45 protein-coding genes are annotated in these 47,790 nt (G+C 61.2%); 20 read left to right on the top strand and 25 right to left on the bottom strand.

What is annotated here, in order from left to right:
- Positions 1-169: 169 nt before the first annotated feature.
- Positions 170-1,063, bottom strand: a complete 894-nt coding sequence (locus HGO40_RS21155; RefSeq protein ID WP_250964604.1) for a LysR substrate-binding domain-containing protein — start codon at positions 1,061-1,063, stop codon at positions 170-172.
- A 151-nt stretch (positions 1,064-1,214) separates the two neighbouring features.
- On the opposite strand from HGO40_RS21155, the gene HGO40_RS21150 reads away from it, so the two are divergent.
- The 3 genes from HGO40_RS21150 to HGO40_RS21140 all read left to right on the top strand — a co-directional run bounded on the left by HGO40_RS21150 (position 1,215) and on the right by HGO40_RS21140 (position 2,613).
- A complete protein-coding gene (locus HGO40_RS21150) occupies positions 1,215-1,628 on the top strand; it encodes a tautomerase family protein (protein WP_250964603.1) in 414 nt (137 codons plus the stop codon).
- Between the two features lie 19 nt (positions 1,629-1,647).
- Positions 1,648-2,334, top strand: a complete 687-nt coding sequence (locus HGO40_RS21145) for an energy-coupling factor ABC transporter permease (RefSeq protein ID WP_250964602.1) — start codon at positions 1,648-1,650, stop codon at positions 2,332-2,334.
- A 63-nt stretch (positions 2,335-2,397) separates the two neighbouring features.
- A complete protein-coding gene (locus HGO40_RS21140; RefSeq protein WP_053125334.1) occupies positions 2,398-2,613 on the top strand; it encodes a hypothetical protein in 216 nt (71 codons plus the stop codon).
- Between the two features lie 80 nt (positions 2,614-2,693).
- Here the strand turns inward: HGO40_RS21140 and yacG are convergent, their stop codons facing one another.
- From yacG to pilB, 5 genes are read right to left on the bottom strand one after another with little or no spacing between them, the layout of a single operon-like run.
- Positions 2,694-2,900, bottom strand: coding sequence for a DNA gyrase inhibitor YacG (gene yacG / locus HGO40_RS21135; protein ID WP_250964601.1), 207 nt, complete (start codon positions 2,898-2,900; stop codon positions 2,694-2,696).
- Positions 2,897-3,520 carry a dephospho-CoA kinase gene (gene coaE / locus HGO40_RS21130; RefSeq protein WP_250964600.1) on the bottom strand — a complete coding sequence of 208 codons (624 nt, stop codon included), beginning with the start codon at positions 3,518-3,520 and terminating at the stop codon, positions 2,897-2,899. The genes yacG and coaE overlap by 4 nt, the downstream gene beginning before the upstream one ends.
- A 12-nt stretch (positions 3,521-3,532) precedes the next feature.
- On the bottom strand, positions 3,533-4,402 hold the full coding sequence (locus HGO40_RS21125; protein WP_250964599.1) for a prepilin peptidase: 870 nt from the start codon (positions 4,400-4,402) through the stop codon (positions 3,533-3,535).
- Between the two features lies 1 nt (position 4,403).
- The gene (locus HGO40_RS21120; protein ID WP_250964598.1) at positions 4,404-5,621 is read right to left on the bottom strand and encodes a type II secretion system F family protein; all 1,218 of its coding nucleotides are present in this window, start codon (positions 5,619-5,621) and stop codon (positions 4,404-4,406) included.
- A gap of 2 nt (positions 5,622-5,623) precedes the next feature.
- On the bottom strand, positions 5,624-7,324 hold the full coding sequence (gene pilB / locus HGO40_RS21115) for a type IV-A pilus assembly ATPase PilB (RefSeq protein WP_250964597.1): 1,701 nt from the start codon (positions 7,322-7,324) through the stop codon (positions 5,624-5,626).
- Positions 7,325-7,548: 224 nt separating this feature from the next.
- Between pilB and HGO40_RS21110 the strand changes: the two genes are divergently transcribed.
- The gene (locus tag HGO40_RS21110) at positions 7,549-7,980 is read left to right on the top strand and encodes a pilin (protein ID WP_250964596.1); all 432 of its coding nucleotides are present in this window, start codon (positions 7,549-7,551) and stop codon (positions 7,978-7,980) included.
- Positions 7,981-8,266: 286 nt separating this feature from the next.
- Positions 8,267-8,620 carry a BON domain-containing protein gene (locus HGO40_RS21105; protein WP_207967178.1) on the top strand — a complete coding sequence of 118 codons (354 nt, stop codon included), beginning with the start codon at positions 8,267-8,269 and terminating at the stop codon, positions 8,618-8,620.
- A 336-nt stretch (positions 8,621-8,956) separates the two neighbouring features.
- Here HGO40_RS21105 and HGO40_RS21100 read toward each other — a convergent pair whose 3' ends face one another.
- The 14 genes from HGO40_RS21100 to dksA form a co-directional block, all read right to left on the bottom strand.
- Positions 8,957-9,253 carry a DUF2845 domain-containing protein gene (locus HGO40_RS21100; RefSeq protein WP_250964595.1) on the bottom strand — a complete coding sequence of 99 codons (297 nt, stop codon included), beginning with the start codon at positions 9,251-9,253 and terminating at the stop codon, positions 8,957-8,959.
- Between the two features lies 1 nt (position 9,254).
- Positions 9,255-12,188 carry a DUF748 domain-containing protein gene (locus HGO40_RS21095; RefSeq protein WP_250964594.1) on the bottom strand — a complete coding sequence of 978 codons (2,934 nt, stop codon included), beginning with the start codon at positions 12,186-12,188 and terminating at the stop codon, positions 9,255-9,257.
- Positions 12,189-12,308: 120 nt separating this feature from the next.
- Positions 12,309-13,325, bottom strand: a complete 1,017-nt coding sequence (locus tag HGO40_RS21090; RefSeq protein WP_250964593.1) for a class I SAM-dependent rRNA methyltransferase — start codon at positions 13,323-13,325, stop codon at positions 12,309-12,311.
- A 140-nt stretch (positions 13,326-13,465) separates the two neighbouring features.
- Positions 13,466-15,403 carry an acetate--CoA ligase gene (gene acs / locus HGO40_RS21085; protein ID WP_250964592.1) on the bottom strand — a complete coding sequence of 646 codons (1,938 nt, stop codon included), beginning with the start codon at positions 15,401-15,403 and terminating at the stop codon, positions 13,466-13,468.
- A 113-nt stretch (positions 15,404-15,516) separates the two neighbouring features.
- The gene (pgi, locus tag HGO40_RS21080) at positions 15,517-17,181 is read right to left on the bottom strand and encodes a glucose-6-phosphate isomerase (RefSeq protein ID WP_250964591.1); all 1,665 of its coding nucleotides are present in this window, start codon (positions 17,179-17,181) and stop codon (positions 15,517-15,519) included.
- A gap of 372 nt (positions 17,182-17,553) precedes the next feature.
- A complete protein-coding gene (panC, locus tag HGO40_RS21075; protein ID WP_250964590.1) occupies positions 17,554-18,414 on the bottom strand; it encodes a pantoate--beta-alanine ligase in 861 nt (286 codons plus the stop codon).
- On the bottom strand, positions 18,411-19,211 hold the full coding sequence (gene panB, locus HGO40_RS21070) for a 3-methyl-2-oxobutanoate hydroxymethyltransferase (protein ID WP_250964589.1): 801 nt from the start codon (positions 19,209-19,211) through the stop codon (positions 18,411-18,413). The genes panC and panB overlap by 4 nt, the downstream gene beginning before the upstream one ends.
- Positions 19,212-19,541: 330 nt before the next feature.
- Positions 19,542-20,027, bottom strand: a complete 486-nt coding sequence (folK, locus tag HGO40_RS21065) for a 2-amino-4-hydroxy-6-hydroxymethyldihydropteridine diphosphokinase (RefSeq protein WP_250964588.1) — start codon at positions 20,025-20,027, stop codon at positions 19,542-19,544.
- Between the two features lie 3 nt (positions 20,028-20,030).
- Complete coding sequence (locus tag HGO40_RS21060) at positions 20,031-21,428, bottom strand: polynucleotide adenylyltransferase PcnB (protein ID WP_250964587.1); 1,398 nt, start codon at positions 21,426-21,428, stop codon at positions 20,031-20,033.
- 717 nt (positions 21,429-22,145) lie between these two features.
- Positions 22,146-23,579 carry a sigma-54-dependent transcriptional regulator gene (locus HGO40_RS21055; protein ID WP_250964586.1) on the bottom strand — a complete coding sequence of 478 codons (1,434 nt, stop codon included), beginning with the start codon at positions 23,577-23,579 and terminating at the stop codon, positions 22,146-22,148.
- Positions 23,580-23,601: 22 nt separating this feature from the next.
- Positions 23,602-26,556: a sensor histidine kinase gene (locus HGO40_RS21050; protein ID WP_250964585.1), complete on the bottom strand. Its 2,955-nt coding sequence runs from the start codon at positions 26,554-26,556 to the stop codon at positions 23,602-23,604.
- Positions 26,540-26,716 carry a hypothetical protein gene (locus tag HGO40_RS21045; RefSeq protein ID WP_003176118.1) on the bottom strand — a complete coding sequence of 59 codons (177 nt, stop codon included), beginning with the start codon at positions 26,714-26,716 and terminating at the stop codon, positions 26,540-26,542. The genes HGO40_RS21050 and HGO40_RS21045 overlap by 17 nt, the downstream gene beginning before the upstream one ends.
- A gap of 77 nt (positions 26,717-26,793) precedes the next feature.
- Positions 26,794-27,675: a tRNA glutamyl-Q(34) synthetase GluQRS gene (gene gluQRS / locus HGO40_RS21040; protein ID WP_250964584.1), complete on the bottom strand. Its 882-nt coding sequence runs from the start codon at positions 27,673-27,675 to the stop codon at positions 26,794-26,796.
- 233 nt (positions 27,676-27,908) lie between these two features.
- Positions 27,909-28,352, bottom strand: coding sequence for an RNA polymerase-binding protein DksA (gene dksA, locus HGO40_RS21035; RefSeq protein WP_186709115.1), 444 nt, complete (start codon positions 28,350-28,352; stop codon positions 27,909-27,911).
- 338 nt (positions 28,353-28,690) lie between these two features.
- Between dksA and HGO40_RS21030 the strand changes: the two genes are divergently transcribed.
- Together HGO40_RS21030 and sfsA are read left to right on the top strand one after the other, a co-directional pair.
- Positions 28,691-29,863, top strand: a complete 1,173-nt coding sequence (locus HGO40_RS21030; RefSeq protein ID WP_250964583.1) for a pyridoxal phosphate-dependent aminotransferase — start codon at positions 28,691-28,693, stop codon at positions 29,861-29,863.
- Entirely contained in the window at positions 29,863-30,609 is a 747-nt protein-coding gene (gene sfsA / locus HGO40_RS21025) for a DNA/RNA nuclease SfsA (protein ID WP_250964582.1), read from the top strand. Before HGO40_RS21030 ends, sfsA begins: the two co-directional genes overlap by 1 nt.
- On the opposite strand, the gene HGO40_RS21020 is transcribed toward sfsA, so the two are convergent.
- Entirely contained in the window at positions 30,565-30,882 is a 318-nt protein-coding gene (locus HGO40_RS21020) for a Rieske (2Fe-2S) protein (RefSeq protein WP_250964581.1), read from the bottom strand. The genes sfsA and HGO40_RS21020 overlap by 45 nt on opposite strands.
- Positions 30,883-31,136: 254 nt before the next feature.
- On the opposite strand from HGO40_RS21020, the gene HGO40_RS21015 reads away from it, so the two are divergent.
- Genes HGO40_RS21015 through HGO40_RS21000 form a run of 4 tightly spaced genes read left to right on the top strand, consistent with a single transcriptional unit; the run spans position 31,137 to position 34,687 of the window.
- Positions 31,137-32,015, top strand: a complete 879-nt coding sequence (locus HGO40_RS21015) for a heme/hemin ABC transporter substrate-binding protein (protein ID WP_250964580.1) — start codon at positions 31,137-31,139, stop codon at positions 32,013-32,015.
- A 50-nt stretch (positions 32,016-32,065) separates the two neighbouring features.
- Complete coding sequence (locus tag HGO40_RS21010) at positions 32,066-33,049, top strand: FecCD family ABC transporter permease (protein ID WP_250964605.1); 984 nt, start codon at positions 32,066-32,068, stop codon at positions 33,047-33,049.
- Complete coding sequence (locus HGO40_RS21005) at positions 33,049-33,816, top strand: heme ABC transporter ATP-binding protein (protein WP_250964579.1); 768 nt, start codon at positions 33,049-33,051, stop codon at positions 33,814-33,816. The genes HGO40_RS21010 and HGO40_RS21005 overlap by 1 nt, the downstream gene beginning before the upstream one ends.
- Positions 33,817-33,832: 16 nt before the next feature.
- Positions 33,833-34,687: a ChaN family lipoprotein gene (locus HGO40_RS21000; RefSeq protein WP_250964578.1), complete on the top strand. Its 855-nt coding sequence runs from the start codon at positions 33,833-33,835 to the stop codon at positions 34,685-34,687.
- Positions 34,688-34,909: 222 nt separating this feature from the next.
- Here HGO40_RS21000 and HGO40_RS20995 read toward each other — a convergent pair whose 3' ends face one another.
- The 3 genes from HGO40_RS20995 to HGO40_RS20985 form a co-directional block, all read right to left on the bottom strand.
- The gene (locus HGO40_RS20995; RefSeq protein ID WP_003205623.1) at positions 34,910-35,182 is read right to left on the bottom strand and encodes a TfoX/Sxy family protein; all 273 of its coding nucleotides are present in this window, start codon (positions 35,180-35,182) and stop codon (positions 34,910-34,912) included.
- 222 nt (positions 35,183-35,404) lie between these two features.
- Complete coding sequence (locus HGO40_RS20990; protein WP_250964577.1) at positions 35,405-35,746, bottom strand: pentapeptide repeat-containing protein; 342 nt, start codon at positions 35,744-35,746, stop codon at positions 35,405-35,407.
- Positions 35,747-35,837: 91 nt separating this feature from the next.
- Positions 35,838-37,394, bottom strand: a complete 1,557-nt coding sequence (locus tag HGO40_RS20985; RefSeq protein WP_250964576.1) for a bifunctional aminoglycoside phosphotransferase/ATP-binding protein — start codon at positions 37,392-37,394, stop codon at positions 35,838-35,840.
- Between the two features lie 119 nt (positions 37,395-37,513).
- Here HGO40_RS20985 and mrcB point away from each other — a divergent pair, with 119 nt between their 5' ends.
- Genes mrcB through HGO40_RS20970 form a run of 3 tightly spaced genes read left to right on the top strand, consistent with a single transcriptional unit; the run spans position 37,514 to position 40,897 of the window.
- A complete protein-coding gene (mrcB, locus tag HGO40_RS20980; protein WP_250964575.1) occupies positions 37,514-39,832 on the top strand; it encodes a penicillin-binding protein 1B in 2,319 nt (772 codons plus the stop codon).
- A gap of 16 nt (positions 39,833-39,848) precedes the next feature.
- Positions 39,849-40,568, top strand: a complete 720-nt coding sequence (locus tag HGO40_RS20975) for a tetratricopeptide repeat protein (RefSeq protein ID WP_250964574.1) — start codon at positions 39,849-39,851, stop codon at positions 40,566-40,568.
- Positions 40,568-40,897 carry a YqcC family protein gene (locus HGO40_RS20970; RefSeq protein ID WP_250964573.1) on the top strand — a complete coding sequence of 110 codons (330 nt, stop codon included), beginning with the start codon at positions 40,568-40,570 and terminating at the stop codon, positions 40,895-40,897. Before HGO40_RS20975 ends, HGO40_RS20970 begins: the two co-directional genes overlap by 1 nt.
- Positions 40,898-40,903: 6 nt before the next feature.
- Here HGO40_RS20970 and HGO40_RS20965 read toward each other — a convergent pair whose 3' ends face one another.
- A complete protein-coding gene (locus HGO40_RS20965; protein WP_250964572.1) occupies positions 40,904-41,326 on the bottom strand; it encodes a DUF4124 domain-containing protein in 423 nt (140 codons plus the stop codon).
- A 400-nt stretch (positions 41,327-41,726) separates the two neighbouring features.
- Between HGO40_RS20965 and HGO40_RS20960 the strand changes: the two genes are divergently transcribed.
- The 6 genes from HGO40_RS20960 to msrQ all read left to right on the top strand — a co-directional run bounded on the left by HGO40_RS20960 (position 41,727) and on the right by msrQ (position 47,708).
- A complete protein-coding gene (locus HGO40_RS20960) occupies positions 41,727-43,451 on the top strand; it encodes an acetolactate synthase 3 large subunit (protein WP_250964571.1) in 1,725 nt (574 codons plus the stop codon).
- 2 nt (positions 43,452-43,453) lie between these two features.
- Positions 43,454-43,945 carry an acetolactate synthase small subunit gene (gene ilvN / locus HGO40_RS20955; RefSeq protein WP_003176102.1) on the top strand — a complete coding sequence of 164 codons (492 nt, stop codon included), beginning with the start codon at positions 43,454-43,456 and terminating at the stop codon, positions 43,943-43,945.
- Between the two features lie 45 nt (positions 43,946-43,990).
- Positions 43,991-45,007 carry a ketol-acid reductoisomerase gene (gene ilvC, locus HGO40_RS20950; protein ID WP_003185459.1) on the top strand — a complete coding sequence of 339 codons (1,017 nt, stop codon included), beginning with the start codon at positions 43,991-43,993 and terminating at the stop codon, positions 45,005-45,007.
- A 146-nt stretch (positions 45,008-45,153) separates the two neighbouring features.
- Positions 45,154-45,999, top strand: coding sequence for a CDP-diacylglycerol--serine O-phosphatidyltransferase (pssA, locus tag HGO40_RS20945; RefSeq protein WP_053125264.1), 846 nt, complete (start codon positions 45,154-45,156; stop codon positions 45,997-45,999).
- A gap of 75 nt (positions 46,000-46,074) precedes the next feature.
- Positions 46,075-47,088, top strand: coding sequence for a protein-methionine-sulfoxide reductase catalytic subunit MsrP (gene msrP, locus HGO40_RS20940; protein ID WP_250964570.1), 1,014 nt, complete (start codon positions 46,075-46,077; stop codon positions 47,086-47,088).
- Positions 47,088-47,708 (top strand): protein-methionine-sulfoxide reductase heme-binding subunit MsrQ, encoded by a 621-nt coding sequence (msrQ, locus tag HGO40_RS20935; RefSeq protein ID WP_250964569.1) that lies wholly within the window; start codon positions 47,088-47,090, stop codon positions 47,706-47,708. The genes msrP and msrQ overlap by 1 nt, the downstream gene beginning before the upstream one ends.
- Positions 47,709-47,790 lie beyond the last annotated feature (82 nt).

The raw sequence follows: 47,790 nt of genomic DNA, 5'->3' as shown, positions 1-47,790 counted from the left end.
ACGGTCTGTACTGCGCGAACAGTCAGAATCGAGCCTTGTCCCTCCTCCTCCCTTCAAGTCCTACCATACAAGCGAGCTTGCTCGCGAAGAGGACAGCACATTCAACATCATCGTTGACTGTAATGCCGCCTTCGCGAGCAAGCCCGCTCCCACAGGATGAGCATTAGCTTCAGGCAGGGCCCGGCAGGCCATCCTGTTCAGCCTGACGCGCCAACCAGGCGCAGAAAAGATCCAGTTTCTTGCTGTGTTGCGCGCTGCGCTTGGCAATGTAGGAGTAGCGGCTTGGCTGAAATCCGAACGGTGCCACCAGGCGACCCAGGCGAATGTCATCGGCCACCAGGTGCCATGGCGCGACACCAATCCCCAAGCCGGCAATCGCCGCCTCCAACGTAAAGTAATAGTGCTCGTATTCCAGTCCGGCCGGCGCGCTGGCGGGGTATCCCATCGCATCGCCCCAGTTCGCCCAGGCATCCGGACGGGTTTTGGTGTGCAGGAGGGGATGGCGAAAAATCGAGCTCAAGTCAGTCAATTGGATACGCGCGGATAAGGACGGCGCCAAGACGATGCCCAATCGTTCGGCGAACAACAGGACGGTGTTTTTGCGTTCATCCACGACGTCCTGTTCTGCCGTGATCATCACGTCATAACGGTCCCGCCCCGGATCGGTCCCATGGACCGGTGAACTCAAGCGGATCTTGATCTGCGGGTAAGTCGTATTGAAGTCGAAAAGACGGGGAATCAGCCACTTGACCGTGAACGTGCTGAAGCAGGACACGTCGAGGGTGCCGGTCGCCGTGTCTCGGACCCTGCCCACCGCAGCCTCGATCTGATCCAGCGCGGCCGTCAATTCCGGCAGGAGTTCTTGCCCGGCAGGGGTGAGCTGCGGTTTGTTCTTTGGGCCTTCGAACAGGTCCACGCCAAGGCTCAGCTCCAACTGACGGACCTGGCGACTGACAGCGCCCGGTGTGACGGACAACTCTTCGGCGGCCGCATTCATCTTGCCCAGGCGGGCAGCCGCCTCGAAGGTACGCAGTGCATTCAATGGGGGTAGGTGACGTTTCATGAAGTGACTTTAACTCAATTACATCGGGCGCATAAATCGGTATCCGGTACGGTGGGGATTTCGCAGAATTCCCCGGCTTCCAGGGGGTTGTCGATTGTTCAACATCGCGACGATTGGAAGCATTTTCCCAATCAAATTGAGAGCACCTCACATGCCATTCGTTCGTACAGCCGTCACCAAGGGCACCAGCCAGTCGCAACGCCAGCACATTGTCGAGGGCATACACCAAGCGCTGGTCGAGAGCATTGGCATGCCCGAGGATGAATTGTTCAACCTGGTCACGGACTACGATCCCGAGCAGTTTTTCTACAGCCGCACGTTTAACGGTGTGGATCGTTCAGACCATTTGATCGTGATTGAGATTACGATGCGCAGGGGCCGCAGTGATGCGATGAAGCGCGAGCTCTACAGAAAAATTGCCGACAACCTCGGGATTCAAGCCCAGGTTCGTCCACAAGACGTTTTCATCTTCATGCATGAGAATGACTATTCGGATTGGTCGGTAGGCTTTGGTAGGTTTGCAATGGCTCTGGTACAACAACCAGGAAGTGTCGCTCCCCAATAGCGAACGAACGGAGTAACCCATGATCGGTGCCGAACTGCTCTCCTCGCAGACCCAGGCGGCCGGCTGGCTGGTGTATGTGCCGGTGTTGGCCTGGGCCTTGGTGCGGGCACCGTGGGTCGAGCTGTTCACCGACAGCCGTCGCCAGCACCTGTTGTTCGGCACGGTGCTGGCGTTGTTCATGCTGTGGCTGGTACGCCGGGATTTCGATACGGGTGTCTCGTATCATTTCATCGGCATGACCGCCGTGACGTTGCTGCTGGACTGGCCGTTGGCGATCCTGGGGGGCTTGTGCGCGCAGCTTGCGCTGGTGCTGCTGGGACGTCAGGACATGGCGGCGGTCGGGGGCAACGGCGCGCTGCTGATCCTGCTGCCGGTGCTGATCACCGAATGCTGCGCGATCCTGGTGGAGCGCGCCCAGCCACGCAATCTGTTTGTCTACATCTTCTGTTCGGGGTTTCTCGCCGCCGCGCTTTCGGCATTGGCGTGCCTGCTGCTTGGGCTTGGCCTGCTGTGGTACGACGGGATATTCGCCATGCCTTACTGGCTGGAGGATTTCATCGGCTACCTCTGGCTGATCATCTTCCCCGAGGCGTTCATCAACGGCATGGTGATCAGTGCGTTGGTGGTGTTCAGCCCCGAATGGCTGGAGACCTTCAACCGCACGCGCTACCTGTCGGCGCCGTGGAACGATGATGACAAGCCTTGATTCACGTCAAGGCTGCTCCATCACACGCCCTTCATGCTCTGGAAAACTTCCAGGAGCACAACCATGAGTGTTTATGAGTGGGCCAGACAAGAGATCAGGCGTAGCCACGACGCCGCCATGGAGATCGGTTTCGACCCGGGCTTGAGCTTGCGTGCCTTGCTCAGTGCCATCGTGCAGCAGAGCAAGACCGTGCGCAGCGCTGAAGACCTGGCCGACGAGTTGAGTTTCCTGGCGGAAAACCTCGACGATGAACAGGATTACGGTTTCATGCGGCCTTAGGGGAGAACTCCGTTACCTGAGATGACAATGAGCCGTGGCGAGGGAGCAAGCTCCCTCGCCACAATGATTCCTACCGGGCCTTAGTGATGGGAGCGAGGATTGAAGTCTTCGCTGAACAACTCATCCTCGGCGTCCGGGGCCACGGGGATCTTGTGTTCTTCCGACGCCCAGGCGCCCAGGTCGATCAGTTTGCAGCGGTCGGAACAGAACGGCCGGAATTTGCTCTCCGGGCTCCATTCCACGGGTGCGCCACAGGTTGGACAATCGACGGGTGGGGTTTGGCTCATGATTGGCCTCCACGCAAAGTAAGGTAAAAGTGATGCAGGCGCTCGACCTCGCTCTGCAGCCAGGCGAGGTCGCGGTCGTTGACCACCACGTAGTCGGCATGGATCAGGCGATCCTGGCGGCTGGATTGGGCCTTGAGGATCGCTTGGACCTGCTGCTCGCTGGTCTGGGCGCGCTGTAAGGTACGTTCGATCTGCAGTTGTTCTGGCGCGTCGATCACCAGGATCCGCTGGGTCATGGCGTACTGGCCTGACTCGATCAGCAGCGGCGACACCAGGATCGCGTAGGGCGATTGTGCCTGGGCCAGGTGATGGGCGATTTCCTCGGCGATCAACGGATGCAGCAGTGCTTCGAGCCAGCGGCGTTCCTCGGCCTGCTCGAAAATCAGCTTGCGCAGCGCCGCCCGATCCAGGGCGCCGTCGGCCTGTAATACGCCAGGGCCGAAGTGTTCGGCGATTTTCGCCAGCGCCGGGCGCCCGGGCTCGACCACCCAGCGTGCGGCGTGATCGGCGTCGACGGCGTGCACACCCAGGTCGATAAAATGCTGGGCCGCCGCGCTCTTGCCGCTGCCGATGCCACCGGTCAGGCCGAGGATCCAGGGTTTTTCCAGGGGGTTATTCATAAAAGATCGACATTAGAAACCGACAGACTGCCAGTAGAAGTCGGTTATTTGACCACCCCAGAGCAAGGCAATCCAGCCGGCAATGGCCAGATAAGGCCCAAAGGGGATTTGTGTCGACCCGGGAGCGTCACGCCGGCGCAGCACAATGACCCCGATAACGGCGCCCACCAGCGACGACAAGCGCAGCGTCAGCGGCAGGAGCTGCCAACCGCCCCAGGCGCCCAGCATTGCCAGCAGCTTGAAGTCCCCGTAGCCCATGCCTTCCTTGCCGGTGAGCAGCTTGACCACCCAGAACACCGACCACAGCGCCAGATAGCCGGCCACCGCGCCCCACATCGCCTGGTCCAAAGGAACGAACAGGCCGAAGCTGTTGACGATCAAGCCCAGCCACAACAACGGCAGCACCAAGGTATCGGGCAGCAATTGATGCTCGGCGTCGATCAGGCTCATGCCCAGCAGGCCCCAGGTCAACACCATCACCATGCCGGCCTGCCAGCCAAAGCCGAAATGCCAGGCGACGAATGCCGACAACGCGCCGCAGGCCACTTCGGTCAGGGGGTAACGCTTGCCAATGGGCGCGGCGCAACTCGAACAGCGGCCGCGCAACATCACGTAGCTGAGCACGGGGATATTTTCCCAGGCGCGGATGCGATGGTCGCAGTGGGGGCACTGGGAGTGCGGCAACATCAGGTTATAGACCGGGCCCGGGGCCTCAGCCGGCAGGCCCAGCAGATCGTGGGCTTGCAGGCGCCATTCGCGGTCGAGCATCTTCGGCAGGCGCCACACCAGCACGTTGAGGAAGCTGCCGATGATCAGGCCGAGCAATGCCGCAACGAGCACGAAAGCCAGGGGATACAGCACGAAAAATTCGCTCAAGGGCATGTCAGATCGCAGAGCCGAGTTGAAAGATGGGCAAGTACATGGCAACCACCAGGCCACCGACGACGATCCCCAGGATCACCATGATGAAGGGTTCCATCAGGCTGGTGAGGTTGTCCACCAGATTGTCCACTTCGGCCTCATAAAAGCTCGCGACCTTGTCGAGCATGTCGTCCAGCGCGCCGGATTCCTCGCCGATGGCGGTCATCTGGATGGCCAGGTTCGGAAAGATCCCCGACGCGCGCATGGAAAAATTCAACTGCATGCCGGTGGAGACGTCCTGGCGGATGCGCTGCACGGCGCGCTTGAATACGACGTTGCCGGTGGCGCCCGACACCGAATCGAGGGCTTCGACCAGCGGCACGCCGGCGGCGAAGGTGGGCGAGAGCGTGCGGGCAAAGCGAGCCACTGCGGACTTGTACATCAAGGTGCCGATCAAGGGGAGCTTGAGTAGCCATTTGTCCCGCCAGTCACGAAACGCCTGGGACCGCTTGAGGGCATATTTCACCCCGAAAAACGCGCCGGCCAAACCGCCCAGCAGCATCCACCACCACTCCTGCATGAACTCCGACAGGCCGATGACCATCACCGTGAAGGCCGGCAACTGCGCCCCGAACCCGGAGAAGACCGATTCGAACTGCGGCACCACCTTGACCAGCAGGATGCCAGTGACCACCGCTGCGACGAGTATCACCGCCGTCGGGTAGGTCATGGCTTTCTTGATCTTGGCCTTGAGGGCTTCGCTCTTTTCCTTGTAGGTCGCCACCCGGTCCAGCAGCGTATCCAGGGCGCCGGCCTGTTCGCCGGCGTCCACCAGGTTGCAGTACAGCTCGTCGAAGTACTGCGGGCATTTGCGCAGCGAGGCGGCGAAGCTGTTGCCGGCGGCAACTTCCTGCTTCACCGTATCCACCAGTTTGCGCATGTTGGGGTTGTCGAAGCCTTCGCCGATGATGTCGAACGCTTGCAGCAGCGGTACGCCAGCCTTGAGCATCGTGGCCATCTGGCGGGTGAAAAGGGCAATGTCCAGCGGCTTGATGCGCTTGCCCTTGCTGAATATCGAGGTGGATTTCTTGCGGACCTTCTCCGGGTTGATGCCTTGCTTGCGCAGTTGTGCCTTGACCAGGGCCGGGCTCTGGCCCGTCAGCTCGCCGGTCATTTTCGTGCCTTTGCGGTCCTTGCCTTCCCACGTGTACACATCGGTTTTGACTGCCTTGACCGCCATGTTCAATCCTTGGTGACCCGGTTGATTTCTTCGAGGCTGGTGACGCCCTGCATCACTTTGAGCAGCCCCGATGCGCGCAGGTCATTGAAGCCGTCGTTGCGCATCTGCAGATCGATTTCCAGCGAGTTGCCCTCGGCCATGATCAACCGTTGCAGCTCGGGCGTGTTCTTGACCACTTCGTAAACCCCCACGCGCCCTTTGTAACCGTGGTTGCACTGTTCGCAACCGACCGGCTCATAGATCGTGAATGTGCCGATGCGTTCCCGAGGGAAACCTTCCTTGAGCAAGGCTTCCTCGGGAACCTCGATGGCCTTCTTGCAGTGGTTGCACAGCTTGCGCGCCAGCCGCTGGGCGATGATCAGGTGCACGGCTGTGGCGATGTTGAACCCCGGAATGCCCATGTTCTGCAAGCGGATCAGGGTTTCGGCGGCGCTGTTGGTGTGCAGGGTGGACAGCACCAGGTGGCCGGTCTGGGCGGCCTTGATGGCGATTTCGGCGGTTTCCAGGTCGCGGATCTCGCCGACCATGATCACGTCCGGGTCCTGGCGCAGGAACGAGCGCAGGGCCTGGGCGAAGTCCAGCCCCTGGCGCGGGTTCACGTTGACCTGGTTGATGCCTTCCATGTTGATCTCCACCGGGTCTTCGGCGGTGGAAATGTTGATGTCCACGGTGTTGAGGATGTTCAGCCCGGTGTACAGCGACACGGTCTTGCCCGAGCCGGTCGGGCCGGTGACCAGGATCAGCCCTTGCGGTTGCTTGAGGGCGGCCATGTACAGGTCTTTCTGGTCCGTCTCGTAGCCCAGGGCATCGATGCCCATTTGCGCGCTGGACGGGTCGAGGATCCGGATCACTACTTTTTCGCCCCAGAGCGTGGGCAGGGTGTTGACCCGGAAGACGATGGACTTGGTTTTCGACAGGCGCACTTTCAGCCGGCCGTCCGGGGGTTTGCGCCGCTCGGAAATATCGAGGCTGGCCATGACCTTCAGGCGGGCGGCGATGCGGGTCGCCAATTGGATCGGCGGCTTGGCCACTTCCCGCAGCATGCCGTCGGTGCGCACCCGCACCCGGTAGGTTTTTTCGTAGGGTTCGAAGTGCAGGTCGGAAGAGCCGCCCTTGATCGCGTCCAGCAACATCTTGTTGACGAAGCGCACCACGGGCGCGTCATCGGTGTCTTGGGTGCCGATGGAGTCCTGCTTGGTGTCGTCGATCGATTCGATGTCCAGGCCATCGAGGTCAACATCGCCCATGCCTTCCAGGCCGGTGCTACTGGACTCGAAGAATTTTTCGATGGCGTCGCTGAGCTTGTCGTCCTCCACCAGGATGGCTTCGGTGGTCAGGCCGGTGCTGAACTGGATGTCGTTGATGGCCTGGTGATTGGTAGGGTCGGAGATGCCCACGTACAGCTTGTTGCCACGCCGCCACAGCGGCAGGGCGTGGTGCTGGCGCACCAGTTTTTCGCTGACCAGGCCGGTGGGCTGGGCTTCCTTGTCCAGGCTGTTGAGGTCCAGCAGGGCCACGCCGAAATGCTCCGAGGCGATTTCCGCGATCTGGCGGCTCTGGACCAGTTTGTTCTGCACCAGGTAGCTGACCAGGGGGATGCGGCTGCGTTGGGCCTGTTGATACGCCTGTTGCGCACTTTGCTCGGTGAGCAGTTCGGCCAGCACCAATTGCTTGGTCAGGCCGCTGAGGGCGATGTCATTCATGGGGATACCGGACGCGGACAGTTCATGACTTATAGCCTAGTCAAGCATCGACGCCAAACCAGCGGGCCAGGGTGACAAAAAACGTCAGATAGTGCGGTTGTTGAGGTAGGACGCCGCCGTTGTGCGGGATCGACACCCTTTATTGATGGGGCTTGAGGGTTGGCATGTGCCCTGCAATGGCGGTTTCAGGTCATGAGATTTCGACTCATGCATGGGAGATGTCTATGAACAAGCAAAAGGGCTTTACGCTGATCGAGCTGCTGATCGTCGTGGCGATCATCGGCATTCTGGCGACGTTTGCGTTGCCGCAGTATTCCAAGTATCAGGCGCGGGCGAAGGCGACGGCTGCACTGGCGGAAATTTCCGCTCTGAAGGTGCCGTTTGAGGACGTCATGAATCAAGGCCAAAATCCAGATGGAGACAACACTGGGGCAATTGCAAGCACCAGCAATTGTGCAATTACCGTTGCGGGCAATGCTGCGGCAGGAACAGGTACCATTCAATGCACGATTGCCAACGCGCCTGCACCCGTGCTGGCCAAGACGATTACCCTTAGCCGTGCAGCTACGGGCGCTTGGACCTGCGCTTCCACAGCCGCCCAGGAGTTCCTGCCAGCCGGCTGTACAGGAGCCGCAGCAGCAGCTCCTGCCGGTTGACCATTTGGAACAACGCCCATCGAAACCCCGCCCATGCGGGGTTTTTTACGTTAAAGAAATGCTTAGCATTTCAAAAAGTTAGCATCCGCATAAAACCCGCATGTTGCATGTCCAGAATCATCGCTTCATGCATTTTGCATGATCGCCAAAATCGCCGCTTCGCTTAACCTGCTGATTCATAAGCAATTTATAAATGTTTCAAAACTGGCACAGCCTTCGCACTACTCCTGTTAACCCTGCCGGGATTCATCTCCGGCGGTTTCTGAGAAAAACAGGAGTTACTCGTATGAAGAAGTTCGCTATCACTGCCGCCGCTGCTACCGCTCTGACCCTGACCATGGCTAGCGCATTCGCCGAGACCACTCAAGCAACTCAGGCGCCAATGATGCTGGCTGCAGGCGAAGTGACAGAGGCCAAAGAAGACGTTTCCGATACCTGGATCACTACCAAGGTCAAAGCTGACCTGGTTACTGAAAAAGGCATTCCAGGCACTGATATCAAAGTCGAAACCAACAACGGCGTTGTGTCCTTATCTTCGATGAACAAAGTCACTGAATCACAAAAAGACACCGCTGTGGCAATCGCCAAGAAAATCAAGGGCGTCAAGGACGTATCGGCTGACGGCCTGAAAGCCGAGTAAGGCCAAGGCTTCTCGCCTGGACTGGGAGAAGGCACGGCAAGCGGGCTGAGTCATACGCTTGCCGTTGCTTTGGAGTTCATGCGAAAGGCCATAGGGATGTGGCCATTACAGGCCTCCGGCATTCGTGTCGGGGGCCTGTTCTATTCCGAGAGGAGAAAGTGCGGGTGAAGTTTGTGGGGCTGTCTGGGAAACCGAGTTGTTCTTAATCGCGAGCAGGCTCGCTCCCACATTTAAATGCATTCAGCCTGACGAAACCCAATCCACTGTGGGAGCGAGCTTGCTCGCGAAGGCGGCAGCACAATCAACACATATGCCGCTAATTGTGTAGCGGCCCGGTCACCGCCCCCGCTTGCTGGTGATCTCCACCAGCCGATTCCCCTCGAAACGCAGGTACTGATACATGCCGTTGTTGGGGCCGTAGGTCAATTCTTCCACCGGGTATTCTTCCCGGCGATTGACACTGCGCTTGTAGCCCAAGTCATCCCGCGCCGCAGGCTGTCCGCACTTCTGCAGCACTTCGCCCAAGCGGTCGCCGACGCTGATCAACTGGTTGCCGCAGCGCAGCGTGGTGGCCGCCGATGCCTGGCCGGCTGCGAGCAATAGACCCAGGCCGAGCCCGTACCAGGGTTTCATCTTATTCGGCATCCAGATGCATAGGCGTGACCACCCGGCCATCGCTTTCGGCCTGGCCGAGGCTGGCGTCGATGAAATACACGCGGTCGTCGGCCAACTGACCTTTGTCCACCAGGAAATCCTTGATGCTGCTGGCCCGTTCTTGTCCCAGTTGGCGCAACAGCACGTCGCTGCCGCTCCAGAACTTGATCACGCCTTCGCGCAGTTTCTCGATGCGCGCCGTTTTATCCAGTTGCGTCCATTCGGCCGGCGGCTGGGTCTTGAGGCGCGTGCGGTAGATGCCTTCGAGCAGCGGTGCCTTTTCATCCTCGGGCACCTCTATCAGCGAAGCTTGGGCCGGAACCTTGTCACCCCGACGCTGGAGCATCTTGTAGTAGTTGTACTGGTATTCGCGCTCCAGCCGCTGGGCCGCGAGCAATGGCCCGTCGCTGCTTTCGGCGGCGGTACCCTCGATTTCCAGGCGCAGCTCCGGCCGTTTGGCCAAGGCTTCGGAGAGTTTGAGCAGCGTGCCTTCGTTATCCTTGCTCAGGTCGCTGGAGCCCGGCGCAAATGCGACGCTGCCCAGGACTTCCGAACCGCCGCCGGCCACCAGTCCACCAATGAGCTTGAACGGCGCCTGGGCCGCGCGGACCACCAGGTTGCGCAGGGTCTGCCAGACGATCGGCATGACGCTGAATTGTGGATCGTTGAGGTTGCCGCTGACCGGCAGTTCGATGGAAATCTTGCCCTCGGAGTCCTTGAGCAACGCGATGGCCAGTTTCAGCGGCAGGCTCACGGCGTCCGGGCTGTCGACTTTTTCCCCCAACTGCAATTGCTCGACCACCACCTTGTTGTCCGCCTGGAGCTGGCCCTTGGTGATGCGGTAATGCAGGTCGAGATTGAGTCGACCCTTGCGGATGCGATAGCCAGCGAACTTGCCGGAGTAGGGCGTCAGGGTAGTCAGCTCGACCCGCTTGAAGCTGGTGGCGAGGTCGAGGCTGGCCACCGGAGCGAAAGGGGTGACAGCGCCCTTGATGGTGACCGGCGCGTATCGGTCGACCTTGCCCTTGATGTCCACGCTGGCCGGTTTGGCCTGGCGGCTGTCGATGGTGCCGATCTGGCCATTGAGTTGCTGGATGGCCGTGGCGAAGTTGGGGGTCAGGCTGAAGTCGGCGAAGTTGGCCGAACCGTCATTGATGGCGACGCCGCCGATGTGGATGCCCAGCGGTTTTTCCTGGGTCGCCGGTTTGGCCGCGGTGCTCTTCGCGCCGCTGTCGGCCGGTTGCGGGATCAGCAGGTCATCGACGTTGGTGGTGCGGTCGTCATTGATCATGAACCGCGCGTAAGGCTGAAACAGGTTGACCTTGTCGATGGACAGGCTGTCGCCGTGCTGGTAGTTGAGGCCTTCGAGAACCAGCTTCTGCCACTTGAGGAAATCACGGGTCTTGAGGGTGTCGAGGGTGGGCAACTGGTCGACCTGGGCGCGGCCGGTGATGGCAAAGGCCAATGGCTCGGTGCTCTTGAGGTCGACCGCCAGGTCGCTGCCGAGCATCCCGGAGCGCAGCTCCAGGCGAATGAACGGATTGATGTACGCCTGGGCGACGCGCAGGTCGATGTCCTGGGTCTTGACCTTGAGCCTGGCGCTGATCGGGTTGAGGTTGACCTCGCCGTCGGCCAGGATCTTGCCCTGTTTGCCCAGCCCGGTGTCGAGCTTGAGGGTAAAGGGCGAGCCGTTGAGGGTGTCGTAGTTCTGCAGGTCGAGGTTCAGCGGGCCGACCTCCAGCGCCACGGCGGGCTGCGCCTGGCGGTCGGCCAAGTGCACGTGATAGTCGCGCAGTTGCACGTCCTTCAACAGCACCTGCCACGGTTTGCTCGGTGGTGCCGGTTCAGGTTTTGGCGAGTCGGCCGCCGCCGGGGCGGATGCTGGTTCAGCCTTGACCTGCGGTTTGGCCGGCTGGCTGGCGAAGAGTTTTTGCCAGTCCAGCTGCCCGTCTGCCTCGCGAGCGGCCCAGGTTTCCAGCTTCTGGCTACGGATCTTGCCCACTACCACTTGCTGCTTGGCCAGGTCTACCGTGGTTTCGCTGACATCCAGGCGCTCGAGTTTCACCAATGGACGGCCATCGGGGGCCTTGATGGCGAATGGAGCGACACTGACCGCGACATTGTTGAGCAGCAGTTCGGTGCCTTTGGCCAAGTTGAGCTTGTAGTCGGTGCTGAGGTTCAGGACGCCGTTTTCCAGCACCAGCGGTACGGCGTCGCGCACGTAGGGCCACCAGGCTTTCATCTGGCCACCAGTGACTTTGAGCGTACCCTGGGAAGCAAGTGGCGAGAGGCTGAAATTGCCCGTCCAGTCGATCAGCCCGCCCTCGGGGCCGGCGGCCACCAAGGTCATGTCGGCGTTGTCGTCGGGCAGGGTGCTGAGGTTCTTCAACTCGAAATCGAGGGTGTCGTACAGGAACTCGATGGGCTCGCTGGGGCGCAGGTCCTGGAAATGCACGTAACCGCCAGCCAACTTGATTCGATCGACCCGCAGCGGAAAAGGTTTGGCCTCGGGATCGGCGGGCGTCGGTTCGCTGGCTGGCAACTTGAACCGGCCCAGTAAATTCAACTGACCGTCCTTGGTGAACACGACTTCGGTCTTGGGCTTGTCCAGTTCGATGTCGACCAGGTGCAAGGCGCCGGACCACAGGCTGTCGAGTTGCAAATTGGCGTACAGCCGTTCGAAGCCGACTTGCTCTTTGCCCGGTTCGCCGATGTTCAAGCCCCAGAGGGTGACTTCAAGGCTGAAGGGATTGAGTTCGATGCGCTGGATCTGGGCCGGTACTGTCGCAAGGGCGGCCAATTGCTGGTTGGCGATGCGCAAGGCGATGCCTGGCAGAATCAGGAAACCCAACAGGCTGTAGAGGGCCAGTGCGGTCAACAGGGCGCCGATAGCGCGAATCAATCCTTTGGGCATGTGCGGCTTCATCTAGGTGTGAATTCGGAGTGCCTTGGAGTATGGCATGCGTTTACGGTTCCGAAGCCACTGTGATTTATGAGATTTATCTGGTTTCCCTGTGAGATTTCAGTCCGGGGCCTAGAGCTGGAGGATCAGCGTCTTGAGCGGCGGTTGCTGATCCAGGGAGGGGAAATCGCTGCCTGGGGTCAGCACGCTCCAGTCGCGCACCGGGCGGCCGGCTTTTTCCGCACAACGCAACACCTGCTCGCGCCAGTCGTCCATGGGCACTTTTGCCAGGTTGTTGCAGCAGATCAGCACACCATTGTCAGCGGTGGTGAGCAGCGCCGGTTTCAGCAGGCTTTGGTAGTCGCGCAACAGATCGACGGTGCCGAACGCACTTTTGGCCCAGGCCGGTGGGTCGAGTAGCACCAGGTCGTACTGGCGTTGCTCCAGGCGCACATAGCTGGGCAGTTTTTGCCCGCGACGCTGGCTGATGGGCAGGCCGGCCAGTTGGCGAATCGCCGGGAAGTAATCCGACTGCACGAATTCCATGGGCTGCAAATCGGGGTTGAGCAGGCCGTTTTCACGGCCCACTGCCAGGTTGCCTTCGGCGAAGTCCAGGTTGCACACTTCACGCGCGCCACCCGCAGCGGCGCTCAGGCCGACGCCGCAGGTGTAGGCAAACAGGTTCAACACGCTTTTGCCGCGGCTGTGTGCCTTGACCCAGCCCCGGGCGTTGCGCAGGTCGAGGAACAGCAGTGGATCCTGCCCGGCATGCCGGCCACGGACACGATAATTCAAGCCCCACTCATGCCCGACCAGGTCTTGCAGGGCGGCTTCGTCTGCCTGATAGACCATGTCCTGGCGGTCGACGCGGGAATTGCCCCGGGCGCGGTCGTTGTAGACCAACAGGGTCTCCAGGCCCAGGCGTTCGTTGACAATGCCATGCAGCTGCAACAGGTCGTCCCGTTCCAGCGACTGGTGGAAGCTCTGCACCAGCAGTTGCGGGCCATAGCGGTCGATGGTCAGGCCGGGCGCGCCTTCCTGGCTGCCATGGAACAGGCGATAGCAGTCGGTGCCTTGCTGATGCAGTTGGCCGAGCAGCTCCAGGCGATGGTCGAGGGCGGCGCGCAGCGCCTGATTCAAGGAAGACATGCCGGGCGCGCCTTAGAGAAATGAGGCGCGGGAGTTTAGCAGTTATGGCTGGCGTGGTCCTTGTGGGAGCGAGCTTGCTCGCGATGGCGGTCAAGACTGACAGGGCCCCATCGCGAGCAAGCTCGCTCCCACAGGAATCCTCAGCGATTCAGCCGTTTGTCGATCAACCCCTCCACCACGCTTGGATCGGCCAGGGTCGAGGTGTCGCCAAGGCTGTCGAGTTCGTTGCAGGCGATCTTGCGCAGGATGCGCCGCATGATCTTGCCCGAGCGGGTCTTGGGCAACGCCGGCGCCCACTGGATCAGCTCCGGCTTGGCGAAGCTGCCGATTTCCTTGCTGACGTGAGCCAACAATTCTTTCTTCAACTCGTCGTTGGCCTCCACACCGTTCATCGGCGTGACAAACGCATAGATGCCCTGGCCCTTGAGGGCGTGGGGGTAACCGACCACGGCGGCTTCGGCGATGCTGTCATGCAGCACCAGGGCGCTTTCCACCTCGGCGGTGCCAATGCGATGCCCGGAGACGTTGATCACATCGTCGATACGCCCGGTGATCCAGTAGGCGCCGTCTTCGTCGCGGCGCGCGCCGTCGCCAGTGAAGTAATAACCCGGATAGGGCTTGAAGTAGGTGTCGACCATGCGTTGATGGTCGCCGTAGACACTGCGAATCTGCCCCGGCCAACTGGATTTGATCGCCAGCACACCGCTGCCGGCACCGTTGATTTCCTTGCCCACCTCATCCAGCAAGATCGGTTGCACGCCGAACATCGGCCGTGTGGCGCAGCCTGGCTTGAGCCGTGGGGCACTGACCAATGGGCTGAGCATGATGCCGCCGGTTTCGGTCTGCCACCAAGTATCGACAATCGGGCAGCGCTGTTCGCCTACCACGTTGAAATACCATTCCCACGCCTCCGGGTGGATCGGCTCGCCGACGCTGCCGAGCAATCGCAGGCTTTTGCGGGACGTTTCCTGCAACGGTCCGGCTCCTTCACGCATCAACGCGCGCAGGGCGGTCGGCGCGGTGTAGAAGATGTTGACCTGATGCTTGTCGATCACTTGCCAGAAACGCGAACTGGTGGGGTGGCTCGGCACGCCCTCGAAGATCAGCGTGGTGGCGCCGTTCGCCAGCGGGCCATAGACAATGTAGCTGTGGCCGGTGACCCAGCCGACGTCGGCGGTGCACCAGAACACCTCGTTGTCGCGGTAGTCGAGTACGTACTTGAACGTCATCGCCGCTTGCAGCAGATAGCCGCCGGTGGTGTGCAGCACGCCCTTGGGCTTGCCGGTACTGCCTGAGGTGTAGAGGATGAACAGCGGGTCTTCGGCGTCCATCGGTTCGGGCGGGCAATCGTCGCTGATGTCGTGCAGGGCCTGGTGATACCAGAGGTCACGAGCTTCTGCCCAGTCCACTTCGCCCTGGGTGCGCTCGACCACCAGCACGGTGCTGACGTTCGGGCAGCTTTCCAGGGCCTTGTCGACGTTGCGCTTGAGCGGTATGAAGCGCCCGCCGCGTACACCTTCGTCAGCGGTGATCACGGTGCGGCAATCGGCGTCGAGAATCCGGTCGCGCAGGGAGTCCGGCGAGAAGCCGCCGAACACCACCGAATGCACCGCGCCGATGCGGGTGCAGGCGAGCATGGCGTAGGCGGCCTCGGGGATCATCGGCATGTAGATGCAGACCCGGTCGCCTTTCTTCACGCCACGGCTTTTCAGCACGTTGGCCAGGCGGCAGACATGATTGTGGAGTTTCTTGTAGGTAATTTGCGCCGATTCGGCAGGGTCGTCGCCTTCCCAGATGATCGCGATCTGGTCGCCCCGTGTGTCCAGGTGACGGTCGATGCAATTGGCGCTGACGTTCAGCTTGCCGCCGGCGAACCAGGTCGCGTCGCCGTTCTTGAGGTCATAGCGCTGGACGGTTTGCCAGGGCGTCATCCAGTCGAGAAAGCGCGTGGCCTGCTCGGCCCAGAAGGCGCTGGGGTGTTCGATGGATTCTTTGTAGAGCCGCTTGTACTCGTCCTGACTCAGTTGCGCAGCCCGGCGGACGGCATCGGCGTGGGGGTACTGGCTGATATCGAACATGACGGTTCCTTATTCTTGTTTTGCGACAAGATATAAAGATGCGCCCAGTAGCCTGAGGGTTCAAGTCACACACAAAGCAACTGTGACAAAGCAACTGTGGGAGCGGGATACGATCAGCCGCGATGACGCCCGCGGAAGTAGTTGATCAAGCCTTGGGTCGAGGCGTCTTCGGCCGGGTTTTCTTCGCTGCCTACCAGGCGGTTGTAGACACCCTTGCCCAGTTCCTTGCCCAGCTCCACGCCCCATTGGTCGAAGGCGTTGATGCCCCAGACCACGCTCTGCACGAACACTTTGTGCTCATACAGCGCCACCAGTGCGCCGAGGCGCCGTGGGCTGATGCGTTCGACCACCAGGGTGTTGCTTGGGCGGTTGCCCGGGATCACCTTGTGGGAGGCCAGTTTCTGCACCTCTTCTTCGCTGGCGCCCTTGTCCCGCAGCTCGGCTTCGGCCTCGGCGCGGGTCTTGCCCAGCATCAGTGCCTGGCTCTGGGACAGGCAGTTGGCGTACAGCCACTGGTGATGGTCGGCAACCGGGTTGAAGCTGACGATCGGCACGATGAAGTCGGCCGGGATCAACTGGGTGCCCTGGTGCAGCAACTGGTGGTAGGCGTGCTGTCCGTTGCAGCCAACGCCGCCCCAGATGACCGGGCCCGTGTCGGTCGACACCGGGGTACCGTCCTGGCGCACGCTCTTGCCGTTGGATTCCATGTCCAACTGCTGCAAATGTTTGGTGATGTTACGCAGGTAGTGGTCGTACGGCAGGATCGCATGGCTCTGCGCACCCCAGAAGTTGCCGTACCACACGCCCAGCAGCGCCAGCAGCACCGGCATGTTCTGCTCGAATGGGGCGCTCTGGAAATGCTGGTCCATGGAATAGGCGCCGGACAACAATTCCTTGAAGTTCGACATGCCGATGGCCAGGGCGATCGGCAGGCCGATGGCCGACCACAGCGAGTAGCGCCCGCCGACCCAGTCCCACATCGGGAAGATGTTTTCTTCACGGATGCCGAAGGCCACGGCGGCGGCATTGTTGCTCGACACGGCGATAAAGTGGCGATACAGCTCCGCTTCGGAACCACCCTGGGCCAGGTACCAGGCGCGGGCGGCCTGGGCGTTCTTCAGGGTTTCGAGGGTGTTGAATGATTTCGACGAGACGATGAACAGCGTGGTTTCGGCGCGCAGCTTCATGGTCAGTTCGTGAAATTCGCTGCCGTCGATGTTTGCCAGGTAGTGGCAGCGAACGCCTTTGTGCGTGTAGGACAACAGCGCTTCGGACACCAACTGCGGTCCGAGGAAGGAACCACCGATGCCAATGTTTACCACGTCGGTGATGGGCTTTTCGGTGTAGCCGCGCCACAGGCCGTCGTGAATGCGGCCGACCAGGTCAGTGATCTGGTTCAGCACCTTGTGCACGTCCGGCATCACGTTGACGCCGTTGACCAGCAATTTGTCGCCCACCGGCCGACGCAGGGCGGTGTGCAGGGCGGGGCGGTTTTCCGAGGCGTTGACGATTTCGCCTTCGAACAGCGCGTTGATCGCGCCCTTGAGGTCGACTTCGTTGGCCAGGCCCACCAGCAAGTCGCGGGTCTGGGCGTTGATCAGGTTTTTCGAGTAGTCGAGAAACAGACCGCAGCTCGACAGGGTGAATTGTGTGAAACGCTGCGGATCGGCATTGAACGCTTCGCGCATGCTGAAATCCTGCATGGCTTTGCGGTGGTCATTCAGCGCTTGCCAGGCTGGCAGAGCGGTCACGTCATGAGGGGTTCGGTAATACGCCATCGCTGCGGCTTTCCTTTTTACTTGAACGACCTTTTGTACACGAAAAATTCCGGCGCGGCTCGAGGTGGGCGTCCGGACACTGCATCGACACGATCGCCGGACACAGGGCGACTACAGTAAACCTCGCGTTGCGATCTGTCTTGACTTTGTCTGACTGGTTCACGGTACTTTTTTATACATCGAGGATGGGAAGGGGGCGACAGACGGAAATGCGGCGAGGTCTTGCGGGCAATCTGAATTGCTGTGGGCCGAGCCTTGTGGGAGCAAAGCTTGCTCGCGACGATGCGGTCACATTCAACGCCTATGTCGACTGTCAGACCGCTATCGCGAGCAAGCTTTGCTCCCACAGGCTCCTGCTCCCACAAGGGGGCTTCAGGCGGGCGTGTCGAGATCCAGATGCAGGTTGTCGATCAGGCGCGTGGTGCCCAGGAAGGCGGCGACCAGAATCACCAGGTCGCGGTCCTCGCTCGACGCTGGACGCAAGGTCTTGGCGTGACGGATTTCCAGATAGTCTGGACGCAGGCCGGCGGCTTCGAGCTGCTTGAGCTGCGCACCGATCAGCGCCGGGAAATCCCGCTGACCCTGCTTGATCGCCTCGGCGATCTGGTTCAGGGCGCGATAGACCACGGGCGCGACGGCGCGTTGGTCCGGGCTGAGGAAACCGTTGCGTGACGACAGAGCCCGGCCGGCTTCGGCGCGAGCGGTCGGCTCGCCGATGATCTGGATCGGCATGTTCAGGTCATGGACCAGGGCGCGGATCACCGCCAGTTGCTGGAAATCTTTCTGGCCAAACACCGCCAGGTCAGGCTGGACCATATTGAACAGTTTGCTGACCACCGTCGCCACACCCTCGAAATGCCCGGGACGGCTGGCGCCGCACAAGCCTTCGGACAATTGCGGAACGCTGACCCGGGTTTGTCCGGTCATGCCGTCGGGGTACATCTCTTCGACGCTGGGGGCGAACAGCAAGTGGCAGCCGGCCTGGAGCAGCTTCTCCTGGTCGGCCGCCAGGGTACGGGGGTATTTGTCCAAGTCCTCGCCGGCGCCGAATTGCAGCGGGTTGACGAAAATGCTCGCCACCACGAAGTCGGCCCGTTGCGCAGCCTTGGTGACCAACGCCACGTGACCGCTGTGCAGGTTGCCCATGGGCGGCACGAAGGCAATGCGCTTGCCTTCGCCGCGGGCACGGGCCACGGCGGCCCGCAGTTCGCGTACGGGTTTGACGGTGTTCATGCAGAAAATCCGTGTTCGGTGCCCGGGAAGGTCGCGGCCTTGACTTCCGCGACGTAGGCACTCAAGGCGCCGTGGATAGAGGTTTGCCCAGCCATGAAGTTCTTGACGAACTTGGGCACGCGCCCGGTGAGCGATAATCCGAGCATGTCGTGCAGCACCAGTACCTGACCGTCGGTAGCGCTGCCGGCGCCGATTCCGATCACTGGAATCTTCACCGCCTGGGTGATTTCTTCAGCCAGCTCGCTGGGCACGCATTCGAGCAGCAACATCGCCGCGCCCGCCTGCTCCAGGGCAATCGCATCGGCGCGCATCTGCCGCGCCTGGTTCTCATTGCGGCCCTGGACCTTGTAGCCGCCGAGGATATTCACCGCTTGGGGGGTCAGGCCCAGGTGGGCACACACTGGAATGCCTCGCTCGGCCAGTAGCCGAATCGAATCGGCCAGCCACAACGCGCCTTCGACCTTGACCATGTGGGCTCCGGCCTGCATCAGCATGGCGCTGTTGGTCATGGTTTGCTCGAGGGTGGCGTAGGCCATGAACGGCAGGGCGGCGAGGATCAACGCATCGGTGTTACCACGTTTGACGGCGGCCACATGGTAGGCCATCTCGGCGGTGGTCACCGGCAGCGTGCTGTCGTGACCTTGCAGCACCATGCCGAGGGAATCGCCCACCAGCAGCACTTCGACACCGGCCTCGTTGCAGGCGTGGGCGAAGGTTGCGTCATAGCAGGTCAGCATGGTGATTTTTTCACCTTTTTGCTTGAGACCTTGCAGCGTGGTCAGGGTAATAGCTGGCATGAAAAAGTCCTCATTAGGCGCTCGAATTCAGGCGCACCTTCTATGCGTGGTGCTTGTAAGGCCTGGATTACGCCCATTAGCGCCGCGTTGGCGGCGACGGGACGCCTATAGTCGTGAGGAGCACTCGGGAAGTCAATTGGATGTGTTACCGCCGGGTGTTACCGGGGTGACTGATGCGTTTCAGCGTAGGGGCGTGTTCCGAATCTGACTGCTGGGTCCCGGATCCTGTGGGAGCGAGCTTGCTCGCGATAGCAGTGTGTCAGTCATCCTGGATGCTGGATGTGATGACGCCATCGCGAGCAAGCTTGCTCCCACAGGAGGTGGTGTTCGTCAGATTGGTGGCAAGCGTTCCAGGCCGACGAATGGGCACGCCGCAAGGAGATCCTTGAGCAGGCGCCCATCGGCCAGACGCAGGTCGGCGGGGGCCAGTTCGGCCAGCGGGTAGAGCACAAAGGCCCGGGCCTGCATGTGGTAGTGGGGAACCTTGAGGCGTGGCTCGTCGATCAGGTGATCACCGAACAGCAGGATGTCCAGATCCAAGGTGCGCGGCCCCCAACGTTCGAGGCGTTCGCGACCCTGTCCGGTTTCGATGGCTTGCAGCGCATCGAGCAGGTCCAGTGGTGCCAGGCGGCTATCCAGCGCTGCCACCGCGTTGGTGTAGCGGGGCGGGCCGGGGAGCAAAGAATCGCTTTGATAAAACGCCGAGACACCTCCCAGTTGCGTGTCAGGCAACTGCGCCAGCGCTTGGACGGCGCTGCGCAATTGTTCGGCGGGTTCGGCGAGGTTGCTGCCCATGCCGATGTAGATGCGTTCCATCGATTATTCGCCCGAAGCGCTCGGTTCACTGGCCCGTTTACGCTTGGCACCGCTGCTGCGACGACGCTTGCGTGGGCCGCTGGCGCCGTCATCCTTGCCGCTGAGCTCGCGAATCATGTCGCGACGCTCGCTGTCGTTGGCGTCCTGGTAGTCGGTCCACCATTCGCCCAGGCCATCGGTCTGCTCGCCTGCGCTTTCACGCAGCAGGAGGAAGTCGTAGCCGGCGCGGAACCGCGGGTTGTCCAGCAGCAAGTCGGCACGTTTGCCGCTGCGCCGTGGCAGGCGCTCCTGCATGTCCCAGATCTCGCGGATCGGCATCGTGAAGCGTTTTGGAATGGCGATGCGCTGGCACTGTTCGGCGATCAGCTCGTGGGCGGCTTCCTGCATCGCCGGGATCGGCGGCATGCCACGGTCTTGCAGGCGCAGCACCCGGGCCGGCAGGGCAGGCCAGAGCAGGGCGGCGAACAGGAACGCCGGCGTCACCGGCTTGTTCTGCTTGATGCGCAGGTCGGTGTTGATCAGTGCTTCGCTGATCAAGGTGTGGGTATAGGTCGGATTGTGCTCCAGGGCCTCGGCACTGGCGGGGAACAGCGGATCGAACAACTGCAAGTCCACCAGCATCTCGAAGGTATCTGCCGCGTTGCCCGACAGGAACAGCTTGAGCACTTCCTCGAACAGGCGGGCCGAGGGGATTTCTCGCAACATCGGCGCCAGTTCGCGAATCGGCGTGGCGCTGTGTTTTTCGATGCCGAAATTCAGCTTGGCGGCGAAACGCACGGCCCGCAGCATCCGCACCGGGTCTTCCTGGTAGCGTTGCTTGGGATCGCCGATCAGGCGGATCAGGCGATTGCGGATGTCGTGTACACCGTTGGCGTAATCGAGGATGCGTTCGCTGACCGGATCGTAATACAGGGCGTTGATGGTGAAGTCGCGGCGTTGCGCGTCTTCTTCCAGCGTGCCGTAGACGTTGTCGCGCAGGATGCGCCCGCTCTCGTTGCGGGAAGACTGGTTGCTGTCTTCCTCTTCATCGCTCTGCGGGTGATTGGCCCGGAAAGTCGCCACTTCGATGATTTCGCGGCCGAAATGGATATGGACCAGCTTGAAGCGCCGGCCAATGATCCGGGCGTTGCGAAACTCGGCCCGTATCTGTTCCGGCGTGGCGCTGGTGGCAACGTCGAAATCCTTGGGTGTGATGTTGAGCAGCATGTCGCGCACGCAGCCACCGACCAGGTAAGCCTGGTAGCCGGCGTTCTGCAAACGTTCGACGATGTTCACCGCATAACGGCTGAACTGGGCCTTTTGCAGTGAATGCTGGCCGCTGTTGAGCACTTCAGGCGTGCTGCGAATATGTTGCGTACGACGCAAGGGAGAACGGAATGACTGGAACAGCTTCTTCAGCATGGGATGCACTGTTTGAAGGAATGTTCGGCCAAAAACGAAGAATGACCGCATGATGGGCGGGGATTCTAGCATTTAGTCGAGGGATGGTGTAGGACAGAGGAGTTTTGGGCTGCAAGCTTTCAGCGATAGGCGTGTAGGCGGCGGGGAAGGCGGAACGCCAGAAACCACAAGGGGAGCCGAAGCTCCCCCAGAATTAGTTGCGTGCTCTGTTTTTATTATTGGTTTCGGGCTTCTTGTTTTTGTTGAGTGCCCGCGCCACGAGGTTTTCCCTTCGTGACCCTCCCAATCGGGAGCCAAGAGCAAACGGATTGCTTTGGTCGCTGTGTTGCAGTGATCAATCGATCCAACCAGTTCAGGCAGCTGTCTTGAGACAGTTTTTATTATTCTCGGCCTGGTTGCGGGGCAAGCCCCAAATACAACGCCTCTCCAAAAGAATCAGTTAGCTGCGCCTCTCGCCGTCTTGTTTTTATTGTGCGTGAGTCGATTCGTCTTATTTTTATTGTCTTTTGCATTGCTTGTTATTGTTCTTGTACCAAAGCTATAGCAGGGTGCGTGCCAACTTTTGCGAGACCCAGCGAAACCGGGGGTTATAGGGTTATAGCCATTTTTTCGAGGCGAAAAAAAGCCGGGGTTTCGTTACCGTAAACCCCGGCTTCTGTTACGTGAAAAAGACTGGGGTAACAGTTTTTTCACATTCAGCGGTGTTACCCCCACACCTCAGCTTTCGCTGGTCGCTCCGGTCTTGCGTCGTGGAATCCCCAGGCGCTGACGACGTTCCCACAGGCACTTGCGGCTGACGCCCAGCTTGCGTGCCAGTTCGGTTTCGGTCATGTGGTCCTGGTGCTCGAGGACGAAGTGCTGGAAGTAATCCTCCAGGGACAGGTCTTCGGTAGGTTCGTGGCTGGTGTTGTTGGCGCCGCCGCCCTGTTGCGGGGCCAGGCCGATGAATTCTTCGTCGTCCAGGTCACTGAGCTCGATATCGATGCCCAGCAGGTCGGCGGAAATTTCCGGGCTCTCGCACAGGATCACCGCCCGCTCGACCGCGTTTTCCAGTTCTCGAACGTTACCCGGCCAGGCGTAATGACGAATGGCCTGTTCGGCGTCCGGGGCGAACTTGAGGTCGGTGCGGTTGACCCGCGCGCTCTGGCGGGCCAGAAACGCCTGGGCGATTTCATTGACGTCGGCGCCACGCTCGCGCAGGGCAGGGAGCTTCAAGGCGATCACGTGCAAGCGGTAGTACAAGTCTTCGCGGAACTGGCCAATTTTCGCCAGGCTCTTGAGGTCACGGTGGGTGGCCGCGATCAGGCGGACATCGACCTTTTGCGACTGCACCGAGCCGACCCGGCGGATTTCGCCTTCCTGGAGCACCCGCAGCAACCGCGCCTGGGCTTCCAATGGCAGCTCGCCGATTTCATCGAGGAACAACGTACCGCCGTCCGCCGCTTCCACCAGCCCGGCACGCCCGGCGCTGGCGCCGGTGAACGCGCCCTTCTCGTGACCGAACAGTTCGGACTCGCGCAGGCTGTCCGGAATCGCCGCGCAGTTCACCGAAATCATCGGTGCCTTGGCCCGGCGCGCCAGGTTGTGCAGGGCACGGGCCACCAATTCCTTGCCGGTGCCCGACTCGCCCTGGATCAGGACGTTGGAGTCGGTCGGCGCGACTTTGCGGAGCTTGCCGTACAGGTCCTGCATGGGCGGGCAGGAGCCAATGATGCCGATTTCGCCATTATTGTTGCTGGCGCCGGCTTTCGCCGACGCGCTGGCCTTGCCGACGGGTTCCGCAGGATTGCTGGTGGCCGCCTGTCGATCCCGCAGGATGCGGGCCACGGCCTGGAGCATCTCGTCGTGGTCGAACGGTTTGGCGATGTAGTCCACCGCGCCCATTTTCATGGAGTCGACCGCCGAGCGCAGGCTGGCGTAGCTGGTCATGATCAGCACCGGCGTGCCCTGGCCGAGCTTGAGCAGCTCGGTGCCCGGGGCGCCAGGCAGGCGCAGGTCGCTGACGATCAGGTCGAACGTGGGGATGCTGAAACGTTCTTGTGCTTCCTGCACTGAACCGGCTTCGCTGACCTGGTACTGGTTGCGTTCCAGCAGGCGGCGCAAGGCGGAGCGGATAATTGTTTCGTCTTCGACGATCAAAATGTGCGGCATTGATTCGATTCTCTCGACGGTCTCAGTTCACAGCGGACGTCGCTTCGACATGACGCGGCAAGGTCACCCGGATACGGGTGCCGCGTTGGCTCTGAACATCGGCCGGGCTGTCGATGGTGATTTGTCCATAATGCTCTTCAACGATGGAATAGACCAGTGCGAGGCCCAGACCGGTGCCTTCGCCAGGATCCTTGGTGGTGAAGAAAGGTTCGAACAATCGGTCCATGATGTTCTGTGGGATACCGCTGCCTTCGTCTTCGACGATCAGGTCGATCGTGTGTTCGAAAGCTTCGCTCTTGACCCGCACCGCGCTGCCGGCCGGTGAGGCGTCCCGCGCGTTGGAGAGCAGGTTGATCAACACCTGGGCGAGCCGCTGGGGGTCGCCATCGACCCAGTGCTCCGGGTCGCACAGGTTGAAGAATTGCACTTCGAAATTGCGCCGGTTGAGGGCCAGCAGACCAATGGCGTCCTGGGCCACTTCGGCCAGGCAGACAGGTTCGTCATTGTGTTGGTGGCCGCCAGCATGGGCGAAACTCATCAGCGACTGGACGATGCGCGACACGCGCTTGGTCTGTTCGAGGATCTGCCCGCTGATTTCCGTCAGCTCGCCGTCGTCCTCGCGCTCTTCGCGCAGGTTCTGCGCCAGACAGGCGATGCCGGTGATCGGGTTGCCGATTTCATGGGCCACCCCGGCGGCCAGGCGGCCGATGCTTGCCAGCCGTTCGGAGTGGACCAGCTTGTCTTCGAGCATCTGGGTATCGGTCAGGTCTTCCACCAGCAGCACCAGGCCGCTGTTGCCGGGAGCCAGTGGCTCGTCGATTGCCGCTTTGTGCAGGTTCAGCCAGCGGGTCTGGCCGTCGAGGGCCAGGTGCTGTTTGTGCAAGTGCTCGTCCGGCAGGTCGATGAACCCTTGCAGCAAGCCTTTCCACGGCTCGCCCAGGGTGCTCAGGCGGGAACCGACCACGCGCTGGGCGGCGATTCCGGTGAGCTCTTCCATGGCCTTGTTCCACATCAGGATTTCCTGGTCCTTGGCCAGGGAGCACACGCCCATCGGCAATTCCTGCAGGGTCTGGCGATGGTAACGGCGCAAGGCGTCCAGTTCGGCGGCCAGGCCGGTGAGGCGCGAGTGGTAATCCTCGAGACGGCTTTCGATGAAGTGGATGTCTTCGGTGACGTAGTTCTCGCCGCCAGCCTTGTAGGGCAGGAACGTCTCGACCATGTCCTGGGCCACGCTGGGGCCCATCAGGCCGGACAGGTTGGCCTCGATCCGGTCCCGCAGGCGACGCAAGGCGTATGGGCGGCGTTCATCGAAAGGCAAGTAGAGGTCGCGCAGGGCCTGTTCAACTTCCTTTTGCGCGGCCTTGGCACCCAAGGGCTTGGCCAGTTGCGTGGCGAATTCCTGGGGTGAGGCGGCGTGCAACTCGCGGCGCTGCGGGCGACGCACGTTGTCCACCGCACAGGCCTCGGCGGCGCTGGCTTCTTCGCTGCTGGCGTTGGTGAACAGCGAGATCAGCGTGAACATCAGCACGTTCGCCGCCAGGGAAGCGATGGCCGCCATGTGCCAACTGGTGTCGTCGAGCACGTAGATCATGTTCAGCAGCGGAATATAGAAGCCCTGCAGGTTGCCCATCAGCGGTAACAGCATCGCCACCAGCCACACCAGGATCCCTGCCAGCAGGCCGGCGATGAAGCCGCGGCGGTTGGCGGTCGGCCAATACAGCACCGACAGCACGCCGGGCAGGAACTGCAAGGTGGCGACGAAGGCGACGATGCCCAGGTTGGCCAGGTCCTGCCCGTCACCGAGCATCAGGTAAAAACCGTAGCCGGCCATGATGATCGCGACGATCAGCGCCCGGCGGGTCCACTTCAACCAGCGATAGATGTTGCCTTCGGCTGGCGGCTGGTAGAGCGGTAGCACCAAGTGGTTGAGGGCCATGCCCGACAAGGCCAGCGTGGTGACGATAATCAAGCCGCTGGCCGCCGACAGGCCACCGACGTAGGCCAATAATGCCAGGGCCTTGCTGTTGGCGGCGATGCCGATGCCGAGGGTGAAGTATTCCGGGTTGGTGCTGGCGCCCAGCTTCAGGCCAGCCCAGAGGATCAGCGGCACCGCCAGGCTCATCAACAGCAGGAACAACGGCAGGCCCCAACTGGCGCTCACCAGCGAGCGCGGGTTGAGGTTTTCGGTAAAGGTCATGTGGTACATGTGCGGCATCACGATCGCCGAGGCGAAGAACACCAGCAACAGCGTGCGCCACGGGCCTTCCTGCAAAGGCGTGTGCAGGGCGGCGAGGGCGGTCTGGTTCTGCAGCAGCCAGAGCTCAAGCTGCTGCGGGCCATCGAACACGCCGTACAAGGCATAGAGACCGACACCGCCGATGGCGATCAGCTTGATCACCGACTCGAAGGCGATCGCAAACACCAGGCCTTCGTGTTTTTCCCGCGTGGCGATGTGCCGGGAGCCGAAGAAGATCGTGAACAGAATGATCAGCGCACAGAAGCTCAACGCCACTCGGTGCTGTACCGGCTCGCGGGTCAGGATGCTGATGGAATCGGCCACGGCCTGGATGTGCAGGGCCAGCAGCGGCAACACCCCGACCAGCATGAAGATCGTGGTCAGCGCGCCGGCCCAGGTGCTGCGAAAGCGAAAGGCGAACAGGTCGGCCAGTGACGACAGTTGGTAGGTGCGGGTGATTTTCAGGATCGGGTAGAGCAACACTGGCGCCAGCAGGAACGCCCCTGACACCCCCAGGTAACTGGAGAGGAAACCATAGCCGTACTGATAGGCCAGCCCGACCGTGCCATAGAACGCCCACGCGCTGGCATAGACACCCAGCGACAGGGTGTAGGTCAGCGGGTGGCGGATGATCGCCCGGGGGATCATGCCTCGTTCGCTGATCCAGGCTACGCCGAACAGCACCGCCAGGTAGGCGGCGCTGATCAGGATCATCTGGGTCAGGCTAAAGCTCATCGGCATCTTTTTGGCTCTGCAGGATGAAGGTCACGACAATCAGTATCAGCCAGAGCAGATACGGCCGATACCAGGCACCCGTGGCATCGATCCACCAATCCATGATGGCCGGGGAGAACAGGTAAATCCCCACTACCAGGAGCAGGACCAAGCGATAGATGTACATCCCGGCCTCTCTAATTTATGCGCGTGCCCGAAAACGTGCGGCGATGGTAACGGATGGGCGCCAAGCTGCAAGGGCCGTCAACGTATTTGCGCTTCGGGCAGGCTCAGTGTGCGCGGGATCTTGCCCGCATCCCAGTGGCGAATGCCCCAGGCCAGCAGTTCCCGTGGGCTGGCATCGACCAGTTCGAGGCCCGGTTGCTGGCCCAGTGCTCGCAAGGCCCTTAGCAACAGCGGCGTGGCCTGGTCGGCCGCCAGCGGCGGGGAACGGTAGGATTTGCCAAGCTTGTGCCCGTCGGGCTGGGTGATCAGCGGCACGTGGAGGTAACGCGGTTGCGGCAACCCGAGCAGTTCTTGCAGGTAGAGCTGGCGCGGCGTGGAGTCCAGCAGGTCGGCGCCGCGCACGATATCGGTCACCCCTTGCCAGGCGTCGTCCAGGACCACGGCCAGTTGATAAGCGTAGAGCCCGTCGCGGCGGCGGATCACGAAGTCACCGACCTCACGGCCGAGGTGCTGGCGGAACTCGCCCTGGACCCGGTCGGTGAAGTGGTATTCAAGCTCGGGGACGCGCAGGCGGATGGCGGCGTCCTCGGTGCCGTGCCCGGCATTGCGGCACAATCCCGGATAAATACCCTGGTAGGCCTCCAGTTGCTTGCGTGAACAGGTGCACGCATAGGCCAACCCTTGGCTGAACAGCCGGTTGATGACCTGATCGTAGGCGTCATGGCGTTCGCTCTGGCGAACCATCTCGCCGTCCCATTCGAACCCGTAGCTTTCCAGCGCCTGGAGAATTGCCGCTTGCGCACCCGGCTCCTCCCGGGGCGGGTCGAGGTCCTCCATGCGCAGCAACCAACGCCCACCCACAGCCCGGGCGTCCAGGTACGAAGCCAGTGCGGCGACCAGCGAACCAAAATGCAAGTGGCCGCTGGGGGTGGGGGCGAAGCGTCCGATGTAGGCAGTCATAGGGCGAATGTTACTGGGTCCGGGCGAAAGGCATACAAATCTTGATGCCGAAGCATAATTCCCTTGTGGGAGCGGGCTTGCTCGCGAAGGCGGTGTATCTGTACATCAATGCTGGCTGATCCACCGCTTTCGCGAGCAAGCCCGCTCCCACATGGGTTCACCAGGCTTGGAGAAAATATCGGAAACAAAAAACGGAGCGTATGAACGCTCCGTTTCGGTGACAGCCCCGGCAATTACTTGCCGACCTGTTTTTCCTTGATTTCCGCCAGGGTCTTGCAGTCGACACACATGTCGGCGGTCGGACGCGCCTCCAGACGCTTGACGCCGATCTCGACGCCGCAGGACTCGCACCAACCGTACTCTTCGTCTTCGATCAGTTGCAGGGTCTTGTCGATTTTCTTGATGAGCTTGCGCTCACGGTCACGGGCGCGCAGCTCGAGGCTGAACTCTTCTTCCTGGCTGGCACGGTCGGCCGGGTCGGGGAAGTTGGCCGCTTCGTCTTTCATGTGATCCACGGTGCGGTCGACTTCCTGCATCAAGTCCTGTTTCCACTTGTTCAGGATCTTGGTGAAGTGCGCGCGCATGGGGGCGCCCATGTACTCTTCGCCAGCTTGCGGGACGTACGGCTCAAACCCGCTGAGCGTTTGATTTTGATTTTGCTTTGCTTGGGTGGGCATGAATGGACCGCCTCTACTCTTGTAATCCACTACGCAGGATTGCTCCATCACCGACACCTGCCGGCCCTGCGGCTGCAAGCGGGCGAACTTACCAGATCAAATCGGGCCGCGCTACTCCCGGTTGTCGAGCCTGCGGCGGCCGGGGCTTGTAAAACGTGGCCGGGTTCGCTTCGGTGGGGATGTCAACCTGCTCAATGCTTGATTCTAGTCAAGCCTGGGCCAATCGCGGGAGTCATTTCCTGCAATCCGAGGGCTCAGACCGCTTTGGGTTCGTGCTCGTTCCCGCAGTTGTTCCCGAGTTGGGTAGAATCGGTTCTTTTTCCCCTGAAGGAAGGCCAATGGCTCAGCCCTACAGTGCGCGCAGCCGCGCCATCGAACCTTTCCATGTGATGGCGCTGTTGGCCCGCGCCAACGAACTGCAAGCCGCCGGGCATGACGTTATTCACCTGGAGATCGGCGAGCCGGACTTCACTACTGCCGAGCCGATTATCCAGGCCGGCCAGGCCGCGCTGGCGGCGGGCAAGACCCGTTACACCGCGGCCCGGGGCATCCCTGAGCTGCGCGAGGCCATCTCGGGTTTCTATGGGCAGCGCTACGGCGTCGACATCGACCCTCGACGCATCATGATCACGCCGGGCGGCTCTGGCGCGCTGCTGCTGGCCAGCGCTTTGTTGGTCGACCCGGGCAAGCATTGGCTGTTGGCGGACCCTGGCTATCCCTGTAACCGCCATTTCCTGCGCCTGGTGGAAGGCGCGGCGCAATTGGTGCCGGTGGGACCGGATGTGCGTTACCAACTGACGCCGGACCTGGTGAACCGCCATTGGGACCAGGACAGCGTCGGCGCATTGGTGGCCTCGCCGGCCAACCCGACCGGAACGATTCTGACCCGGGACGAGCTGGCGGGGTTGTCCAAGGCCATCAAGGGCCACAACGGTCATCTGGTGGTCGACGAGATCTATCACGGCCTGACCTACGGCACCGACGCCGCCAGCGTATTGGAAGTGGACGACGATGCCTTTGTCCTCAATAGTTTTTCCAAGTATTTCGGCATGACCGGTTGGCGGCTCGGCTGGCTGGTGGCCCCTTCGGCGGCCATCGGCGAGCTGGAAAAGCTTGCGCAGAACCTCTACATCAGTGCGCCGCGCATGGCCCAGTATGCCGCCCTGGCCTGTTTCGAGCCCGCCACGATCGAAATCTTCGAGCAGCGTCGGGCCGAGTTCGCGTTGCGCCGCGACTTTCTGCTACCGGCCTTGCGGGAATTGGGCTTCGGCATCGCGGTGGAGCCGCAAGGGGCGTTTTACCTCTATGCCGACATCAGCGCGTTCGGCGGCGATGCCTTTGCGTTCTGCCAGCACTTCTTGGAAACCGAACACGTGGCCTTCACGCCGGGTCTGGACTTCGGACGTCACCAGGCCGGCCACCATGTGCGTTTCGCCTATACACAGAGCCTGCCGCGGTTACAGGAAGCGGTGGAGCGAATCGGGCGCGGACTGCGGAGTTGGCAAGGCTGATGCGTTTTTCCCCTGCGTTGGAAGAAGGCCGCTTGATACGACGTTACAAGCGTTTTCTCGCTGATATCGAGACCGTTCACGGCGAACTTCTTACTATTCACTGCCCCAACACTGGCTCGATGCTCAATTGTATGGCCGAAGGCGCGCGCGTCTGGTTCAGTCGCTCCAGCGACCCCAAGCGCAAGTTGCCCGGCACTTGGGAAATCGGCGAAACCCCTCAGGGACGGCTCGCCTGCATCAATACCGCACGGGCCAATGCCTTGGTCGAGGAGGCCCTGCGCGCCGGGATCATTAGCGAACTGAACGGGTTTACCGGGCTCAAGCGTGAAGTGGCGTACGGCGTGGAAAACAGCCGTATCGATTTTCGCCTGGACTATGAGCTGGGCTCGGCCTGGGTCGAAGTCAAAAGTGTCACGCTGGGGTTCGATGGCACCCACGTGGCAGCGTTTCCCGATGCGGTGACCTTGCGTGGGGCCAAACACTTGAGAGAACTGGCCTGCCTGGCCCGGCAAGGCGTGCGGGCGGTGCAGCTGTATTGCGTGAACCTCAGTGGTATCGAGGCCGTGCGCCCGGCACACGAAATCGACCCGGTGTACGCAGTTGCCCTGCGTGACGCGGTGGCGGCGGGTGTGGAGGTGCTGGCCTACGGGGTCACGCTGACGCCCGAGCAGATGTGGGTGGACCGTGCGTTGCCGGTGTTGCTAGAGCTCGACCCAGACGCCGTGCTCGTCCTCCCGGCTATCTAGGGCAGCGAGGAACTGACCGGCGCAGGGGCCGGCCACGCATTCACCGCTTTCGATCAGGAACAGCGCGCCGTGAGTGGCGCACTGGATCAGGCTGGCGCTGGGGTCGAGGAACTGGTCGGGTTGCCATTCCAGCGGCACGCCACGGTGCGGGCAGCGATTGAAATAGACGTACACCTGGCCGGCGCGTCGCACGGCCAGGAGCTTGCGCCCATCGAGCTCGAAGCCGCGACTGCCGTTATCGGGCATTTGGGCGGCGGTACAAAGAAACTTCATGGGTGTCTCAATATTTGTCGGAGTGAATCCATTGTGGGAGCGAGCTTGCTCGCGAAGACGGTGACACATTCAACATCTGAGTGACTGACGGGCCGCTATCGCGAGCAAGCTCGCTCCCACAAGGTTTCGTGTGGCAAAAGATCCATGCTTGACGGTCAAATGAAAACAATTATCAAATGGCGCCTCCTTCACAGTGGCTGAGGATACTTGGCCCTACCCGGTCCTGTGAAAAACTTCTTCGAGGAAGCTGCCCGATGCGCCTGAACATCCGCGTTGTTGCGCTCTGTGTCGCACTGTTGGTCAACCAAGGGATCAGCGCCGCTGAGTCGCCGCAGCGTTGGGTCAGCGCTGGCGGCGCCTTGTCGGAGTGGGTCAGTGCCCTGGGCGGCGAATCGAAACTGGTGGGCGTGGACACCACCAGCCAGCATCCTGAGTCGTTGCGGGCCCTGCCCAGCATTGGCTATCAGCGACAATTGTCCGCCGAGGGTGTATTGAGCCTGCGCCCGCAGATCCTGGTGGGCACCGAAGAAATGGGACCTCCACCGGTGCTGGCGCAAATCCGCAGCGCCGGCGTGCAGGTCGAACTGTTCTCGGCCACCCCTGACCTGCCGACGTTGCAAGGCAATTTGCGCCACTTGGGCCAGTTGCTGGGGGCCGAGGCCGCGGCTGCCCAGGTGTTTGATCGTTACCAGGAACAGCTCACCCAGCAACACGCCCGTATAGTCGAGGCCCAGCGCAAGCAAAAGGCACCCGGGGTATTGCTGTTGGTGGGCAGTTCCGGTGGCAAGCCACTGGTCGCTGGCAAGGGCACTTCCGCCGACTGGCTGTTGCAGCAGGCCGGCGGTCACAACCTCGCGACCCACAATGGCTACAAGTCTTTTTCCGTGGAAAGCCTGGCTGGCCTGAATCCTGAAGTGCTGGTCTTCGCCGACCGTGCCCTGAGCGGTGAAGAGGCGCGAGCGGCGTTGTTCAGGGAAAACCCGATTCTGTCCTCGACCCGGGCCGCGAGGGACGGGCGCGTCATGGAGCTCGACCCGACGCTGTTGGTGGGCGGGTTGGGTCCGCGTCTGCCACAAAGCCTGGTGAAACTGACGGCCGGCTTCTATCCGGCTGAGTCGGCCACGGCGCCATGACCGCGTTGGTCAAGCCACGCACCTTATTCATCGGCCTCGGCCTGCTGTGTCTGCTGGCGACCTGGTTGTCCCTGGCCATGGGGCCGGTGAGCCTGCCGCTGCTGGACACTTTGCGCGCCGCCTTGCGCTTGTCGGGTTTGCCTGTGGCCGCCGATGGCCTCGAGCAGGCCGAACTGATCCTCGGCCAGATCCGTTTGCCACGCACGCTGCTCGGCTTGGCGGTGGGCGGGGTGTTGGCGTTGTCCGGCGTGGCGATGCAGGGTCTGTTCCGTAATCCACTGGCGGACCCGGGGCTGGTGGGGGTGTCCAGCGGCGCGGCGCTCGGGGCCGCTTTCGCGATTGTCGCTGGCTCGACGCTGGGCGGGTTGCCCGACGCCTTTGGTCCCTACGTGTTGTCGTTGTGTGCGTTCCTCGGCGGGCTCGGCGTGACGGCGCTGGTCTATCGTCTCGGTCGACGCAATGGCCAGACCCATGTCGCGACCATGCTCTTGGCCGGCATTGCCTTGACCGCGTTGTCCGGTTCCGCCGTCGGCCTGTTCACTTACCTGGCGGATGACGCGACCCTGCGCACCTTGACGTTCTGGAACCTGGGCAGTCTCAACGGCGCCAGCTACACGAGGGTGTGGCCGCTGTTGCTGGGCAGCGCCGGCGTCGCGCTCTGGTTGCCACGCCGGGCCCGGCAACTCAATGCGCTGTTGCTGGGCGAGTCCGAGGCCGCCCAGCTGGGTGTCAACGTCGAAGCCCTCAAGCGTGAGCTGGTGTTTTGTACGGCGCTGGGGGTTGGCGCGGCGGTGGCGGCGGCGGGCATGATCGGCTTTGTCGGGCTGGTGGTGCCGCATCTGGTGCGCCTAGTGGCCGGCCCTGATCACCGGGTCTTGTTGCCCGCTTCGGTGCTGGCGGGCGCGAGCCTGTTGTTGCTGGCCGACCTGGTGGCACGCCTGGCGCTGGCCCCGGCGGAATTGCCGATCGGCATTGTCACGGCGTTCATCGGCGCGCCGTTCTTTCTCTATCTATTGGTGCGAGGGCGCGCCTGATGCTGCGAGCGCAGAACCTGCACATTCACCGTGGCCGGAAAACCGTGCTGGCGGGCGACGACCTGCTGCTCAACCCCGGCGAAGTGCTGGGTGTGCTCGGGCCTAACGGCGCGGGTAAAAGCACCTTGCTGGCGGGCCTGTGTGGCGAATTGCGCCCAAGCCAGGGGCAGGTCTGGCTCGATGACCAGCCGCTGGCTCACTGGCAGGGTGCCGAGCGCGCCCGCCGCCTGGCGGTCTTGCCGCAATCGTCGACCCTGGATTTTGCTTTCCGTGTCGAGGAAGTCGTCGGCATGGGGCGCCTGCCGCACCAGAGCGGCCGGCTGCGGGACGAGCAAATCGTCGCCGCGGCGCTGCAAGCGGCGGACGCCGCGCATCTGCACGGCCGCAGTTACCTGGCGTTATCCGGCGGCGAACGCCAGCGGGTGCATCTGGCGCGGGTGTTGGCGCAGTTGTGGCCCGGTGAAGCGGGGCAAACCCTGTTGCTGGACGAGCCGACTTCGATGCTCGATCCGTTGCACCAGCACACCATCCTCCAGGCGGTGCGGGAGTTCGCCAGTCGCGGCGCTGCTGTGTTGGTAATCCTGCATGACCTGAACCTGGCGGCGCGTTACTGTGATCGCCTGTTGCTGCTCGCGTCCGGTCGACCGGTGGCCCTGGACACGCCCCGGCAGGTGCTGCGCCCGGAACCGCTCAAGGCGGTGTTCGGCCTGGACGTGCTGGTGCAAGACCATCCGGAGCGCGGGCATCCGTTGATCATTGCCCGCTGAGGGCGCCCTGGAGGATATGGACGTGCGCTTGTTCCTGATCCTGGCATTAAGTGTACTGACGGCCTGCCAGAGCATTGCACCGCCCCCGCTTGGCGGACGGATTCGTGACTTGCACAACGGTCAGGCCGTGACGCCCCAAGTGTTGGTCGAACGCCTGGCAAGGGCGCCACGGGTAGTGGTGGGTGAGCGACACGACAATCCTGATCACCACGTGCTGCAGCGATGGCTACTCCAATCCTTGGCCGGACAGCGGGCCCAAGGCAGCCTGTTGCTGGAAATGCTCACCCCCGCGCAACAGCCACGGGTTGATTCCGTTCGCCAGTTGCCCGCCTTGCCCAAGGATTTGCCCGGCGCGCTGGCCTGGTCCCCCGGCTGGGATTGGAATCTCTATGGGCCCATCGTCGAGTTTGCCCTGGCGCAACGTTATCCATTGTTGGCCGCCAATCTGGACGCCACTGAGATCCAGCGCTTCTATCGGCAAGCGCCCGGCTTGGCGGGCGCTCGCTCCAATGCCGTCACGGTGAAGGACGCGTTGTTGGAACAGATTCGTGAATCCCACTGCGGTTTGCTGCCAGAGTCGCAAATGCCGCCAATGCTGGCCGTACAGCAACAGCGTGACCGGCGCATGGCCGAACGTTTGCTGCAAGCGCCGACACCGGCATTGTTGTTCGCTGGCGCCTGGCATGGGCGAAAAGATGTCGGTATGCCGCTGCATACGCTGGATCTTGGCGCCAGCGAGGCACCGGTCGTCCTGATGCTGGCTGAGGAGGGCAGTGACGTAACGTCGGCCATGGCCGATTACGTGTGGTACACCCCGGCCATGCCGCCACAGGATTATTGTGTGCAGATGCGTGAACACATCCGTCAATGAAATTGCAGGCAAAAAAAGACCCGGCAAGAGCCGGGTCAAATAACCGTGATTAGCCTGATGAGGAGATATCTGAGAGTCCGAACCAAGGGCTGTTCAAATATCGACCAGTCTCGCGACCGGATGTGCTAATCATAGCGATTCTCATTACCATGTCAAACATTGTTTTACGATTCGTCGAAATAACATCGTGGCCAGGGTTCGCACAGGGAACGAAAAGGGGTGTCAGGCTTTGTGACGCGTCGAAATAGCGTCCAGCTGTTTATTCAAGGCTTCCTTGCGTTCAGCGGGGATGTCATTCCAATGCACATCCATCAACGCACCCTCGATGGCGTAGAGCAACACCTTGGACGCCCGGAAACCGCGAGTGCGCACGGCGCGATAGGCATCCACGGCCCCGAGCCGGCGTAGATCAGAAGCGCTGTGGATACCCACGGCGTGCAGCCACTGGGCCGATGTCTTGCCCAGATTCTTCAGGTGTTGCAGTTCATCATTCATCGAGCCTCCTTGCGACGGCCGACTGGTGCGGTGGGCAAGCTTCTGAGCAGTGTAGCGGTCAGTAGGAAAAACGTGATTCTTTGGTGGGATTCGACGCAAAAGCTTCTAATGCATTACGCACGATGAGGTGGGAATAGACTGCATTCTCCAGCGCAAGCGAGGGCGCTGGAGATGTGTTCGGTCGTGGCAGGGCCGCGGGTTGACCGGCCTCGTTAGAGATTATCAGCGGGTGCGGTAGCGCAATCGGGTGCCGAAATTCATCGACATCAGGATTTCGTCCGCAGACAGCTCGGGCGGGAAGTAGGCCCCGGATATCTGCGCATGGGCCAGGCTCGCGCCTTCCAATGATGATTTGCGGAAATCGATGCCGCGTAAATCGGTGGCACGGAAATACGCATCGGTGAAATCGACGTCGTCCGCATTCAGTTCCCGCAGATCGAGGCCGCGAAAATCGCCGCCGCGCATGTCGACCGTGCCTTGAGGGCGCTCCTTGTTGAAGCCTGAAATGTCATCTTTGCGCAGCAGAGCATAAAGCGGGCTGTTGAGAATCTTGGGATGGCTCATTTCATATCACCTGTTGGTTTTATGACGCCAGTATAGTGCCACTATTTATTGGCCGTGAAGCCGGGCATCGCCTCACGGCCAAAATAGTGATTTACAGGCCTGGCAAACGCTGGCGGATTTGCGCGACGACAATGTCGAGCGTACCGCTTTCATTGGTTTGGACCCGTTTGCTGCAGAGAATTTCCGCCGGGGTCAGGGCTTCGCGGCTGGACTGTTGTGCGGCAATGACCGCCAGGTTCGCATCGGAGGGGTCTTGCTGGTCGGCCTGGCGCTGCGCCAGTCGGCTTTCGATGACCGCTTGCGGCGCGTCGCAGTCGAGAATCAGGAACGGAGCGCCGGTGGCCTCGGCGACTTTTGCCGCGGCATCGCGCTGATCGTGCTTGAGATAGGTGGCATCGATCACCACCGGGAAACCGGCGCGCAGGATCGTCGCGGCGACTTCATGCAGGTGGGCGTAGGTGGCGCTGCTGGCGTCGCTGCCATAAATGCCGGCCTGCGGATCGTTGGGGACCTGTTGTTGGCCGAACAGGCGCTTGCGCTCCACGTCCGAACGCAGGCGAATGGCCCCCAGTGCTTCGACCAGGCGCATCGCGACATGGCTTTTGCCAACGGCCGAAACACCGTGGGTGATGGCCAGGAAGGGCGAAGGAATGGTGCTGTAGCTTTCGGCCAGGTGGGCGTAGTTGCGGTATTGGCGCAGGGTGGTTGCGCGCTGCACCGGATCGGCTTCGGCCGGCATGCTGAACAGTGCGACTTTGGCCCGGACGAGGGCGCGGTAGGCTTTATAGAAGTTCAGCAGCTCCAAGCCCTGGTAGTCGCCGGTCAGTTCCAGGTATTGGCTGACGAAACGCCGCGCCAACGATTTGAGGCCGCGATCTTCCAGGTCCATCGCCAGGAAGCCGGTGTCGGCGTAGACGTCGGTGAAGCGGAACGGTTCGTTGAATTCGATGCAGTCGAAAATCACCACCTTGCCGTCGATCACGGTGGCGTTGCCCAGGTGGATATCACCGTGGCATTCGCGGATGAAACCGTCGGCCTTGCGCTGGGTGAGCAGCGGCTTGAGGCGTTCGAAACTGCTTTCGGCCCAGGCTTGCAGTGCTTCAAGTTGCAGCAGGGCGGCCTTGTCGTTGAGGAACGGACGGATCTGTTCGAAGTTCTGCAGCACCGGCGCCATCACGCTTTGCGGCGTGCCGGCGACGTTTTCGGCGGGCACCTTGGGCGTGGAGAGGTGGAACTGGGCGATCTGGGCGGCCATCTCGTCGATGTGCGCGGTGGTCAGTTCGCCGTTGGCTTGCAGTGTGCTGAGCAATTGGCTCTGGGGGAATTGACGCATTTTCAGGGCGTATTCGATGGCCGGGCCGTCGCCGCCGAGCTGTGGCGCTTCGGCGCTGCCGGAAATCGGCAGGACTTCCAGGTACAGGTCCCGGGTCAGGCGCTGGTTCAGGCGCAACTCTTCGCTGCAGAAATGCTGGCGCGCTTGGAGGTTGGTGAAATCGAGGAAGCCGAAGTTGACCGGCTTTTTGAATTTGTAGGCGTAAGGCCCGGTGAGCAATACCCAGGAAATGTGGGTTTCGATGACCTGGAACGCTTCGACGGGATGCGGGTAGAGGGCCGGGTTTTGCAAGGCGGCGATCAGGGATTGGCTCACGGGCGGTCCTTCATAGGCTGGAAAATTCAAGGCCGTCATTATGGCCGCTAGCCGCGCTAACGCAAACCGCGTGGGGGGGCTCATGTTGAACCGCAGCAAAGTGCGTATAATCCGCCGCCATGACTCGTACCCGATCCCCCCGTACCCCCAAGAAACCACCCGCCAGCCGCCTGCGGCCCTGGCTGGGCTGGGCCCTTAAACTCAGCCTGGTGGGCCTCGTCGTGCTCGCCGGTTTTGCGGTCTATCTCGATGCCGTGGTCCAGGAGAAGTTCTCCGGCAAGCGCTGGACCATTCCGGCCAAGGTCTATGCCCGGCCGTTGGAGCTGTTCGTCGGACAAAAGTTGAGCAAGGCCGACTTCCTGACCGAACTCGATGCCTTGGGTTATCGCCGTGAAAGCGTGGCCAATGGTCCGGGTGCGGCCTCGGTCAATGGCAATACCATCGACCTCAACACCCGTGGTTTCCAGTTCTATGAAGGCATGGAACAGGCGCAACCGGTTCGGGTGCGTTTTTCCGGCGACTACGTGGCTGCGCTGACCGGCGCCAACAACGCGAGCCTGTCGGTGGTGCGCCTTGAGCCGCTGCTCATTGGTGGCCTGTACCCCAAGAATCTCGAAGACCGGATCCTGATCAAGATCGACCAGGTCCCACCGTTCCTGCTCGATACGCTGATCGCCGTCGAAGACCGCGACTTCTACCATCACTTCGGCGTCTCGCCCAAATCGATTGCCCGGGCTATCTGGGTCCACACTTCCTCGGGCCATATGCGCCAGGGCGGCAGTACCCTGACCCAACCGTTGGTCAAGAACTTCTACCTGACCAACGAGCGCAGCCTGACCCGCAAGCTCACCGAAGCCATGATGGCGTTGTTGCTGGAGTTGCACTACGACAAGCAGGAGATCCTGGAGGCCTACCTCAACGAGGTCTTCGGCGGCCAGGACGGACAACGGGCGGTGCACGGTTTCGGCCTTGCCAGCCAGTTCTTCTTCAGCCAGCCGCTGTCCGAACTCAAGTTGCATCAAGTGGCGTTGCTGGTGGGCATGGTCAAGGGACCGTCTTCCTACAACCCGCGTCGTAATCCGGAACGTGCCCTCGAGCGGCGCAACCTGGTGCTCGACTTGCTGCAACAACAAGGTGTGGCGACAGCCGAGCAAGTCGAAGCGGCGAAAAAGATGCCGTTGGGCGTGACCAAGCGTGGCAGCCTGGCGGACAGTTCGTTCCCAGGGTTCATGGACCTGGTCAAGCGTCAACTGCGGGAAGACTACCGCGACGAAGACTTGACCGAAGAAGGCCTGCGCATCTTCACCAGTTTCGACCCGATCCTGCAGATGAAGGCCGAAGCCTCGGTCGAGGACACCTTCAAGCGATTGGCGGGGCGCAAGGGCTCCGACGAAGTCGAAGCGGCCATGGTCGTGACCAACCCGGAAACCGGTGAGGTCCAAGCGATGATCGGCAGGCGCCAGGCCAGCTTTGCGGGATGCAACCGGGCATTGGACGCGGTGCGCCCGATCGGCTCGTTGATCAAGCCAGCGGTTTACCTCACCGCCTTGGAAAAGCCCAGCCAGTACACGCTGACGAGCTGGCTGTCCGACGAGTCATTCTCGATCAAGGGCGCGGACGGCCAGGTCTGGACGCCGCAAAACTATGATCGTCGCCCCCACGGCACGGTGTTCCTTTACCAAGGGCTGGCCCATTCCTACAACCTGTCGACGGCTCGCCTTGGGCTGGAAGTCGGCGTGCCGAACGTACTCAAGACCCTGGCGCGCCTGGGGGTAAGCCGCGAATTCCCGGCCTTCCCGTCGATGCTGCTGGGGGCTGGTGGGCTGACGCCAATAGAAGTGGCGGCGATGTACCAGACGTTGGCCAACGGCGGTTTCAATACACCGATGCGCGGGATTCGCAGCGTGCTGACCGCCGATGGCGAGCCGCTCAAGCGTTATCCGTTCCAGATCCAGCAACGTTTCGATCCGGCATCCATTTACCTGATCCAGAGCGCGATGCAGCGGGTCATGCGTGAAGGCACCGGCAGTTCGGTCTATAACGTGCTGCCCCGGACCCTGACCCTGGCGGGTAAGACCGGCACCAGTAACGACTCGCGTGACAGCTGGTTCGCCGGTTTCAGCCAGGACCTGCTGGCGGTGGTCTGGCTCGGGCGTGATGACAACGGCAAGACCCCGTTCACCGGCGCCACCGGCGCGCTGCAGGTCTGGACCAGTTTCATGCGCAAGGCCGACCCGTTGCCGCTAGACATGCCGCAACCGGACAATATCGTCCAGGCCTGGGTTGATTCGCGTACTGGCCAAGGTTCCGACGCCAATTGCCCGGGCGCAGTACAGATGCCGTATATTCGCGGCAGCGAACCGCCACCCGGTGCAGCCTGTGGCGGCACGAATCCAGCCGAATCGGTGATGGATTGGGTCAAGGACTGGATGAATTAAGCAAAGAGGGTTTCAAGTGAACAAGTGGTTGATTCCAGCGGTAACGGCCGTGGCTTTGCTCAGTGGTTGCTCTACCGTACAACGCGGTTCGATTCCGGTCGTTGACTCCGGCACCGCGGTGTCCAACAGCGAGCGGATCTCGGCCAATGGTGGTTTCCGTCAGACGACGGTGAAACGACCCGTGCAGGGCCAGGCCCAGGCGATTCCGCAAGGCGACACCGGTGTGGTGGTGATGGTGCCCGGTGGCGGCGCGACGACCTCGGCGCCGATCAGCAGCACGCCGATCACGCCGGGCCCGATCACGCCAGGCCCTATCGAAACCTCGCCGATCAATCAGGGCAGCTACAGCATGCCCTCGACGCCGAGCAGCATCCCGTCGGCCAGTGCCGGTGGCTTGTCCGCCGATGAGCAGCTGGACGGCCCGGTGCTGGCCCTGCTGACCACGGCACAACAGCAACAGGCTGGCGGCGACCTCAACGGCGCCTCCTCCAGCCTGGAGCGTGCCCAGCGTGTGGCGCCACGTGAGCCCCAAGTGCTTTATCGCCTGGCCCAGGTGCGTATGGCCCAGGGCGATGCGCCGCAAGCCGAGCAATTGGCCCGCCGTGGCCTGACCTTCGCCAGCGGTCGCCCGGCACTTCAGGCGAGCCTGTGGGAATTGATCGCCCAGGCTCGTGAGAAACAAGGCGATTCGGCTGGCGCGGCGTTGGCCCGTCAGAAGGCCAAGGTTTCGCTCTGATGGATACGCGTTTTCCCCAAATCGCCGATCAGTTGCTGCTGATCGAGCGGGAGCTGCGGGTCCAGGGCTGGTGGAGCGATGTCTCACCTTCGGCGCAAGCGCTGGCCAGTGTCGAGCCGTTCGCGGTCGATACCCTGGAATTCGAGCAGTGGCTGCAATGGATTTTCCTGCCCAGGATGAAAGCCATCCTGGAAAACGACCTGCCGCTGCCCAACGCCTCGGGCATCCTTGCCATGGCCGAGATGGTCTATGCCCAGCGGCCAGGGCAGGGTGCCCAGTTGCAGCGGCTGCTGGCGCAGTTCGATCAGTTGATCAGCGACGTCGGTTGATCGCCATTATTGGCAGTGTTCCTCGATCTGCTGGCGGGTCTCATCGATCCGCTGGCGTCGCTCTTCATCCGTGAGGCGGCGCATTTCCCCCTCCACGTCTTCCCGCACCCTGGGGTTGTTCTGCAATTGCGCCAGGTTGGTCCGGGCCTGGTCGCAGAAGGCCTTGAGCTGGGCTTCCTGCTCGGCAACTTCTTTTTTGACCTGTTGGTCGATGGCCTTTTGATCGCCAACGACCCCGCCTGAAGCGGGGGGCGGTGGTTTGGGCGCTGGCGTTGCGGACTTGCCCACGGTCGTCGCTTCCACGCCTTGGGGCGGCTGGGCGCCAAAGTGGGTCACGCCTTGGGCGTCCACCCATTTATAGATCTGGCCGGCCATGCTTATCGGGCTCAGGCCCACCAGCAGGCTGGCCGTCAATAACATCATTCGCATGCTGTTTCCTTGTCTTGGATTGCGCAATTGAAGCTAACACAGTTGCCGTTTAAGGGTTTTTTCTTGCGTTCTCATGCGCTTACTTCGAATAAAGCACATAGACGACTTGACTTGAAGGAGGCGAAACAGAAGAATCCAAAGTCCGCTGTAGAGGGACTGCCAGAAGCAGACCCACTCGGCAGATCATGAGGCGCATATCCGCGCCGACCTGTTACACCCGCAACGCGTTACCTCGCGCTGGGTGGGAAAGGCCCGCAACACTTGGGACGATCCCAATACTTGCTCAGTCAGTGCTGACGTAGTCGGCGACCACCGTCGCTCATGCTCTGCCGAGAAGTAAACCTATTAAGACCCGTCCCCTTTTGTGGGTCGGTATTCTGGCGTTTTAGAGGTGAACAACGTGGAGCTTTTATCTGGCGGTGAGATGCTCGTCCGCTTTTTGCGTGACGAAGGCGTCAAATATATCTACGGGTACCCCGGTGGTGCTCTTCTTCATGTCTACGATGCCCTGTTCAAAGAACCGGAAGTGACCCACATCCTGGTTCGTCACGAGCAGGCGGCCACCCATATGGCTGATGGTTATGCCCGTGCTACCGGCAAGGCCGGCGTGGTCCTGGTGACTTCCGGTCCTGGCGCCACGAACGCCATCACCGGTATCGCCACCGCGTACATGGACTCCATCCCGATGGTGATCATCTCCGGCCAGGTGCCCAGCACCATGGTGGGCACCGATGCATTCCAGGAAACCGACATGATCGGTATCTCCCGGCCGATCGTGAAGCACAGCTTCATGATCAAGCACGCGTCGGAAATCCCGGAAGTCATGAAGAAGGCCTTCTACCTGGCCGAATCCGGTCGTCCGGGTCCGGTCGTGGTCGACGTTCCCAAAGACATGACCAACCCGGCCGAGAAGTTCGAATACATCTTCCCGAAAAAAGCCAAGCTGCGTTCCTACAGCCCGGCGGTCCGTGGTCATTCCGGGCAAATCCGCAAGGCCGCCGAAATGCTGCTGGCGGCCAAGCGCCCGGTGTTGTACTCCGGTGGTGGCGTGATCCTCGGCGGTGGCTCCGCGCCGCTGACCGAGCTGGCGATAATGCTCAACCTGCCGGTCACCAATACGCTGATGGGCCTGGGTGCGTTCCCGGGTTCGGACCGTCAGTTCATTGGTATGCTCGGCATGCACGGCAGCTACACCGCCAACCTGGCGATGCACCACGCCGATGTCATCCTCGCGGTCGGCGCGCGTTTCGACGACCGTGTGATCAACGGCGCGGCGAAATTCTGCCCGAACGCCAAGATCATCCACATCGACATCGACCCGGCGTCCATCTCCAAGACCATCAAAGCAGACGTGCCGATTGTCGGTCCTGTAGAGAGCGTGCTGACCGAAATGGTCGCCATTCTCAAGGAAATCGGCGAGGTTCCGAACAAGGAGTCCGTGGCCAGCTGGTGGAAGCAAGTCGCTGAATGGCGTGGCGATCGCGGCCTGTTCCCTTATGACAAGGGCGACGGCAGCGTGATCAAGCCGCAGACCGTGATCGAAACCCTGTGCGAAGTGACCAAGGGCGATGCCTTTGTGACCTCCGACGTGGGCCAGCACCAGATGTTCGCCGCGCAATACTACAAGTTCGACAAACCCAACCGCTGGATCAACTCCGGCGGCCTGGGCACCATGGGCTTCGGTTTTCCGGCGGCCATGGGCATCAAGTTGAGCTTTCCGCAAGCCGATGTCGCCTGCGTCACGGGCGAGGGCAGCATCCAGATGAACATCCAGGAACTGTCCACCTGCCTGCAATACGGTTTGCCGGTGAAGATCGTGATCCTGAACAACGGTGTGTTGGGGATGGTTCGCCAGTGGCAGGACATGAGCTATGGCAGCCGTCACTCGCACTCCTACATGGAATCGCTGCCTGATTTCGTCAAGCTGGCGGAGGCTTACGGTCACGTTGGCGTGCGCATCACCGAATCGAAGGATTTGAAGTCGAAGATGGAGGAAGCGTTCGCCATGAAGGATCGCCTGGTGGTGATCGATATTGCGGTCGATACCAGCGAGCACGTCTACCCGATGCAGATCAAAGACGGCTCCATGCGCGATATGTGGCTGAGCAAGACGGAGCGTACCTAATCATGCGACACATTATTTCCTTGCTTCTGGAAAACGAACCGGGTGCGCTGTCTCGTGTGGTGGGCCTGTTCTCGCAGCGCAACTACAACATCGAAAGCCTGACCGTGGCGCCGACCGAAGACCCGACCCTGTCGCGTCTGACGCTGACCACCGTGGGGCACGATGAAGTCATCGAGCAGATCACCAAGAACCTGAACAAGCTGATCGAGGTGGTCAAGCTGGTGGACCTGTCGGAAAGCGCTCACATCGAGCGTGAACTGATGCTGGTCAAGGTCAAGGCCACCGGCGCCCAGCGCGCCGAGATCAAGCGTACTACCGATATTTATCGTGGGCAGATCGTCGATGTCAGCGCCAGCGTCTATACCGTTCAGTTGACCGGTACCAGCGACAAGCTCGACAGCTTCATCCAATCGATCGGCACTGCCTCGATTCTGGAAACCGTACGCAGTGGCGTCACCGGGATTGCCCGTGGCGACAAAGTACTGAGCATCTAAACCAAATTAGCGAATGGCCTGAATGGCCAGATATAGGGGAAATTCATGAAAGTTTTCTACGATAAAGATTGCGACCTGTCGATCATCCAGGGCAAGAAAGTCGCCATCATTGGTTACGGTTCCCAAGGCCACGCCCAGGCGTGCAACCTGAAAGATTCCGGCGTTGACGTAACTGTCGGCCTGCGTAAAGGCTCGGCCACCGTTGCCAAGGCCGAGGCCCACGGCCTGAAAGTGACCGACGTGGCTTCTGCCGTTGCCGCTGCCGACCTGGTCATGATCCTGACCCCGGACGAGTTCCAATCGGCGCTGTACAAGAACGAAATCGAACCGAACATCAAGAAAGGCGCCACCCTGGCCTTCTCCCACGGCTTCGCGATCCACTACAACCAAGTCGTGCCACGTGCCGACCTCGACGTGATCATGATCGCGCCGAAGGCCCCGGGTCACACCGTGCGTTCCGAGTTCGTGAAGGGCGGCGGTATCCCTGACCTGATCGCGATCTACCAGGATGCGTCCGGCAACGCCAAGAACGTGGCCCTGTCCTACGCCGCTGGCGTGGGTGGCGGTCGTACCGGCATCATCGAAACCACCTTCAAGGACGAGACCGAAACCGACCTGTTCGGCGAGCAAGCCGTTCTGTGTGGCGGTACCGTCGAGCTGGTCAAGGCCGGTTTCGAAACCCTGGTTGAAGCCGGCTACGCGCCAGAAATGGCCTACTTCGAATGCCTGCACGAGCTGAAGCTGATCGTTGACCTCATGTACGAAGGCGGTATCGCCAACATGAACTACTCGATCTCCAACAACGCCGAATACGGCGAGTACGTGACCGGTCCGGAAGTGATCAACGCCGAGTCCCGCCAGGCCATGCGCAACGCCCTGAAACGTATCCAGGACGGCGAATACGCCAAGATGTTCATCAGCGAAGGCGCCACCGGCTATCCTTCGATGACCGCCAAGCGTCGCAACAACGCCGCCCACGGTATCGAAATCATCGGCGAGCAACTGCGTTCGATGATGCCGTGGATCGGTGCCAACAAGATCGTCGACAAAGCCAAGAACTAAGTCGCGAGCTTGATCGAAAAAACGCGGCCTTGGCCGCGGTTTTTCGTTTGGGCGATGGCGTCTGGTATAAAGCTGCATCGTTTGCGGCCGAACCGTCGTCCCAGACATCTGTCGAATTTTTTCACACCGTTGCAAGGTAATTGTCCATGAGCGAACGTCCCGACGAGCCAAACCAGGCTCCTGACGCCGAAAGCCTGTTGCCCATCGATGAGCACATCGAAGAAGGCCATGACGCTGAAGGCCGAAAGGTCCGGCATCGTGGCATCTATCTACTGCCGAATCTGTTCACCACCGCGAACCTGTTCGCCGGTTTCTATTCCATCATCAGCTCCATGAGCGCCCAGGCCGCCTTGAGCGCTGGCGATAGCGCAGGGGCGAGCCGTTACTTCGCCTTCGCCGCCATTGCGATCTTCGTCGCCATGGTGCTCGATGGCCTGGACGGGCGCGTCGCCCGAATGACCAATACCCAAAGCGCGTTCGGCGCCGAATATGATTCGCTGTCCGACATGGTCGCGTTTGGCGTGGCTCCCGCCTTGCTGGCGTTCGGCTGGGCGCTGGGAGACATGGGCAAGGTCGGCTGGATGGTCGCCTTCATCTATGTGGCGGGTGCGGCGTTGCGCCTGGCGCGTTTCAATACCCAGGTCGGCAAGGCTGACAAGCGTTACTTCATCGGCCTGGCCAGTCCGGCTGCGGCGGGTGTCGTGGCGGGTGTGGTCTGGGCATTCAGCGACTATGGCATCCAGGGTTCAAAAATGTCGTTCCTGGTGGCGCTGCTGGTTGCCGCGGCGGGGATGCTGATGGTCAGCAACATCAAGTACAACAGCTTCAAGGAGCTGGATCTGAAGGGGCGTGTGCCGTTCGTTGCGATTCTAGCGGTGGTGCTGGTATTCGCCGTGGTGTTCAGTGATCCGCCGCGTATCCTGCTGCTGGTATTCCTCGCCTATGCGGCTTCCGGCCCGGTGCAGTACTTGTTGCGTCTTCGCCGACGCTAAACGTTGCCTTAATGTAATTTCCCCCATACTCCGCAGTCTATTGGTGCACCTGCCCTCCAATACTGCGGAGTTGTCATGCTGATCAAGATCCCCAAGTCGTCCGACAGCCGTGAATCGGACGTCACGCCCGAATCCTTCTATCTATCTCGTCGCCAGATGCTCGGTGCAACCATGGCGGGGCTCGCCGTGAGCGGCTTGCCGCAATGGGCCAGCGCTGCCGATGCGGCGCGTTATGCCGATGTCGAGCCGGGCAAGGCACCGTCCTGGTTTGCCGAGAAACTGCCTTCGGTCCAATGGGAGGCGGTCACGGTCAAGAATGAGGCGATCACGCCGTTCAAGGACGCGACCCATTACAACAATTTCTATGAGTTCGGCACCGACAAAGGGGACCCGGCAGCCAATGCAGGCTCCTTGAAGACCGAGCCCTGGAGCGTGGTGGTGGACGGGGAGGTGGGTAAGCCGGGGCGCTATGGGTTGGAAGACTTCATGAAGCCTTATCAACTGGAAGAGCGGATTTATCGGCTGCGCTGTGTCGAGGCCTGGTCCATGGTCATTCCGTGGATCGGCTTTCCCATCTCCGCATTGCTCAAGCAAGTCGAGCCGACCTCAAAGGCCAAGTACATCCGCTTCGAAACCCTGCAGGACCCCAAGGTCATGCCGGGGCAGCGTTCCGGTTTCGCCTTGATCGACTGGCCGTACGTGGAGGGCCTGCGTTTGGACGAGGCGATGAACCCGTTGGCGATCCTCGCGGTGGGGATGTACGGGCGGGAGTTGCCGAACCAGAACGGCGCGCCGCTGCGGTTGGTGGTTCCTTGGAAGTATGGGTTCAAAAGTGTGAAGTCCATCGTGCGCATCAGTCTGGTGAGCGAGCAGCCGAAGACCACGTGGCAAAGCATTGCGTCTGACGAATACGGTTTCTATGCCAACGTCAATCCAACAGTCGATCACCCGCGTTGGACCCAGGCGCGTGAACGCCGTCTGCCGAGCGGGCTGTTCAGCCCCAATGTGCGCGACACGCTGATGTTCAACGGCTATCAGGATGAAGTCGCTTCCTTATATGCAGGGATGGACCTGAGGAAGGACTACTGATGCGTTTTCCAGTCTGGCGAATCAGCGTCTTCATCGCGGCGGCGGTCTGGCCGTTGTTCTGGCTTTACGAGGCCTTGATGAATTCGTGGGGTCCTGACCCGGGCAAGGTGCTGGTGGATCGGCTCGGGTTGGGGACGCTGATCCTGTTGTTAATCACCTTGAGCATGACACCGCTGCAGAAATTGACGGGGTGGGCGGGGTGGATTGCAGTCAGGCGTCAGTTGGGATTGTGGTGCTTTGCTTATGTGGTGCTGCATTTAAGCGGGTATGCGGCGTTCATATTGGGGTTCGACTGGTCGCAGTTGGGCGTCGAGTTGAGTAAGCGGCCTTATATTATTGTGGGGGCGCTTGGGTTTCTCGGGCTATTGGCATTGGCGGTTACATCCAATCGCTACAGTCAGCGACGATTGGGGGGGCGCTGGAAGAAACTGCATCGTCTGGTGTACCTGATTCTGGGGCTGGGGTTGCTGCATATGCTGTGGATCGTGCGGGCGGACCTGAAAGAATGCGCGATCTACGCCTTTATAGGTGCCGCACTATTAGTGCTAAGAGTGCCGTCGGTTATGCGCCGGATCCCGCGTTTGCTGGGTAGGAAAGTATCTTCTGCAACAAAAGCGTAATTAGAGGTTGACGGCAGATTCTGGAAGTGTATAATTCGCCCCACTTCCGGCGCAGTCGAAACGGAAAACTCCTTGAGATTCA

This window comes from Pseudomonas sp. CG7, assembly GCF_023701885.1.
Lineage (GTDB): Bacteria > Pseudomonadota > Gammaproteobacteria > Pseudomonadales > Pseudomonadaceae > Aquipseudomonas > Aquipseudomonas zanjanensis.
Note: the sequence above shows the minus strand (reverse complement) of the source record. Positions and strands in the feature narration are given on the sequence as shown.

Bases quoted from the DNA above. Each gene is read 5' to 3' on its own strand.
- HGO40_RS21155 (WP_250964604.1), bottom strand. From the start codon at position 1,063: ATGAAACGTCACCTACCCCCATTGAATGCACTGCGTACCTTCGAGGCG.
- HGO40_RS21150 (WP_250964603.1), top strand. From the start codon at position 1,215: ATGCCATTCGTTCGTACAGCCGTCACCAAGGGCACCAGCCAGTCGCAA.
- HGO40_RS21145 (WP_250964602.1), top strand. From the start codon at position 1,648: ATGATCGGTGCCGAACTGCTCTCCTCGCAGACCCAGGCGGCCGGCTGG.
- HGO40_RS21140 (WP_053125334.1), top strand. From the start codon at position 2,398: ATGAGTGTTTATGAGTGGGCCAGACAAGAGATCAGGCGTAGCCACGAC.
- yacG (WP_250964601.1), bottom strand. From the start codon at position 2,900: ATGAGCCAAACCCCACCCGTCGATTGTCCAACCTGTGGCGCACCCGTG.
- coaE (WP_250964600.1), bottom strand. From the start codon at position 3,520: ATGAATAACCCCCTGGAAAAACCCTGGATCCTCGGCCTGACCGGTGGC.
- HGO40_RS21125 (WP_250964599.1), bottom strand. From the start codon at position 4,402: ATGCCCTTGAGCGAATTTTTCGTGCTGTATCCCCTGGCTTTCGTGCTC.
- HGO40_RS21120 (WP_250964598.1), bottom strand. From the start codon at position 5,621: ATGGCGGTCAAGGCAGTCAAAACCGATGTGTACACGTGGGAAGGCAAG.
- pilB (WP_250964597.1), bottom strand. From the start codon at position 7,324: ATGAATGACATCGCCCTCAGCGGCCTGACCAAGCAATTGGTGCTGGCC.
- HGO40_RS21110 (WP_250964596.1), top strand. From the start codon at position 7,549: ATGAACAAGCAAAAGGGCTTTACGCTGATCGAGCTGCTGATCGTCGTG.
- HGO40_RS21105 (WP_207967178.1), top strand. From the start codon at position 8,267: ATGAAGAAGTTCGCTATCACTGCCGCCGCTGCTACCGCTCTGACCCTG.
- HGO40_RS21100 (WP_250964595.1), bottom strand. From the start codon at position 9,253: ATGAAACCCTGGTACGGGCTCGGCCTGGGTCTATTGCTCGCAGCCGGC.
- HGO40_RS21095 (WP_250964594.1), bottom strand. From the start codon at position 12,188: ATGCCCAAAGGATTGATTCGCGCTATCGGCGCCCTGTTGACCGCACTG.
- HGO40_RS21090 (WP_250964593.1), bottom strand. From the start codon at position 13,325: ATGTCTTCCTTGAATCAGGCGCTGCGCGCCGCCCTCGACCATCGCCTG.
- acs (WP_250964592.1), bottom strand. From the start codon at position 15,403: ATGTTCGATATCAGCCAGTACCCCCACGCCGATGCCGTCCGCCGGGCT.
- pgi (WP_250964591.1), bottom strand. From the start codon at position 17,181: ATGGCGTATTACCGAACCCCTCATGACGTGACCGCTCTGCCAGCCTGG.
- panC (WP_250964590.1), bottom strand. From the start codon at position 18,414: ATGAACACCGTCAAACCCGTACGCGAACTGCGGGCCGCCGTGGCCCGT.
- panB (WP_250964589.1), bottom strand. From the start codon at position 19,211: ATGCCAGCTATTACCCTGACCACGCTGCAAGGTCTCAAGCAAAAAGGT.
- folK (WP_250964588.1), bottom strand. From the start codon at position 20,027: ATGGAACGCATCTACATCGGCATGGGCAGCAACCTCGCCGAACCCGCC.
- HGO40_RS21060 (WP_250964587.1), bottom strand. From the start codon at position 21,428: ATGCTGAAGAAGCTGTTCCAGTCATTCCGTTCTCCCTTGCGTCGTACG.
- HGO40_RS21055 (WP_250964586.1), bottom strand. From the start codon at position 23,579: ATGCCGCACATTTTGATCGTCGAAGACGAAACAATTATCCGCTCCGCC.
- HGO40_RS21050 (WP_250964585.1), bottom strand. From the start codon at position 26,556: ATGCCGATGAGCTTTAGCCTGACCCAGATGATCCTGATCAGCGCCGCC.
- HGO40_RS21045 (WP_003176118.1), bottom strand. From the start codon at position 26,716: ATGTACATCTATCGCTTGGTCCTGCTCCTGGTAGTGGGGATTTACCTG.
- gluQRS (WP_250964584.1), bottom strand. From the start codon at position 27,675: ATGACTGCCTACATCGGACGCTTCGCCCCCACCCCCAGCGGCCACTTG.
- dksA (WP_186709115.1), bottom strand. From the start codon at position 28,352: ATGCCCACCCAAGCAAAGCAAAATCAAAATCAAACGCTCAGCGGGTTT.
- HGO40_RS21030 (WP_250964583.1), top strand. From the start codon at position 28,691: ATGGCTCAGCCCTACAGTGCGCGCAGCCGCGCCATCGAACCTTTCCAT.
- sfsA (WP_250964582.1), top strand. From the start codon at position 29,863: ATGCGTTTTTCCCCTGCGTTGGAAGAAGGCCGCTTGATACGACGTTAC.
- HGO40_RS21020 (WP_250964581.1), bottom strand. From the start codon at position 30,882: ATGAAGTTTCTTTGTACCGCCGCCCAAATGCCCGATAACGGCAGTCGC.
- HGO40_RS21015 (WP_250964580.1), top strand. From the start codon at position 31,137: ATGCGCCTGAACATCCGCGTTGTTGCGCTCTGTGTCGCACTGTTGGTC.
- HGO40_RS21005 (WP_250964579.1), top strand. From the start codon at position 33,049: ATGCTGCGAGCGCAGAACCTGCACATTCACCGTGGCCGGAAAACCGTG.
- HGO40_RS21000 (WP_250964578.1), top strand. From the start codon at position 33,833: ATGGACGTGCGCTTGTTCCTGATCCTGGCATTAAGTGTACTGACGGCC.
- HGO40_RS20995 (WP_003205623.1), bottom strand. From the start codon at position 35,182: ATGAATGATGAACTGCAACACCTGAAGAATCTGGGCAAGACATCGGCC.
- HGO40_RS20990 (WP_250964577.1), bottom strand. From the start codon at position 35,746: ATGAGCCATCCCAAGATTCTCAACAGCCCGCTTTATGCTCTGCTGCGC.
- mrcB (WP_250964575.1), top strand. From the start codon at position 37,514: ATGACTCGTACCCGATCCCCCCGTACCCCCAAGAAACCACCCGCCAGC.
- HGO40_RS20970 (WP_250964573.1), top strand. From the start codon at position 40,568: ATGGATACGCGTTTTCCCCAAATCGCCGATCAGTTGCTGCTGATCGAG.
- HGO40_RS20965 (WP_250964572.1), bottom strand. From the start codon at position 41,326: ATGCGAATGATGTTATTGACGGCCAGCCTGCTGGTGGGCCTGAGCCCG.
- ilvN (WP_003176102.1), top strand. From the start codon at position 43,454: ATGCGACACATTATTTCCTTGCTTCTGGAAAACGAACCGGGTGCGCTG.
- ilvC (WP_003185459.1), top strand. From the start codon at position 43,991: ATGAAAGTTTTCTACGATAAAGATTGCGACCTGTCGATCATCCAGGGC.
- pssA (WP_053125264.1), top strand. From the start codon at position 45,154: ATGAGCGAACGTCCCGACGAGCCAAACCAGGCTCCTGACGCCGAAAGC.
- msrP (WP_250964570.1), top strand. From the start codon at position 46,075: ATGCTGATCAAGATCCCCAAGTCGTCCGACAGCCGTGAATCGGACGTC.
- msrQ (WP_250964569.1), top strand. From the start codon at position 47,088: ATGCGTTTTCCAGTCTGGCGAATCAGCGTCTTCATCGCGGCGGCGGTC.